The 57,671-nt window shown below is 67.0% G+C and carries 52 protein-coding genes and 3 tRNA genes (2 of these 55 only partly in view); 43 read left to right on the forward strand and 12 right to left on the reverse strand.

Annotation, left to right across the window (positions count from 1 at the left end; all coding sequences use genetic code 11):
- The 3 genes from AC5Y6X_RS11545 to AC5Y6X_RS11555 all read left to right on the forward strand — a co-directional run.
- On the forward strand, nt 1-457 hold the 3' portion of the coding sequence (locus AC5Y6X_RS11545; protein ID WP_420715854.1) for a CaiB/BaiF CoA-transferase family protein. The gene continues 1,928 nt to the left of window position 1, outside the view; the window shows 457 of its 2,385 coding nt (coding positions 1,929-2,385); the start codon falls outside the window, past its left edge; it ends in the stop codon at nt 455-457.
- An 87-nt stretch (nt 458-544) separates the two neighbouring features.
- Nucleotides 545-910 carry a hypothetical protein gene (locus AC5Y6X_RS11550; protein ID WP_324676084.1) on the forward strand — a complete coding sequence of 122 codons (366 nt, stop codon included), beginning with the start codon at nt 545-547 and terminating at the stop codon, nt 908-910.
- 70 nt (nt 911-980) lie between these two features.
- Nucleotides 981-1,172, forward strand: coding sequence for a ferredoxin (locus AC5Y6X_RS11555; protein ID WP_324676083.1), 192 nt, complete (start codon nt 981-983; stop codon nt 1,170-1,172).
- On the opposite strand, the gene AC5Y6X_RS11560 is transcribed toward AC5Y6X_RS11555, so the two are convergent.
- Nucleotides 1,173-2,468 carry a cytochrome P450 gene (locus AC5Y6X_RS11560; RefSeq protein WP_420715853.1) on the reverse strand — a complete coding sequence of 432 codons (1,296 nt, stop codon included), beginning with the start codon at nt 2,466-2,468 and terminating at the stop codon, nt 1,173-1,175.
- A 104-nt stretch (nt 2,469-2,572) separates the two neighbouring features.
- Here AC5Y6X_RS11560 and AC5Y6X_RS11565 point away from each other — a divergent pair, with 104 nt between their 5' ends.
- The 6 genes from AC5Y6X_RS11565 (at nt 2,573) to AC5Y6X_RS11590 (ending at nt 7,259) form a co-directional block, all read left to right on the forward strand.
- The gene (locus AC5Y6X_RS11565; protein WP_324676079.1) at nt 2,573-3,700 is read left to right on the forward strand and encodes an aromatic ring-hydroxylating oxygenase subunit alpha; all 1,128 of its coding nucleotides are present in this window, start codon (nt 2,573-2,575) and stop codon (nt 3,698-3,700) included.
- An 11-nt stretch (nt 3,701-3,711) separates the two neighbouring features.
- Nucleotides 3,712-5,289, forward strand: a complete 1,578-nt coding sequence (locus AC5Y6X_RS11570) for an AMP-binding protein (protein ID WP_324676077.1) — start codon at nt 3,712-3,714, stop codon at nt 5,287-5,289.
- A gap of 64 nt (nt 5,290-5,353) precedes the next feature.
- Nucleotides 5,354-5,779, forward strand: a complete 426-nt coding sequence (locus AC5Y6X_RS11575) for a nuclear transport factor 2 family protein (RefSeq protein WP_324676076.1) — start codon at nt 5,354-5,356, stop codon at nt 5,777-5,779.
- 70 nt (nt 5,780-5,849) lie between these two features.
- Entirely contained in the window at nt 5,850-6,323 is a 474-nt protein-coding gene (locus tag AC5Y6X_RS11580; RefSeq protein WP_324676652.1) for an FAS1-like dehydratase domain-containing protein, read from the forward strand.
- Nucleotides 6,320-6,760 (forward strand): MaoC family dehydratase, encoded by a 441-nt coding sequence (locus AC5Y6X_RS11585; RefSeq protein WP_324676075.1) that lies wholly within the window; start codon nt 6,320-6,322, stop codon nt 6,758-6,760. Before AC5Y6X_RS11580 ends, AC5Y6X_RS11585 begins: the two co-directional genes overlap by 4 nt.
- Nucleotides 6,753-7,259, forward strand: a complete 507-nt coding sequence (locus AC5Y6X_RS11590; protein ID WP_324676073.1) for a DinB family protein — start codon at nt 6,753-6,755, stop codon at nt 7,257-7,259. Before AC5Y6X_RS11585 ends, AC5Y6X_RS11590 begins: the two co-directional genes overlap by 8 nt.
- 64 nt (nt 7,260-7,323) lie before the next feature.
- Here AC5Y6X_RS11590 and AC5Y6X_RS11595 read toward each other — a convergent pair whose 3' ends face one another.
- Nucleotides 7,324-8,793 (reverse strand): aldehyde dehydrogenase, encoded by a 1,470-nt coding sequence (locus AC5Y6X_RS11595; protein ID WP_324676071.1) that lies wholly within the window; start codon nt 8,791-8,793, stop codon nt 7,324-7,326.
- 87 nt (nt 8,794-8,880) lie between these two features.
- Here AC5Y6X_RS11595 and AC5Y6X_RS11600 point away from each other — a divergent pair, with 87 nt between their 5' ends.
- Nucleotides 8,881-10,245, forward strand: coding sequence for a lipocalin-like domain-containing protein (locus AC5Y6X_RS11600; protein ID WP_420715860.1), 1,365 nt, complete (start codon nt 8,881-8,883; stop codon nt 10,243-10,245).
- A 37-nt stretch (nt 10,246-10,282) separates the two neighbouring features.
- Here the strand turns inward: AC5Y6X_RS11600 and AC5Y6X_RS11605 are convergent, their stop codons facing one another.
- A complete protein-coding gene (locus AC5Y6X_RS11605; protein WP_324676069.1) occupies nt 10,283-11,437 on the reverse strand; it encodes an aromatic ring-hydroxylating oxygenase subunit alpha in 1,155 nt (384 codons plus the stop codon).
- A 203-nt stretch (nt 11,438-11,640) separates the two neighbouring features.
- On the opposite strand from AC5Y6X_RS11605, the gene AC5Y6X_RS11610 reads away from it, so the two are divergent.
- The 4 genes from AC5Y6X_RS11610 (at nt 11,641) to AC5Y6X_RS11625 (ending at nt 23,989) form a co-directional block, all read left to right on the forward strand.
- On the forward strand, nt 11,641-12,363 hold the full coding sequence (locus AC5Y6X_RS11610) for a DUF1906 domain-containing protein (protein WP_324676068.1): 723 nt from the start codon (nt 11,641-11,643) through the stop codon (nt 12,361-12,363).
- A 554-nt stretch (nt 12,364-12,917) separates the two neighbouring features.
- Nucleotides 12,918-22,175 (forward strand): polyketide synthase, encoded by a 9,258-nt coding sequence (locus AC5Y6X_RS11615; protein ID WP_324676066.1) that lies wholly within the window; start codon nt 12,918-12,920, stop codon nt 22,173-22,175.
- Nucleotides 22,176-22,203: 28 nt separating this feature from the next.
- Nucleotides 22,204-22,596: a holo-ACP synthase AcpS gene (gene acpS / locus AC5Y6X_RS11620; protein ID WP_324676064.1), complete on the forward strand. Its 393-nt coding sequence runs from the start codon at nt 22,204-22,206 to the stop codon at nt 22,594-22,596.
- Between the two features lie 49 nt (nt 22,597-22,645).
- On the forward strand, nt 22,646-23,989 hold the full coding sequence (locus AC5Y6X_RS11625; RefSeq protein ID WP_324676062.1) for a dipeptidase: 1,344 nt from the start codon (nt 22,646-22,648) through the stop codon (nt 23,987-23,989).
- Here the strand turns inward: AC5Y6X_RS11625 and bcp are convergent.
- The gene (bcp, locus tag AC5Y6X_RS11630; protein WP_324676648.1) at nt 23,986-24,459 is read right to left on the reverse strand and encodes a thioredoxin-dependent thiol peroxidase; all 474 of its coding nucleotides are present in this window, start codon (nt 24,457-24,459) and stop codon (nt 23,986-23,988) included. The genes AC5Y6X_RS11625 and bcp overlap by 4 nt on opposite strands.
- Before the next feature lie 103 nt (nt 24,460-24,562).
- Here bcp and AC5Y6X_RS11635 point away from each other — a divergent pair, with 103 nt between their 5' ends.
- From AC5Y6X_RS11635 to AC5Y6X_RS11645, 3 genes are all read left to right on the forward strand, one after another.
- The gene (locus AC5Y6X_RS11635) at nt 24,563-24,790 is read left to right on the forward strand and encodes a DUF3618 domain-containing protein (protein WP_324676646.1); all 228 of its coding nucleotides are present in this window, start codon (nt 24,563-24,565) and stop codon (nt 24,788-24,790) included.
- 210 nt (nt 24,791-25,000) lie between these two features.
- Nucleotides 25,001-26,479 carry a biotin carboxylase gene (locus AC5Y6X_RS11640; RefSeq protein WP_324676060.1) on the forward strand — a complete coding sequence of 493 codons (1,479 nt, stop codon included), beginning with the start codon at nt 25,001-25,003 and terminating at the stop codon, nt 26,477-26,479.
- Nucleotides 26,476-27,675 carry a serine hydrolase domain-containing protein gene (locus AC5Y6X_RS11645; protein WP_324676058.1) on the forward strand — a complete coding sequence of 400 codons (1,200 nt, stop codon included), beginning with the start codon at nt 26,476-26,478 and terminating at the stop codon, nt 27,673-27,675. The genes AC5Y6X_RS11640 and AC5Y6X_RS11645 overlap by 4 nt, the downstream gene beginning before the upstream one ends.
- Here the strand turns inward: AC5Y6X_RS11645 and AC5Y6X_RS11650 are convergent.
- A tRNA-Lys gene (locus AC5Y6X_RS11650) sits at nt 27,641-27,713 on the reverse strand. The two genes, AC5Y6X_RS11645 and AC5Y6X_RS11650, sit on opposite strands and share 35 nt — an antisense overlap.
- 149 nt (nt 27,714-27,862) lie before the next feature.
- Nucleotides 27,863-29,101, reverse strand: a complete 1,239-nt coding sequence (locus tag AC5Y6X_RS11655) for a GNAT family N-acetyltransferase (RefSeq protein WP_499986600.1) — start codon at nt 29,099-29,101, stop codon at nt 27,863-27,865.
- Between the two features lie 197 nt (nt 29,102-29,298).
- Here AC5Y6X_RS11655 and AC5Y6X_RS11660 point away from each other — a divergent pair, with 197 nt between their 5' ends.
- Entirely contained in the window at nt 29,299-30,201 is a 903-nt protein-coding gene (locus tag AC5Y6X_RS11660) for a DMT family transporter (protein WP_499986601.1), read from the forward strand.
- A 144-nt stretch (nt 30,202-30,345) separates the two neighbouring features.
- Nucleotides 30,346-31,542, forward strand: coding sequence for a L,D-transpeptidase (locus AC5Y6X_RS11665; RefSeq protein ID WP_324676054.1), 1,197 nt, complete (start codon nt 30,346-30,348; stop codon nt 31,540-31,542).
- 104 nt (nt 31,543-31,646) lie between these two features.
- Here AC5Y6X_RS11665 and AC5Y6X_RS11670 read toward each other — a convergent pair.
- Nucleotides 31,647-31,742 (reverse strand) — tRNA-OTHER (locus AC5Y6X_RS11670).
- A 93-nt stretch (nt 31,743-31,835) separates the two neighbouring features.
- Here AC5Y6X_RS11670 and AC5Y6X_RS11675 point away from each other — a divergent pair.
- From AC5Y6X_RS11675 to AC5Y6X_RS11740, 14 genes are all read left to right on the forward strand, one after another.
- On the forward strand, nt 31,836-32,993 hold the full coding sequence (locus tag AC5Y6X_RS11675; RefSeq protein WP_499986602.1) for a site-specific integrase: 1,158 nt from the start codon (nt 31,836-31,838) through the stop codon (nt 32,991-32,993).
- Between the two features lie 127 nt (nt 32,994-33,120).
- On the forward strand, nt 33,121-33,321 hold the full coding sequence (locus tag AC5Y6X_RS11680) for an excisionase family DNA-binding protein (protein ID WP_499986603.1): 201 nt from the start codon (nt 33,121-33,123) through the stop codon (nt 33,319-33,321).
- A 221-nt stretch (nt 33,322-33,542) separates the two neighbouring features.
- Complete coding sequence (locus AC5Y6X_RS11685; RefSeq protein ID WP_499986604.1) at nt 33,543-34,094, forward strand: hypothetical protein; 552 nt, start codon at nt 33,543-33,545, stop codon at nt 34,092-34,094.
- A complete protein-coding gene (locus AC5Y6X_RS11690; protein WP_499986605.1) occupies nt 34,091-34,381 on the forward strand; it encodes a hypothetical protein in 291 nt (96 codons plus the stop codon). The genes AC5Y6X_RS11685 and AC5Y6X_RS11690 overlap by 4 nt, the downstream gene beginning before the upstream one ends.
- Nucleotides 34,382-34,476: 95 nt before the next feature.
- The gene (locus tag AC5Y6X_RS11695; protein WP_499986606.1) at nt 34,477-34,737 is read left to right on the forward strand and encodes a hypothetical protein; all 261 of its coding nucleotides are present in this window, start codon (nt 34,477-34,479) and stop codon (nt 34,735-34,737) included.
- Nucleotides 34,737-34,922, forward strand: coding sequence for a hypothetical protein (locus tag AC5Y6X_RS11700; protein WP_499986608.1), 186 nt, complete (start codon nt 34,737-34,739; stop codon nt 34,920-34,922). Before AC5Y6X_RS11695 ends, AC5Y6X_RS11700 begins: the two co-directional genes overlap by 1 nt.
- Before the next feature lie 340 nt (nt 34,923-35,262).
- Nucleotides 35,263-35,493, forward strand: a complete 231-nt coding sequence (locus tag AC5Y6X_RS11705) for an HNH endonuclease (RefSeq protein ID WP_499986609.1) — start codon at nt 35,263-35,265, stop codon at nt 35,491-35,493.
- A gap of 338 nt (nt 35,494-35,831) precedes the next feature.
- A complete protein-coding gene (locus tag AC5Y6X_RS11710; RefSeq protein WP_499986610.1) occupies nt 35,832-37,292 on the forward strand; it encodes a terminase large subunit domain-containing protein in 1,461 nt (486 codons plus the stop codon).
- An 18-nt stretch (nt 37,293-37,310) separates the two neighbouring features.
- A complete protein-coding gene (locus tag AC5Y6X_RS11715; RefSeq protein ID WP_499986611.1) occupies nt 37,311-38,705 on the forward strand; it encodes a phage portal protein in 1,395 nt (464 codons plus the stop codon).
- Nucleotides 38,698-39,189, forward strand: a complete 492-nt coding sequence (locus AC5Y6X_RS11720) for a hypothetical protein (RefSeq protein ID WP_499986612.1) — start codon at nt 38,698-38,700, stop codon at nt 39,187-39,189. The genes AC5Y6X_RS11715 and AC5Y6X_RS11720 overlap by 8 nt, the downstream gene beginning before the upstream one ends.
- 1 nt (nt 39,190) lies before the next feature.
- Entirely contained in the window at nt 39,191-39,535 is a 345-nt protein-coding gene (locus AC5Y6X_RS11725; RefSeq protein ID WP_499986613.1) for a hypothetical protein, read from the forward strand.
- A 72-nt stretch (nt 39,536-39,607) separates the two neighbouring features.
- A complete protein-coding gene (locus tag AC5Y6X_RS11730) occupies nt 39,608-40,450 on the forward strand; it encodes a phage major capsid protein (RefSeq protein ID WP_499986614.1) in 843 nt (280 codons plus the stop codon).
- 26 nt (nt 40,451-40,476) lie between these two features.
- Nucleotides 40,477-40,782: a hypothetical protein gene (locus AC5Y6X_RS11735; RefSeq protein ID WP_499986615.1), complete on the forward strand. Its 306-nt coding sequence runs from the start codon at nt 40,477-40,479 to the stop codon at nt 40,780-40,782.
- Between the two features lie 640 nt (nt 40,783-41,422).
- Nucleotides 41,423-41,722, forward strand: a complete 300-nt coding sequence (locus AC5Y6X_RS11740) for a hypothetical protein (RefSeq protein ID WP_499986616.1) — start codon at nt 41,423-41,425, stop codon at nt 41,720-41,722.
- Nucleotides 41,723-42,136: 414 nt separating this feature from the next.
- Here AC5Y6X_RS11740 and AC5Y6X_RS11745 read toward each other — a convergent pair.
- Nucleotides 42,137-42,212 (reverse strand) — tRNA-His (locus AC5Y6X_RS11745).
- 49 nt (nt 42,213-42,261) lie between these two features.
- Nucleotides 42,262-42,912, reverse strand: coding sequence for an oligoribonuclease (orn, locus tag AC5Y6X_RS11750; protein ID WP_324676052.1), 651 nt, complete (start codon nt 42,910-42,912; stop codon nt 42,262-42,264).
- A 98-nt stretch (nt 42,913-43,010) separates the two neighbouring features.
- Here orn and AC5Y6X_RS11755 point away from each other — a divergent pair, with 98 nt between their 5' ends.
- Nucleotides 43,011-44,570, forward strand: coding sequence for a helicase HerA-like domain-containing protein (locus tag AC5Y6X_RS11755; protein WP_499986618.1), 1,560 nt, complete (start codon nt 43,011-43,013; stop codon nt 44,568-44,570).
- A gap of 3 nt (nt 44,571-44,573) precedes the next feature.
- Here AC5Y6X_RS11755 and cmrA read toward each other — a convergent pair whose 3' ends face one another.
- On the reverse strand, nt 44,574-45,380 hold the full coding sequence (cmrA, locus tag AC5Y6X_RS11760) for a mycolate reductase (RefSeq protein WP_499986619.1): 807 nt from the start codon (nt 45,378-45,380) through the stop codon (nt 44,574-44,576).
- Nucleotides 45,381-45,474: 94 nt separating this feature from the next.
- Between cmrA and AC5Y6X_RS11765 the strand changes: the two genes are divergently transcribed.
- Nucleotides 45,475-46,815 (forward strand): MFS transporter, encoded by a 1,341-nt coding sequence (locus AC5Y6X_RS11765; RefSeq protein ID WP_499986620.1) that lies wholly within the window; start codon nt 45,475-45,477, stop codon nt 46,813-46,815.
- Between the two features lie 108 nt (nt 46,816-46,923).
- Here AC5Y6X_RS11765 and AC5Y6X_RS11770 read toward each other — a convergent pair whose 3' ends face one another.
- On the reverse strand, nt 46,924-47,697 hold the full coding sequence (locus AC5Y6X_RS11770; protein ID WP_499986621.1) for an MmpS family transport accessory protein: 774 nt from the start codon (nt 47,695-47,697) through the stop codon (nt 46,924-46,926).
- Between the two features lie 35 nt (nt 47,698-47,732).
- Nucleotides 47,733-48,389 (reverse strand): SACE_7040 family transcriptional regulator, encoded by a 657-nt coding sequence (locus AC5Y6X_RS11775; protein ID WP_499986622.1) that lies wholly within the window; start codon nt 48,387-48,389, stop codon nt 47,733-47,735.
- Nucleotides 48,390-48,591: 202 nt separating this feature from the next.
- Between AC5Y6X_RS11775 and AC5Y6X_RS11780 the strand changes: the two genes are divergently transcribed.
- The 8 genes from AC5Y6X_RS11780 to AC5Y6X_RS11815 all read left to right on the forward strand — a co-directional run.
- A complete protein-coding gene (locus AC5Y6X_RS11780) occupies nt 48,592-50,160 on the forward strand; it encodes an AMP-binding protein (protein WP_499987033.1) in 1,569 nt (522 codons plus the stop codon).
- A 104-nt stretch (nt 50,161-50,264) separates the two neighbouring features.
- Nucleotides 50,265-51,011 carry a CoA transferase subunit A gene (locus tag AC5Y6X_RS11785; RefSeq protein WP_499986623.1) on the forward strand — a complete coding sequence of 249 codons (747 nt, stop codon included), beginning with the start codon at nt 50,265-50,267 and terminating at the stop codon, nt 51,009-51,011.
- 49 nt (nt 51,012-51,060) lie between these two features.
- On the forward strand, nt 51,061-51,705 hold the full coding sequence (locus AC5Y6X_RS11790; RefSeq protein WP_499986625.1) for a CoA transferase subunit B: 645 nt from the start codon (nt 51,061-51,063) through the stop codon (nt 51,703-51,705).
- Nucleotides 51,702-53,285 carry a carboxyl transferase domain-containing protein gene (locus tag AC5Y6X_RS11795; protein ID WP_499986626.1) on the forward strand — a complete coding sequence of 528 codons (1,584 nt, stop codon included), beginning with the start codon at nt 51,702-51,704 and terminating at the stop codon, nt 53,283-53,285. Before AC5Y6X_RS11790 ends, AC5Y6X_RS11795 begins: the two co-directional genes overlap by 4 nt.
- Before the next feature lie 5 nt (nt 53,286-53,290).
- Nucleotides 53,291-55,261 (forward strand): acetyl/propionyl/methylcrotonyl-CoA carboxylase subunit alpha, encoded by a 1,971-nt coding sequence (locus AC5Y6X_RS11800; RefSeq protein WP_499987034.1) that lies wholly within the window; start codon nt 53,291-53,293, stop codon nt 55,259-55,261.
- Nucleotides 55,258-56,430 (forward strand): acyl-CoA dehydrogenase family protein, encoded by a 1,173-nt coding sequence (locus AC5Y6X_RS11805; protein ID WP_499986627.1) that lies wholly within the window; start codon nt 55,258-55,260, stop codon nt 56,428-56,430. The genes AC5Y6X_RS11800 and AC5Y6X_RS11805 overlap by 4 nt, the downstream gene beginning before the upstream one ends.
- 49 nt (nt 56,431-56,479) lie before the next feature.
- Entirely contained in the window at nt 56,480-56,977 is a 498-nt protein-coding gene (locus AC5Y6X_RS11810; RefSeq protein WP_499986628.1) for a MaoC family dehydratase, read from the forward strand.
- On the forward strand, nt 56,974-57,671 hold the 5' portion of the coding sequence (locus AC5Y6X_RS11815; protein ID WP_499986629.1) for an HpcH/HpaI aldolase/citrate lyase family protein. The gene runs 118 nt beyond the window's last position; 698 of the gene's 816 nt are visible here — the first part of the coding sequence; its start codon is at nt 56,974-56,976; its stop codon lies beyond the right edge, outside the window. Before AC5Y6X_RS11810 ends, AC5Y6X_RS11815 begins: the two co-directional genes overlap by 4 nt.

Genomic DNA, 57,671 nt, shown 5'->3' on the forward strand with positions numbered 1-57,671 from the left:
CCGGCAGTGGCGCGCCCTGGTCGATCTGATGGATCGGCCCGCCTGGTGCGACGAGCACCTGTGCACGGTGGCCGGGCGGCGCGAGCGCGCCGACGAAATCGATTGCCGGCTGGCGGAGTGGTTCGCCGGGCGGCCGCTCGCATCGACGGTGGAGCGGCTGGCCGGCGCGGGCATTCCCGTCGCGCCCGTGGTGTCGCCGTCGCTGGTCACCGAGAACCCGCAGCTGCGTGACAGGGGATTCTTCGAGGCGCTGGACCATCCGAGCACCGGGCCCGGGCTCTACCCGTGCCCACCGTTCGCCGCGCTGGCCGGCCAGGAGCGGTGGCTGCGGCGTCCACCGCCGAGGCTGGGCGAACACAATGAGGAGATACTGTGCGACCTGTGCGGGCTGACCGACGCGGAGCTCGCGCGGCTGAGCGCGGCGGCAGTGATCGGGACGAGACCCAAAGGGCTGTGAGCGGGGGACAGCAAACCGCACGGCCGCCCTGAGGTTTGTTGCCCGAAACCAGCACGATCGGCCCGGCGAAGTTGCTACCGTCAGGCGATGAAACGCATGTTCATGGCGGTGGCGGCGGCCGCCCTTGTGCCCGCGACATCGCTGGTCTTCTCCGCCGGCGCAACGGCCGATCAATGCAACAGCGCGGACTGTGTTCCGTACCTGCGCTACAACGTGACCCCCCAGGCGCCGTGCAGCAGCAACGGCCGCTACCTGTTCGGCCTTGACGCCAACCGGCAAACCATGATCTGCATCCAGGGCCACTGGGCGATGGCCGCGCCGCTGCGGGGCGTGCACAGCGCGGGCGAGACATGCCCCGGCGTCGACGCCACCGCTCAATCGCCCGACGGGTTTCCGTTGATCTGCGGCCGGGATCCCAACACCGGCCAGTCGATCTGGAAGAGCAACGACTGACCCGCAGCACCGCTCCCCACGCGTACCGTCGCGGATAGCATGAACGAATGGCAACCCTGAGGAGCAGCCGATGCGAGTAACCGTCGACGAATCACTCTGTGAGGCCAACGGGTTCTGCGAATCGATCGCCCCGGACATCTTCGAGCTGGGCGACGCGGACGTGGTGCAGATCGCGGACGGCCCGGTGCCGCCGGACCGCGAGATCGACGTCCGCGCCGCGGTGGAACAGTGCCCGAAGGCGGCGCTGCGGCTGATCGACTGACTAGCGCTCGGTGAGCGATATCGACATCTCGTCGTAGATCGACATGTTGGTGGTCAGGTTCGGGTAAGTGACCTTGGCCGGGCCGATTTCGATGTCGTCGCAGCGCAGCAGCAGCTCGTCGAACACCGCGCGAAGCTCCGCGCGCGCCAGCATCGCACCCAGGCAATGGTGCGGTCCGCCGCCGCCAAAGGCCACGTGCGGGTTGGGCTGACGGCCGATGTCGAACGTGAACGGCGACTCGAAGACCTCCTCGTCGCGGTTGGCCGACCGCAGCATCGACACCACCCGGTCGCCCCGGGGGATGTGCTGGCCGTCCATCTCCACGTCGACCTTGGCCGTGCGCGTCCAGTACGCCACCGGTGACGCCCAGCGCAGCACCTCCTCGACGGCGCTGGGTCGCAGGTCTTCGTGTTCGCGATACCGCTCCATCTGCTCGGGATTGGCCACGAACGCCTGCAGCCCGATGGCCATCGCGTTCTTGGTGGTGTCGCTGCCGGCGAACGTCAGCACGAAGAAGAAGAACTCGAGTTCGTTTTCCGGCAGGCTGAATTCCTCGCCGTCGTCGCCGGTGATCACCGCCGACGCCAGCGTGCTCCAGATGTCGTCGGTGGGATTGCGCCGCTTCTCGGCGGTGAGCTCCATCGCGTAGCCGAAGACGGTGGCGTACAGATCGGTGTAGTCCTGCTGGGTCGGCCGCGCCCCCGGCGCGTTGGCCTTCAGGATGCGGTCCAGGGAATCGAAGATCCGCGGCCGGTCGGATTCCGGTATGCCGATGATGTCGCCGATGACCGTCATCGGCAGCGCGTCGGCGACGTCGGCGATCCAGTCCCCGCCGCCCCCGGCGAGCAGGCGGTTGATCATCCCGGCCGCACGCGCGCGGATGCCGTCCTCGAGTTTGGCGATCGCCCGCGGGTTGAAGGCGTTGGAGATCAGCTTGCGGCGCTTGTTCAGCGCCGGCGGGTCCATGTTGATGATCGTCGGGTACGACGAAAACATGCCGACGGGCTGGATCAACGGGCCGTCGACCGCGGTGAACGAGTCGACGTCCCGGTGCAGGCGAACGGTGTGGCGATGCTTGGTGGTCACCCAGAAATCGCGCTGGACGGTCCGGGCGACACCGGGGGTCAGGCCGTGCCGGAAAATCGGCCTGCTGCGCCGCAATTCGGCAAACAGCTCGTCGGGAAAGCCGTTGCGCCACAAGGCAAGATCGGAGAGGTCCACTGCCGCAGCCGTCATTTGCAACCCCGGTTCCTTCGACACCGCGCGACGGCCGGCCGGCGCCGCGTTGACGTTCAATGCTTAAGATAGTAAAAATAGACCCAGACGTCGAACCGCGGTGGTGTCAAGGGCGGCCCGGTTGCGCTGGGCTCACCTTGTTTGAGGCGGGATACGGAGTACTCGTGACGGATACGATTTCAGGCCCGACTTCCGAGCCGGGCGAAGACCCGTCGGAACGTGAGTTCGGGCAGGGCGGCATCGCGCTGTCGACCTACCGGTTCCCGACGGGGTGGTTCATCGTCGCTTTCGCGTCCGACCTGCAGGCCGGTCAGGTCAAGCGGGTGCACTACTTCGGCGAGGAGCTCGTGCTGTTCCGCACCGAATCCGGCCGGGTGCACGCCATGGACGCCTATTGTCAGCATCTTGGCGCCAACCTGGGCGTCGGCGGCACCGTGGAGGGCGAGAACATCGTCTGCCCGTGGCACGGCTGGCGCTGGCGCGGCGACGGCACCAACGCGCTGATCCCGTACAGCAAGATCGGCTGCAAGAACAACGTCCGCATCCGCACCTATCCGAGCATGGAGTGGTACGGCTTCGTCGTCGTCTGGCACGAACGTCATGGCCGGGCGCCGTATTGGCAGCCGCCGGTGTTGCCCGAACTGGAAACCAACGAGTACTACCCGCTGCACCCGCACACCCAGATGCTCAACCGGGTCAAGGTGCACCCGCAGATGATCATCGAGAACGCCGCCGACCCGTACCACGTGCAATACGTGCACAAGGCCGCCAACCCCGCCACCACAGCCTCGTTCGAGGTGTCGGGTTATCACCTGCACGCCACCGTGAACGCCCATTTCGGCGGCGGCCGCGCGTCGACTTGGTTGACCCCCAACGGGCCGGTCGACGCCAAGATCATCTACGACAACTACTCGCTGGGACTAGGTATCGTGCGGTTCCCCAGCGAGCTGGTCGCCACCATCCAGGTCACCGGGCAGACGCCGGTGGACGAGGACTACACCGACTACTTCTACACCCAGGCCTCCGTTCGCGAGCCCGGTGACACCGGCGACGTGCCCACCGGGCGGGCCGCCAAATTCCTGGCGCTGCAGCAAGAGGTCATCAAGCAGGACTTCTTCACCTGGGAGAACATGAAATACCTGGAGAAGCCGAACCTGGCGCCCGAGGAGGCGCACGACTACGCGGCCCTTCGCCGCTGGGCGCACCGCTTCTACCCGGGTCCCCAACCGTCGCCCGCCGACTTCGGCTACACCGCCGAGGGTGAGCCCGACCCGGCGGCGTCGAAAGCCTGACTGGACGCCTGATGCCGGGGCCGTCGGATTTCGGCGTCGATCGCTTCACCGTGCCGGCCGTGCTGGATCGCCGGGCCGAGCAGTACCCCGACCGGGTGATGATGTCGATCGGCGGCGTCGACGTGACCTTCGAGCAAATGCGGCGGCGATCCCGCGCCGCGGCGAACATGCTGACCGAATTGGGCGTCGGCCGGGGCGACAGCGTGGCGCTGTTCACCGCCACCTGCCCGGAGTGGGTCTACTTCTGGCTGGGCGCCGCGCGCATCGGGGCGATCAGCGCCGCGGTCAACGCCGCGAACCGCGGCGACTTCCTGCTGCACACCCTCCGCCTGTCGCAGGCCCGGGCGATCCTCACCGATGCCGAGCGACGTCCCCGCGTCGACGAGGTTTTGAGCCGGCTGGACACGGTGACCGACGTTGTGGTGCGGGATGATTCGCTCACCGACGCGTTGAGCCGTGGCGCCGATCCCGCGGTGGCCGATAGCCCCGCCGGGTTGGCGGACATCGGCGCGCTGTTCTACACCTCGGGCACCACCGGGCCCTCGAAAGCGGTTGCCACGACGTGGCATTACCTGTTCTCGGTGGCCGCGACGGCCGCTGCGGCGTGGGAATTTCGCGCGGGGGAGGTGCTGTGGACGGCGATGCCGCTGTTCCACCTGAGTGCCGCGCCCAGCGTGCTGGCGCCGATGCTGGTCGGCGGGACGACCGTGCTGGCGCAGGCATTTCATCCCAGCGAGGTGTGGGACGACGTCCGCGCCCAGGGCGCCATCGGCTTCGCCGGCGCCGGCGCGATGGTCTCGATGCTGCAGAACCTGCCCGCCGATCCGCGCGACGCGCAACTGCCGCTGCGGTTCATCTCGGCGGCGCCCATCGACGCCGACTCCTACCGCGACATCGAAAAGCGTTACGGCTGCCGCATTGTCACGATGTACGGGATGACCGAAGCCTTTCCGATCGCCGTCAAGAGCGTGTCCGAGGAAGGGATTCCCGGAACGTCGGGCCGGCCCAACCCCAACTTCGACGTGCGCATCGTCGATGACGACGGCGCCCCGCTGCCCGCCGGCACCGTCGGGGAGATCGCCTGCCGGGCCAGGCATCCGCATGTGATGAGCGAGGGCTACGTGAGCCACGGTCTGCGGGTCGAGCCGCACCAGGAATGGTTCCGCACCGGCGATCTCGGCCGGCTCGACCCGGACGACAACGGCGACGAGCACCTGACATACGTGGACCGCATCAAGGATTCGCTGCGCAGGCGCGGCGAGAACGTCTCCTCGGTCGAGGTGGAGACCGTCGTCACGAGCCATCCCGCGGTCGCCGAAGCCGCCGCGATCGGGGTGCCCAGCGAGTTGGGCGAGGACGACATTCTGCTGATCGTGACGATGCGCCCGGGCGCCACACTGGATTACGCCGAGTTGCTCGACTTCTGCGCCGCCCGCATGCCGTACTTCTGCGTGCCCAGATTCGTCGAGACGGTTGATGAACTGCCGAAGAACGTCATTGGGCGAATACGTAAAGACTTGTTGCGATCTCGGGGCCTGAACCCCACTGCCTGGGATCGTGAAGCACACGGTTATGTCGTTAGTCGCTGAGTTCAGTTAGTGTTTGCATAAGGCAATTTGCCGGCGATTTCGCCAGAGAGGCTGGAGAAACAAGATGACCCTGACCTATCAACAAGAACAGTTCCTCCACGCCGCGACGGCCCGCGCCGCCATCCTCGACCTGACCGCCCGGCAGAACCGGGCCTACTCCGACGGCGACCGGGAGCGCTGGGTCGCGACGTTCCGTCATTCCGGTGCCAGCTACACCCGCGACGGCGAGGTGTTCACCGATCTGCGCGCGGCCTTCGATGGCGGCGACGGGCAGCGGTTGGTGACCGTGGATCACGAGATCCGCATCGACGGGATCCACGCCGAACAGCGCTGTGTCGCCGTGCTGTACGCCACCATGTACGGCGACACGACGCTGCGGGCGACCGGGGTGCTCCACGACAAGCTGATCTACGAGCGCGGCGGCTGGTATTTCGAATCCCGGGCGCTTGCTTGGGATTCGGTGCCCAGCCGGCATCCGCTGGTCATGTAGGCGGCGCCGCTCCGTGGACTCCGACCTCAGCTACCAGCTGACCTTCGGCACCTACGAGGATGCGCTGCGAATGGTCGGCACGGCGAGCGAACCGCGAACCGCGCGGACCCCGGTCAGCGGCGCGCGCATCCAGCTGTTCGCCGCGACGGTTCACGACGGCAATCGTTCGTATTGGGACGCCGAGTTCGCCCGGCGGAGATGGGGAGGCCTGCTGGCCCCGCCGGCCCTGCTGATGGGATGGCTGATACCCCCGCCCTGGGAACCGGAGGGCCGACCGCCGGCGGCGTCGATGGTGCTTCGGGTTCCCTTGCCCGGCAACACATTCATCAACGCGGCCAACGACGTCGAATTTCCGGAGCCGATCATCGAGGGCGACCTGCTCACCGTCGTCGAGGAACTGGTGTCGGTGTCGCCGGAAAAGCGGACCCGGCTCGGTGTTGGTCATTTCGTCCAAACGCTGGAGACCTATCGTCGGCAGGACGGGACCGTCGTTGCCAGGTGCCGGAACACGCTATTCCGGTTCACCCCCGGGGAATCCGCGTGAGCGGCGATCTGGACTGGAACGACGTCAGCGTCCCCGCGGAGCTGCCCGAGGTGGTCGACCACATCAGCTACCAGCGGGTGGTGGAGAACGCCGGGGCAACATGGGACTACTTCCCGGGCCACTTCGACCCGGAATACGCTCGCGGCCAAGGAAACCCGACGATTTACGTCAACACCATGCACCTCGCGGGGTTCGCCGACCGCGTCGCAACCGATTGGGCGGGCCCGGGCAGTCGCGTGGTGCGCCGCTCGCTGCGGCTGGCCGGCTCGGTCTACGCCGGCGACACCATCACCGGCCGCGGCCGGGCGGTCGCCAAACGGCAGGACACGTCGGTGGATCCGCCGCGCCGGCTGGTCGACGTCGAGATCCAGGTGACCAATCAGCATGGCGCCCTGTGCTGTCCGGTCGAGCTCACGTTGCAGCTGCCCGGTGATTGACGCGGCCGCACTGCACCTGGCGGTCTGCCGGCGGTTCGGCGAGGGCGTCGCGTCGGCGGCTGGCCGATGGGAGCGTCGCTCCCCGTGCGACGAGTGGGACGCCCGCGCGGTGCTGGAGCACGTGATCGGTTTTCACGACGTGCTCGTGTTGCGCCCGCTGGGCTTGAAACCCGACCGGCCGCGGGAAGATCCGCAGTTGCGGTGGCAACTGACCTACGACGCGCTGAAGGAAGCCATGGATAACAACCCGGCGCCACCGGTGATGCCGAAACTGACCCGCGACGTGTTGGTGCACAGCTGGGACCTGGCCCGCGCGGTGGGGGCCGACGATCGGCTCGACCCCGGTTGGTGTGAGCTGTTCTTGGCCGACTTGCCCGCGGATTCGGAGGTCTTGCACTCGTCGGGAATGTTCAAAGGGCCGGTGGCCGTGCCCGCCGAAAGCGATGCGCAGGCAAGGCTTCTCGCGCTGCTCGGCCGCGACCCGTCGTGGTCGCACTGACGCGCCGAAAGTGAAGTGGTTGCGAAAAATCGCCCGATCTTTCGCAACCACTTCACTTTCGGCGCTACTCTAGCGGCGGCAGTTGCCCCTTGCAGACCAGCGTCTGAAGCTCGACGTACTCGTGCAGGCCCTCCGGGCCGAACTCGCGGCCGATGCCCGATTGCTTGAATCCGCCGAACGGGGCGCCGATGTCGAGCGTGTACATGTTGATGCCGTAGGTGCCGGTGCGGACACCCGCCGCGACCTCCAGGCCGTGCGCGATGTCTGCCGTCCACACCGAACCCGCCAGCCCGTAGTCGCTCTCGTTGGCGATCCGGATCGCGTCGTCCTCGTCACGGTAGCGCAGCACGGTCAACACCGGGCCGAAGATCTCCTCCCGGGCGATGCGCATGTCGTTGGTGGCGTCGGCGAACAGCGTGGGCCGCACGTACCAGCCGCGCTGGGCCGGGCTGTCTTCGCCGCCGAGGACCACGCGGGCGCCCTCGCTTTGGCCGGACCGGATGTAATCCTGGACGCGGCGCTGTTGTCGTTGGGCCACAAGCGGTCCGATGTCCGTCGACTCGTCGGCCGGGTCGCCGACGGTCAGCGACGACATCATGGCGGCCAGCGCGTCGACGATCTCGTCGTGCCGCCGATCGCTGACCAGGATCCGGGTCTGGGCGACGCAGGCCTGCCCGTTGTTCATCAGGCCGGCCGTCTTCAGCCCGGCCACCGTCTTGTCGATGTCGGCGTCGTCGAGGATGATCGCCGCCGACTTGCCGCCCAGTTCCAGGCTGTAGCGTTTCAGCTGCTCCCCGCACAGCGTGGCGATCCGGCGCCCGACGGCGCTGGAGCCGGTGAACGCGACCTTGTCCACGCCGGGGTGGCGCACCAGCGCCTCGCCGACGTCGGTGCCCCCGGGAAGCACGGAAACGACGCCCTCGGGCAGGCCGATCTGCTCGATCATCTCCGCCAACCACAAAGCGTCCAAAGGGGTTTCGGGCGCCGGCTTGACGATGACCGTGCAGCCCGCGATCAGGGCCGGGATCAGCTTGGGCATGATCAGGAATTGCGGCACGTTCCACGGCACGATCGCCGCGACCACCCCGACGGGCGCCCTGCGCAGGTGTACCTCGCCCAGCACGCCCTGGCGGCGCTCCGTCCAGGGAAAGTCGCGGGCGGTGGCCAGCGCGAGGTGGATCAGCGACGCCGCCGCGGCCGCCTGGCCGAGCCGGCTGAAGCTGCGCGGCGAGCCCATCTCGTCGGTGATCAGCTCTGCCATCTCGTCGAGGTGTCCGGCGTAGATCGCCGCGAGCTGTTCGACTTTGGCCATCCGGTCGGCGTGGCTCATCCGCGGCCAGGGGCCGTGGTCGAAAGCGTGCCGCGCCGCGGCGACGGCCGCGTCGACGTCCTCGGGCCCGGCCACCTGGACGTGGCCGACCGGCTCCTCGGAGTGGGGTGAGATCACGGCGAGCTGCTGCGGGTTGGCGGGCTTGCGCCACTGCCCCCCGATGAACAGTTCGTCGTAGTAACGATGGCCGGGATTTTCTGGCATCGGGGCACTTCCTCGGGGAATGGGACCGCGACCGCAACTTCGCTATTGACGCTAACATAGCGAAGAAAGCAGGATTGCGCCGTGGCAATGGCCCCAGGCGGAGACATGGACGACTGGCGCACCTACCCGTTTCGGTTGGTGCCCGGGGACAGCCAGCTGGATTTCCCCGCCGCCGAAGGCGAGCATCCCGACCAGGAGTCGGACACCTGGTTTCTCGCCGGGCAACTCGACGCCGCCGACAGCGGCCGCTCGTTCGCCTTCCTGACCATCTTCAACAAGAACCGGCCCGGGGGAACGATCGTCGCCGACTTCTACACGATGGCGCTGTTCGATCTGGACTCCGGCGACTACGGCACCTACACGGATTACGACATGCCGCCGGCCAACCTGGAACCGGGAGCGCAGCGCAAGCTCGCGATGGCCCAGGGTTATCTCGACCTCACCTACCACTGCGGCGCGGGAACCGCGTCGTGGATCGCCTGCCGCGACGCCGACGGGGAACTGCTGCCCTACACCTATCGGGTCAGCCTGGTCGGCGAGGACCAGCGCGGCCGGCCCATGCGACTGGATCTGGCCGTAACGCCAACGCGCGCACCGACACCGGTGGGCGCGTCGACCTACAACGGCAAGATATTCTGCTTCGGCCAGCCCGACACCTACTCGTATTTCCAGACCGGAATGGCGATGACCGGAACCCTGCGCTGGGGGGACGCGGTGGAGCAGGTGTCGGGCAGCGGCGGGCACATCGACCGGCAGTGGTTCCCGAAGTACGCCGGCGGCGGGGGAAGCGGGGGAGACCCGCGGGCCAGGTCGCACGAATGGCGCACGATCAATTTCGACAACGGCGTCGACCTGAGCATCTGGCGGCAGTTCGACCGCACGAACGGCAATGCGCTGCAGCCGTTCACCGGCGTGACGGCGAGCTACCCCGACCCGGCCATGCCGCCGACGTGCGCCGAAGACGTCGAGGTCACGGTCAGCAGCTACGTCCGATGGCCGGAATCGGTGCGGCCGCTGGTGCGTCCGCCCGCGCCGGCCCGATACCTGCCCGACCGCCACCGGATCACCTGCGCCACACTGCAACTCGACCTCGTCGGCGAGCCGCTGGTGCCGGCCCCCGCGCACGGCCTGCCGATCGAGTACATGGAGGGCCCGTACCGCTACCGCGGAACGCTGTGGGGCAAACCGGTGACCGGCTTCGCGTTCAACGAGCGTTCGCTGGCGCTGTACCGGGATTGGGAGCTGGTCGAGGTGCTGGCCACCACGGTCGCGGACGTCGCCCCAAGCCTGCAGGCGACGGTGGATGAGCTGGCGCCGTTGGTGGGTGCTGGCCGGCGCGACGAGGCCATTGAACTGTTGACCGGCGCGCGTCCCGGTGAAAATGACACGCTGGCAACCATTTTCGACGACCTTATCGCCGCACTGTCGGTCGATACTGCGCGCCGAGACTGACAATTTGCAGGTGTCTACTCGCACTTTCTCTGAAAAACTACAGTTTCGGCGTAGCTGAGCGTGCCAGCGCCTCGGCCCAGGTGACGTGGCGATGCTGCAGCCCCGGCTCGTTGCGGCCGAACCGCAATCGATCGCGGGCGCCCGACTCGAGGTTGGCCTGTAGGCCCTCGACCAGCCGGTAGTCCTCGTCGCGCACGGTGGCATGCGCGTACTCGAAGACGGCCTGCGCCCCGGCGGCCACGGATTCGTCGGACAGGTCCAGCGGCGTCGAGTTCTGGTGGACGGTGATGGACCGGCCCGGTCGGTCGCCCGGGTAGATGCGGAACAGCTCACCGTTGGCGATCGTCACCGACAGCACGATGTTGGGGAACAGCGCGTAGATCACGACCATGTTGTGGAAGGGATCCCACTGGTCTTCGGGAACGTTGTCCAATTCGAGAATCGTGTTGAGCGGGAATATCAACCGGTGATGCGGCCCGTACGCGTCGAAGACCGTGCAGTTGCTGCGCGCGATCCTGGCGAAGGTCTGCTGGTGGACAGTGGCGAAATGGTAGTTCTCGGCGAAGCTGTCGACCGCCAGCTTCCAGTTGATCGGGCAGTCAAGCACCTTCTCGCCCAGCGGAGACCATCGCCCGATGCCCCACGAGTCGAGTTCGTCGGCCAGCGGCCCCAGGTGCGCGGCGATGTCCAGGGTGGCGCCGGGATTCAGTGCCACCCAAAGGAATCCGGCGAATTCGGCGGCTGGAAGCTCGGTCAGGCCGTCGGACCTGACGGTGACGTCCGGGAAACCCTCGCGGCCCGGCAGCCCGACCAGCTTGCCGGTGTTGTCGTAGGTCCAGGCGTGATACGGGCAGGTGAATCGCTTGGCACTGCCGCAGCCCGTCACCACCCGTGACTGCCGGTGCAGGCAGACGTTGTCGAACGCCCTGACCGTCCCGTCGGACGCCCGGGTCAGCAGGACCGATCGCCCCATCACCGTCTTGGTGCAGTAGGCCCCGGCAGCGGGAAGCTCCGAGACGTAGCCGACCAGTTGGGGGGTCGCCAGCAGCAGGGCCCGGTCGCGGTCGTGTCGCTCGAGTGAGGTGTAGTCGGCCGCGTCGATCGTGTGCTCGCCCGGCGCGAGGTCGGTGGTCTTGTCGCGGGCGAGCTTCAGGGCCCGCCGGGTCAGGTCGATGAGCTGGTCGCGATCCATCTGAAAAGCCCCCTGCAATCGCGTTCGGTTCTCGGACTAGCTGTACTTCGCGCTAACTTTATTAACTTTATAGTGAAAGCAAGGCGTCGAGAACCGGCTATGCGGCGCTTGGGGCAGTCGGCACCGGCGTTGCGGCAATGTGATACACATGTGACTCCTGTGGCCAGTGTGTCTCCTGGTGTTTATGCCGTACCCTGTGGCTTGTGTCATCGGTTTCGCGACGTGACCTGCTCAAATTCGCGGCCGCCACCCCCGCCCTAGTCGGCCTGAGCGTGGCGGCGCCTACGTTGCACGCCGCGCCGGCCTCGGCGTCACTTGGCACCCTGCTGGACTATGCGGCCGGCGTCATCCCCGCCAGCCAGGTCAGGGCCGCGGGCGCCGTCGGCTCGATCAGGTACGTGTCCGACCGGCGCCCCGGCGGCAACTGGATGCTGGGCAAGCCGATCGGACTCGCCGAGGCGCATGACCTGAACAGCAACGGGCTGAAAATCGTGTCGTGCTACCAGTACGGCAAGGGCAGCACCGCCGACTGGCTGGGCGGCGCCGGCGCCGGCCTGCAGCACGCGCAGCGCGGCATGCAGTTGCACGCCGCCGCCGGTGGCCCGGCCAGCGCCCCGATCTACGCGTCGATCGACGACGATCCGTCCTATGAGCAGTACAAAAGCCAGATTGTCCCGTACCTGCGGTCTTGGGAGTCCGTCGTCGGGCATCAGCGGACGGGCGTTTACGCCAATTCGAAGACGATCGACTGGGCGCTGCACGACGGCCTGGGCTCGTATTTCTGGCAGCACAACTGGGGCTCGCCGAAGGGGTTCACCCATCCGGCCGCGCATTTGCACCAGGTCGAGATCGATAAGCGCAGCGTCGGCGGGGTCGGGGTGGACATCAACGAAATCCTCAAGCCGCAATTCGGGCAGTGGGTCTAGTCATCCCGCGCCGACCCGGAGGCGCCCCGGCCCGCTGATCGGGTCCCATCGGGCCCCGGCGTCGCCCGCTCCAGCAAACACTCGTTCGCCGTTGCTCGGGCGGCGCTGCCGCGGAAAATCGCGCGACGGCCCGCCGAACGCGCCGCCGGGCGCTCGTCGGAGCCCGAATTTTTAACATAACGATTTGATAACAAAACTGCCTTAACCAGCGCAGTTATGGCTACTCGACCGTAACCACCTGCATGCAGGACGTTTGTTTGCGGCGCTCGCGGCCTCGGGTGAACGCGGTGTTACCCACAACACGGTTACCCATGCGTAGAACTCACCAGTAACTGCTCAACATGCAAAAAGGGCACTGATCCTTATGACACTCTTAGTGCAGCCGATGCAGTCCGTCGCGCCGTTCGGCCCAGGGGGCGGCCCGCCGACACGACACCGGTCAGCCGTTTCTCGGCTGCGATTCGACGGGGAATCGAAACGACGGGTCCGCAGGCCGGTGCGGAACCGGCCGAGCGAACCGATACGTAAAGACGCATACAGGGGAGACATAGAAGGTGACGATCCACGAGCACGACAGGGTGTCCGCTGACCGCGACGGGAACATCCCGCACAGCACCCATGCTCTGGTCGACCGCCTGACGGCCGGTGAGCCGTACGCCGTCGCCTTCGGCGGCCAGGGGAGCGCCTGGCTGGAGACCCTGGAGGAACTCGTCTCGTCGGCCGGGATCGAAACCGACCTGGCGACACTGGTCGGCGAGGTGGAGCTGCTGCTCGAGCCGGTGGCCAAGGAGCTGGTCGTGGTGCGCCCGATCGGTTTCGAGCCGCTGCAGTGGGTCCGCGCGCTGGCGGCCGGCGACCCGGTTCCCTCGGAGAAGCACCTGACGTCGGCCGCGGTGTCGATACCGGGCGTGCTGCTCACCCAGGTTGCGGCCGGGCGTGCCCTGGCGCGCCAGGGTATGGACTGGGTCGCGACACCTCCGGTGGCCGTCGCCGGGCATTCGCAGGGTGTGCTGGCCGTCGAGGCGTTCAAGGCGGCGGGCGCGCGCGACGCAGAGTTGCTGGCGATGGCCCAGCTGATCGGTGCGGCCGGGACGCTGGTGGCGCGTCGGCGCGGCATTTCCGTCCTCGGTGATCGTCCGCCGATGGTGTCGGTCACCAACGCCGACCCCGAGCGCATCCGCCTGCTACTCGACGAGTTCGCCCAGGACGTTCGCACCGTGCTGCCGCCGGTGCTGTCGATCCGCAACGGCCGGCGCTCGGTCGTGATCACCGGCACCCCGGAGCAGCTGTCCCGATTCGAGCTCTACTGCCAGCAGATCTCCGAGAAAGAGGAGGCCGACCGCAAGAACAAGGTCCGCGGCGGCGACGTCTTCGCGCCCGTCTTCGATCCCGTGCAGGTGGAGGTGGGCTTCCACACGCCGCGGCTGGCCGACGGCATCGACATCGTCGGCGGCTGGGCCGAGAAGGTCGGCCTCGACGTCGCGCTGGCCCGCGAGCTGACCGAGGCGATCCTGGTGCGCGGGGTCGACTGGGTGGACGAGATCAACCGGGTGCACGAGGCCGGCGCGCGCTGGATCATCGACCTGGGGCCTGGCGACATCCTCACCCGGCTGACCGCGCCGGTGATCCGCGGCCTGGGCATCGGCATCGTGCCGGCGGCGACCCGCGGCGGTCAGCGCAACCTGTTCACCGTCGGGGCCACCCCCGAGGTCGCCCGGGCCTGGTCGAGCTACGCCCCGACCGTGGTCCGCCTTCCCGACGGCAGGGTCAAGCTGTCGACGAAGTTCACCCGGCTGACCGGGCGGTCGCCGATCCTGCTGGCCGGCATGACCCCGACCACCGTCGACGCCAAGATCGTCGCCGCGGCGGCCAACGCGGGTCACTGGGCCGAGCTGGCCGGCGGCGGGCAGGTCACCGAGGAGATCTTCGCCAACCGGATCGAGGAGATGTCCGGCTTGCTCGAGGACGGCCGCACCTACCAGTTCAACGCGCTGTTCCTCGACCCGTACCTGTGGAAGCTGCAGGTCGGCGGCAAGCGCCTGGTGCAAAAGGCCCGCCAATCCGGCGCGGCGATCGACGGCCTGGTGATCAGCGCCGGCATCCCGGATCTCGAGGAAGCCGTCGAGCTGATCGACGAGCTCAACGACGTCGGCATCAGCCACGTCGTGTTCAAGCCGGGCACCGTCGAGCAGATCCGCGCCGTCATCCGCATCGCGACCGAGGTGCCCACCAAGCCCGTGATCGCGCACGTCGAGGGCGGGCGCGCGGGCGGCCACCACTCCTGGGAGGACCTCGACGACCTGTTGCTGGCGACCTACTCGGAGCTGCGGTCGCGCCCCAACATCACCGTCTGCGTCGGCGGCGGCATCGGCACCCCCGAACGGGCGGCCGAATACCTGTCCGGCCGCTGGGCGCAGTCCTACGGCTTCCCGCTGATGCCGATCGACGGCATCCTGGTCGGCACCGCTGCCATGGCCACGCTGGAATCCACCACGTCGCCGTCGGTCAAGCGCATGCTGGTCGAGACGCAGGGCACCGACCAGTGGATCAGCGCCGGAAAAGCCCAGGGCGGCATGGCTTCCAGCCGCAGCCAGCTCGGCGCGGACATCCACGAGATCGACAACGCCGCCTCGCGCTGCGGCCGGCTGCTCGACGAGGTCGCCGGCGACGCGGAGGCGGTCGCGGAGCGTCGCGACGAGATCATCGCGGCCATGGCCAACACGGCCAAGCCGTACTTCGGTGACGTCGCCGAGATGACCTACCTGCAGTGGCTGCGGCGCTACGTGGAGCTGACCATCGGCGAGGGCAACTCGACGGCCGACACCGCCTCGCCCGGCAGCCCCTGGCTGGCCGACACCTGGCGCGACCGCTTCCAGCAGATGCTGCAGCGCGCCGAGGCGCGTTTGCACGCAAAGGATTTCGGGCCGATCGAGACCCTGTTCAACGACGACGGGTTGCTGGAGACTCCCGACCGCGCCATCGACACGCTGCTGCAGCACTACCCCGACGCCGAATCCGTGCAACTGCATCCGGCCGATGTGCCGTTCTTCGTCACGCTGTGCAAGACGCTGGGCAAGCCGGTCAACTTCGTGCCCGTCATCGACAAGGACGTCCGGCGCTGGTGGCGCAGCGACTCGCTGTGGCAGGCACACGACGCCCGCTACGAGGCCGACCAGGTGTGCATCATCCCGGGCACCGCGTCGGTCGCCGGCATCACCCGGATGGACGAACCCGTCGGTGAGCTGCTCGACCGCTTCGAGCAGGCCGCCATCGACGAGGTGCTTGCCGGCGGGGCGGAGCCGACGGCCGTGCGGTCGCGCCGGCTGGGCCGCCCCGACGTGACCGGGCCGCTGGCCGTCGTGCTCGACGCCCCCGACGTGATGTGGGCCGGGCGCACCACCACCAACCCCGTCCATCGCATCGCCGACCCGGCCGACTGGCTGGTGCACTCAGGCTCTGAAGGAGCCGAAAGCCCGCGCGCCACACACTCATCCACCGGCGCGCGGCTGCAGGTCACGTCCGACGACGGCGCCGGCACCGAGCAGGTCGTGCTCAGCGTGCCCGTGTCCGGCGTCTGGGTCGAGATCCCATTCACGTTGCCCGCCAACACACTTGACGGCGGCATCCCGGTGGTGTCCACCGAGGCCGCCACCACCGCCATGCGCGCGGTCCTGGCGATCGCCGCCGGCGTCGACGGGCCGGAGCTGCTGCCCCGGGTCGTCGAGGGGACCGCGACCGTCACGGTCGACTGGGATCCCGAGCGCGTCGCCGACCACACCGGGGTCACGGCCACCTTCGGTGAGCCGCTGGCGCCCAGCCTCACCACCGTGCCGGACGCGCTCGTAGGCCTTTGCTGGCCCGCGGTTTTCGCGGCCATCGGCTCCGCGGTCACCGACGCCGGTGTCCCGGTGGTCGAGGGGCTGCTGAGCCTGGTGCACCTGGACCACGCCGTCCACATGGTCGGCGCGCTGCCGAGGGATCCGGCCCAATTGACGATCAGCGCAACGGCTTCTCCGGCGACCGACACGGAGATGGGCCGCGTTGTCCCGGTCTCGGTGACCATCAGGGGCGCGTCCGACGCCGACGGCGCTGTGATCGCCACCCTCGCCGAGCGGTTCGCGATCCTCGGGCGCACCGGAGCCGCGGAACTCGCCGACCCGGTCCGGGCCGGCGGCGCGGTCTCCGAGAACGCCACCGACACCCCGCGCCGTCGCCGCCGCGACGTCACGCTGACCGCGCCGGTCGACATGCGCCCGTTCGCGGTGGTGTCCGGTGACCACAACCCGATTCACACCGACCGGGCGGCCGCGCTGCTGGCCGGCCTGGAATCGCCCATCGTGCACGGCATGTGGTTGTCGGCCGCCGCGCAGCACGCGGCGACCGCAACCGACGGTCAAGCCCGCCCGCCGGCCCGGCTGATCGGCTGGACCGCCCGGTTCCTGGGCATGGTCCGTCCGGGTGACGAGGTCGACTTCCGCGTCGACCGCGTCGGGATCGACCAGGGCGCAGAGGTTTTGGAGGTGGCCGCGCGCATCGGATCGGATCTGGTGATGTCGGCCACGGCGCGGCTGGCCGCGCCCAAGACGGTCTATGCGTTCCCCGGCCAGGGCATCCAGCACAAGGGCATGGGCATGGAGGTGCGGGCCCGGTCCAAGGCCGCCCGCAAGGTATGGGACCGCGCCGACAAGTTCACCCGCGACACGCTGGGCTTCTCGGTGCTGCACGTGGTGCGCGACAACCCGACCAGCATCATCGCCAACGGCGTGCACTACAACCACCCCGAGGGCGTGCTCTACCTGACGCAGTTCACCCAGGTCGCGATGGCGACGGTGGCCGAGGCCCAGGTCGCCGAGATGCGCGAGCAGGGCGCCTTCGTCGAAGGCGCCATCGCGTGCGGCCACTCCGTCGGCGAGTACACGGCGCTGGCCTGCGTGACGGGCATCTACGAGCTGGAAGCCTTGCTGGAGATGGTGTTTCACCGCGGCTCGAAGATGCACGACATCGTGCCGCGCGACGACCTGGGCCGCTCCAACTACCGGTTGGCCGCGATCCGGCCCTCGCAGATCGACCTGCCCGACGACGAGGTTCCCGCATTCGTGGCCGGAATCGCCGAGAGCACAGGCGAATTCCTGGAGATCGTGAACTTCAACCTGCGCGGCTCGCAGTACGCGATCGCCGGCACGGTGCGCGGTTTGGAAGCGCTGGAGGCCGAGGTCGAACGCCGCCGCGAGCTCAGCGGCGGGCGGCGCTCGTTCATCCTGGTGCCCGGCATCGACGTGCCGTTCCACTCGCGGGTGCTGCGGGTCGGGGTCGCCGAGTTCCGCCGTTCGCTGGAGCGGGTCATGCCGCGCGACAAGGATCCCGACATCATCATCGGGCGCTACATCCCGAACCTGGTGCCGCGGCCGTTCACGCTGGACCGCGACTTCATCCAGGAGGTCCGGGATCTGGTGCCCGCCGAGCCGCTCGACGAGATCCTCGCCGACTACGACACCTGGCGTAACGAGAAGCCGCGTGAGCTCGCCCGCAAACTGTTGATCGAGCTGCTGGCGTGGCAGTTCGCCAGCCCGGTGCGCTGGATCGAAACCCAGGACCTGTTGTTCATCGAGGAGGCCGCGGGTGGCCTGGGCGTGGAGCGGTTCGTGGAGATCGGCGTGAAGTCGGCGCCGACCGTCGCCGGGCTGGCCACCAATACCCTCAAGCTGCCCGAATATGCCCACAGCACAGTCGAAGTGCTCAACGCCGAGCGCGACGCGGCGGTGCTGTTCGCCACCGACACCGACCCCGAGCCGGAGCCCGAAGACGAGCCCAGTACGGCCGCGCCGGAAGCCGCCGCCGTCGAGGCCGCTCCGGCGGCCCCTTCCGCTGCGCCGACGGCTCCGTCGGGCGGGGCTCGGCCCGACGACATCGCGTTCGACGCCGCCGACGCGACCCTGGCGCTGATCGCGCTGTCGGCCAAGATGCGCATCGACCAGATCGAGGAACTCGACTCCATTGAGTCCATCACCGACGGTGCGTCGTCGCGGCGCAACCAGCTGCTGGTGGACCTCGGCTCGGAATTGAACCTGGGCGCCATCGACGGCGCCGCCGAGGCCGACCTGGCCGGACTGCGGTCCCAGGTCACCAAGCTGGCGCGCACGTACAAGCCTTATGGCCCAGTGCTTTCCGACGCCATCAACGATCAGCTGCGTACGGTCCTGGGTCCGTCGGGCAAGCGACCCGCCGCCATCGCCGAGCGCGTCAAGAAGACCTGGGAGCTCGGCGACGGCTGGGCCAAGCACGTCACGGTCGAGGTCGCGCTGGGAACGCGCGAGGGAACCAGCGTTCGTGGCGGCGCGATGGGCCACCTGCACGAGGGCGCGTTGGCCGACGCCGCCTCCGTGGACAAGGTCATCGACGCCGCGGTCGCGTCGGTCGCCGCGCGCCGCGGCATTTCGGTGGCGCTGCCGTCGGCGGGCGGCGGTGGCGGTGCGACCATCGACGCGGCCGCGCTGAGCGAGTTCACCGACCAGATCACCGGTCGCGACGGGGTGCTCGCCTCGGCGGCGCGCCTGATCCTGGGCCAGCTGGGCCACGACGACCCGGTGAGCGCGTTGCCGGCGGCCACCGACGCCGAACTCATCGACCTGGTCACCCTCGAATTGGGCGCGGACTGGCCGCGCCTGGTGGCGCCGGTGTTCGACGCCAAGAAGGCCGTCCTGTTCGACGACCGCTGGGCCAGCGCCCGTGAGGACCTGGTCAAGCTGTGGCTCGCCGACGAGGGCGACATCGACGCGGACTGGGCGCGGCTCTCCGAGAGGTTCGAGGGCACCGGGCATGTCGTGGCCACCCAGGCCACCTGGTGGCAGGGCAAGGCGCTGGCCGCGGGCCGTCAGGTCCACGCATCGCTGTACGGCCGGATCGCCGCCGGCGCCGAGAACCCGGACCCCGGCCCCTACAGCAGCGAAATCGCCGTCGTGACAGGCGCTTCCAAGGGCTCGATCGCGGCATCGGTCGTCGCGCGACTGCTCGACGGCGGCGCGACCGTCATCGCAACGACCTCGAAGCTCGACGACGAGCGGCTGGCGTTCTACCGGTCGCTGTACCGCGACCACGCCCGCTACGGCGCCGCCCTGTGGGTGGTCGCCGCCAACATGGCGTCCTACTCCGACATCGATGCCCTGGTCGAATGGGTCGGCACCGAGCAGATCGAAAGCCTTGGGCCACAGTCGATTCACATCAAGGACGCGCAGACCCCGACGCTGCTGTTCCCGTTCGCGGCCCCGCGGGTGGTCGGCGACCTGTCGGAGGCCGGTTCGCGCTCCGAGATGGAGATGAAGGTGCTGCTGTGGGCGGTGCAACGGCTGATCGGCGGGCTGTCGAAGATCGGCTCCGAGCGCGACATCGCGTCGCGGCTGCACGTGGTGCTGCCCGGGTCGCCCAACCGCGGAATGTTCGGCGGTGACGGCGCCTACGGCGAGGCCAAGTCGGCACTGGACGCGCTGGTGAGCCGCTGGCACGCCGAGTCGTCGTGGGCGGCGCGAGTCAGCCTGGCGCACGCGCTGATTGGCTGGACGCGGGGCACCGGGTTGATGGGGCACAACGACGCCATCGTCGACGCCGTCGAACAGGCCGGCGTCACCACCTACTCCACCGACGAGATGGCCGCGATGCTGCTCGGCCTGTGCGACGTGGAGTCCAAGGTCGCCGCGGCGGCCAAGCCCATCGAGGCGGACCTGACCGGCGGGCTCGGCGAGGCCGACCTCGACATGGCCGAGTTGGCCGCCAAGGCCCGCGAGGAGATGTCGGCCGAGGCGGTTTCCGACGACGAGTCAACCGAGGGCACCATCGCCGCGCTGCCGTCGCCGCCGCGCGGTTACACCCCGGCGCCGCCCCCGCAATGGGACGACCTCGACGTCGACCCGGCCGACCTGGTGGTGATCGTCGGCGGCGCCGAACTCGGCCCGTACGGTTCGTCGCGCACCCGGTTCGAGATGGAGGTCGACAACGAGCTGTCGGCGGCCGGAGTGCTCGAGCTGGCGTGGACCACCGGGCTGGTGCGCTGGGAGGACGACCCCCAACCGGGTTGGTACGACACCGAATCCGGTGAGCTGGTCGACGAGTCGGAACTGGTCGAGCGCTACCACGACACGGTCGTGCAGCGCTGCGGCATTCGCGAGTTCGTCGACGACGGCGCGATCGACCCCGATCACGCGTCCCCGTTGCTGGTGTCGGTGTTCCTGGACAAGGACTTCGCCTTCGTGGTGTCGTCGGAGGCCGATGCTCGCGCGTTCGTCGAGTTCGACCCCGAGCACACCGTCATCCGGCCGGTGCCCGACTCGACCGACTGGCAGGTGATCCGCAAGGCCGGCACCGAGATCCGGGTTCCGCGCAAGACCAAGCTGTCGCGCGTCGTCGGCGCCCAGATTCCGACCGGGTTCGACCCGACGGTGTGGGGCATCAGCCCCGACATGGCGAGTTCCATTGACCGGGTGGCGTTGTGGAACATTGTCGCGACCGTCGATGCGTTCCTGTCTGCAGGATTCAGCCCGGCCGAAGTGATGCGCTACGTGCATCCGAGCCAGGTGGCAAGCACGCAGGGCACCGGGATGGGCGGCATGACGTCCATGCAGACCATGTATCACGGCAACCTGTTGGGCCGGAACAAGCCGAACGACATCCTGCAGGAAGTGCTGCCGAATGTTGTTGCCGCGCACGTGGTTCAGTCCTATGTCGGCAGCTACGGATCGATGATCCACCCGGTGGCGGCCTGCGCCACGGCGGCGGTGTCGGTCGAGGAGGGCGTCGACAAGATCCGGCTGGGCAAGGCCGAACTGGTGGTGGCCGGCGGCCTGGATGACCTGACGCTGGAGGCCATCATCGGCTTCGGTGACATGGCGGCCACCGCCGACACCGCGATGATGCGCGGCCGCGGCATCGACGACTCGAAGTTCTCCCGGCCCAACGACAGGCGCCGGTTGGGCTTCGTCGAGGCCCAGGGTGGGGGGACCATCCTGCTGGCGCGTGGCGATCTGGCGCTCAAGATGGGCCTGCCGGTGCTCGCGGTGGTGGCGTTCGCGCAGTCGTTCGGCGACGGCGTGCACACCTCGATTCCGGCGCCCGGCCTGGGCGCGCTGGCCGCGGGCCGCGGCGGCCAGGACTCCCCGCTGGCGCGCGCGCTGGCCAAGCTGGAGGTGGGCGCCGACGACGTCGCGGTGGTCTCCAAACACGACACTTCGACGTTGGCCAACGATCCCAACGAGACCGAGCTGCACGAGCGGCTGGCGGACTCGTTGGGCCGCTCCGAGGGCGCCCCGCTGTTCGTCGTGTCGCAGAAGAGCCTCACCGGCCACGCCAAGGGCGGCGCGGCGGTCTTCCAGATGATGGGCCTGTGCCAGATGCTGCGCGACGGGGTGATCCCGCCCAACCGCAGCCTGGATTGCGTCGACGACGAGCTGGCCGGCTCAGCGCACTTCGTGTGGGTGCGCGACACGCTGCGGCTCGGCGGGAGGTTCCCGCTCAAGGCCGGCTTGGTGACCAGCCTCGGGTTCGGCCACGTGTCCGGGTTGGTCGCGCTGGTCCACCCGCAGGCGTTCATCGCCGCGCTGGACCCGGATCAGCGCGAGGCCTACCAGCGGCGCGCACAGGCACGCCTGCTGGCCGGCCAGCGCCGGCTGGCCTCGGCCATCGCCGGCGGTGCGCCGATGTACGAGCGGCCGGCGGACCGTCGCTTCGACCACCACGCTCCGGAGAAGCGGCAGGAGGCGGCGATGCTGCTGAATCCGGACGCCCGGCTGGGTGATGACGAGGCCTACGAGGTCCCTGCCGGATGACCCCGGTCGTCCGTTAACCTGGCCTGCCATGGGCATCGTCGGTGTGGGGATCGACCTCGTCTCCATCCCTGATTTCGCCGAGCAGGTCGACCAGCCGGGAACCGTGTTCTCCGAGACGTTCACCCCGGGTGAGCGCCGCGACGCCTCGGACAAGAGTTCGTCGGCGGCGCGTCACCTGGCGGCGCGCTGGGCCGCGAAGGAGGCGGTGATCAAGGCTTGGTCGGGATCACGGTTCGCCCAGCGCCCGGTGTTGCCGGAGGACATCCACCGCGACATCGAGGTGGTCACCGACATGTGGGGGCGGCCGCGGGTGCGGCTGACCGGGGACATCGCCACGCATCTGGCCGACGTGACGATCCATGTGTCGCTGACGCACGAGGGCGATACCGCCGCCGCGGTCGCCATCCTGGAGACCCCCTAGCGCGAACAGACGCAAAAGCACCACGACACGCCGGAAAAGAGGGGCTTTTATGTCTGCTCGCGAGATCACCGAGCGCGTCCGCGACGTGTTGCCGTCGGTGCGCCGCGACCTCGAGGACCTGGTGCGCATCGAATCGGTGTGGGCCGACCCCGGCCGCCGCGACGAGGTACACCGCAGCGCCCAAGCGGTGGCGGACCTGTTGTCGCAGGCGGGTTTTGACGACGTGCGGATCGTCAGCGAGGGCGGCGCCCCCGCGGTCATCGCCCGGCACCCGGCGCCCGCGGGTGCGCCCACCGTGCTGTTGTATGCCCACCACGACGTCCAGCCCGAGGGTGACCGCGGCCAGTGGACGTCCCCGCCCTTCGAGCCCACCGAACGCGGCGGCCGGCTCTACGGCCGCGGCAGCGCCGACGACAAGGCCGGTATCGCAACGCATTTGGCGGCGTTCCGCGCGCATGGGGGCCAACCGCCGGTCGGTGTGACCGTCTTCGTCGAGGGCGAGGAGGAATCCGGATCGCCGTCACTGGGCCGGCTGCTGGCGGCCCATCGCGACGCGCTGGCCGCCGACGTGATCGTGATCGCCGACTCGGACAACTGGAGCGTCGCCGCCCCGGCGTTGACGGTGTCGCTGCGCGGCCTGGTCGACTGCGTGGTCGAGGTCGCCACGCTCGACCACGGGCTGCACTCCGGCCTGTGGGGCGGCGTCGTGCCCGATGCGCTGAGCGCGCTGGTACGGCTGTTGGCCAGCCTGCACGACGACGACGGCAACGTCGCCGTCGCCGGCTTGCACGAAAGTACCGCCGCGCCGGTCGATTACCCGGCCGAGCGGGTGCGCGCCGAATCCGGCTTGCTGGACGGGGTGTCCGAGATCGGCTCGGGCCCGGTGCCGCAGCGGCTGTGGGCCAAGCCGGCGATCACCGTGATCGGCATCGACACCACATCGGTTGCGGCGGCGTCGAACACGCTGATCCCGCGGGCCCGGGCCAAGGTCAGCATGCGCCTCGCGCCGGGCGGCGACGCGGAAGCGCATCTGGAAGCGTTGACCGCTCATCTGCGGCAACATGCCCCCTGGGGCGCGCAGGTGACCGTCACCCCCGGCGAGCTCGGCCAGCCCTACGCCATCGACGCCAGCGGCCCGGTCTACGACGCCGCGCGGGCGGCGTTTCGCCAGGCATGGGGCGTCGAGCCGATCGACATGGGCATGGGCGGCTCGATCCCGTTCATCGCCGAGTTCGCGGCCGCATTCCCGCAGGCGAAGATCCTCGTCACCGGCGTCGAAGACCCGGCGACCCAGGCGCACAGCATCAACGAGAGCCTGCACCTTGGCGTGCTGGAACGCGCGGCCACGGCCGAGGCGCTGCTGCTCGCCAACCTCGCCGAGCGAGGGATCTAGACCGACAGGTCGCGCCGAAGTTTCGCGACGTGGCCGGTGGCCTTCACGTTGTACTGCGCGACGGCGATCTTGCCGTTCTCGTCGACCACGAAGGTGGAACGAATCACGCCCTGGACGGTCTTGCCGTACATCTGCTTCTCGCCGTAGGCGCCCCAGGCCGTCAGCACCTTGCGGTCGGGATCCGACAGCAGCGGGAACGTCAGTTTCTCCTTGTCCCGAAACTTCGCCAGCTTCTCCGGCTTGTCGGGGGAGATGCCGATGACGTCGAGTCCGGCGTCGTTGAGTTCGTGCAGGTTGTCGCGGAAGTCGCAGGCCTGCTTGGCGCAGCCCGGGGTCATCGCCGCCGGATAGAAGTACACGACGACGCGGCGCCCCCGGTAGTCGGACAGCTTCACGGTCTTGCCGTCGGCGTCGGGCAGGCTGAAGGCGGGCGCTTTGTCGCCCGGGGCAAGCCGCTTGGTCTCGGTCAACATGGGTCCTTTCTGTTCACTCCGATCGTGGGGTCATCGTCGGCTGATCTAGGGTAGTGCGGGCAGGTGTATCAGCCGGATTGTGGGCGACTTGGAGGAAGACGTGGCGGATCGGGACCCCGAGACCATCAAGCGGGACATCGACGTCGCCCGCGACCAGCTGGCGTCCACCGTCGACTCCCTTGCAGAGCGGGCAAACCCCCGTCGCCTCGCCGACGACCTCAAGGCCCAGGTGATCGCGTTCGTGACGAAGCCCGCGGTCGCCATCTCGCTGGTGGGGATCGGGTCGGTGGTCGTGGTCGTGGTCGTCCGTCGGATCAGGAACCGCTGAGCCGCCGGTCTGCCGCTCAACTTGACTGTGCGACAACGCGATTGGCGATGCAAAAGCCCGTATGACGGCCGGTCGATTCCGGTACCGGCTGGCGTCCGGGCATGCCACACTTTCGCGCGGCCAGGGGCCAGTCCACACTGGTGGCATGAAGGTATTTGATTTCAGCGTCACCGCGCCGACCCCGGCGCTCCCGCCCCCGGCGGCAACCACATGAGCGTGCCCACCGGCGGAACCGAGCCCGGGACTCGCCTGCTCAACGGCCTCTCGGACGTACGCGCGTTCTTTCACACCAACACCGTGCCGCTGTATTTCATCTCGCCGACCCCGTTCAACCTGCTGGGCATCGACCGTTGGGTGCGAAACTTCTTCTACCTGACGTACTTTGACTCTTTCGAGGGCACTCACTCGCGCGTGTTCGTGCCCCGCCGGCGCGACCGCATCGACTTCGAGTCCATGGGGGACGTGTGCAACCACCTCCTGCGCGACCCGGAGACACTCGAGTTCATCGCGGGCCGAGGCCCCGGCGGCAAGGCCTGCTTCGTGATGCTCGACGAGGAGACCCAGGCCCTGGCGCGCCAGGCGGGTCTCGAGGTCATGCACCCGCCGGCGGAGCTGCGCCATCGGCTGGGCTCCAAGCTCGTCATGACGCGCCTGGCCGACGAGGCGGGCGTGCAAAGCGTGCCGCATGCGATCGGGCGGGTCGGCTCCTACGACGAGCTGTCGGCGCTCGCGCACAGCGCCGGGCTGGGGGACGACCTCGTCGTCGTGGCCGCCTACGGCGACGCCGGCAGCGCGGTGTTCTTCGTGCGCGGCCAGCGCGACTGGGACGAGCACGCGGCTGACCTGGCCGGGCAGGAAGTCAAGGTGATGAAGCGCATCCGCAATGTCGAGGTGTGCATCGAGGGCACCGTGACCCGCCACGGCACCGTGATCGGCCCCGCGATGACGAGTCTGGTGGGCTATCCGGAGCTGACGCCGCGCAAGGGCGGCTGGTGCGGCAACGACGTCTGGCGCGAGGTCCTGCCGCCCGCCCAGACCCACGCCGCGCGGGAGATGGTGCGCAAGCTCGGCGACATCCTGAGCCGCGAGGGCTACCGCGGCTACTTCGAGGTGGACCTGCTGCACGACCTGGACTCCGACGAGCTCTACCTGGGCGAGGTGAACCCGCGCCTGAGCGGCGCCAGCCCGATGACGAACCTGACCACCGAGGCCTACGCCGACATGCCGCTTTTCCTCTTCCACCTGCTCGAATACATGGCCGTGGAGTACCAGCTCGACATCGACGAGATCAACTCGCGCTGGGAGCGTGGCTACGGCGAGGACGAGGTCTGGGGCCAGGTGATCATCAGCGAGACCTCACCCGATGTCGAGCTGTTCACCGCGACGCCGCGCACCGGTGTGTGGCGCATCGACGACGACGGGCGCGTCACCTTCGCCCGGTCCGCCAACGACTGGGCCACGCTGCTCGACGGGTCCGAGGCCTTCTACCTGCGTGTCGCGGCGCCCGGCGACCTGCGGACCGAGGGCGCCCAACTCGGCGTGCTCGTCACCCGCGGCCACCTGCAGAACCCGGACTACCAGCTCACCGAGCGCTGCCAGCGCTGGATCAAGGGCATCAAGGCGAAGTTCGCGTCGACGCCGCTGGCGCCGGCCACGCCGATCGTCTCGCGGCTCGTCGCACGAGCGTGAGCGTCCCCGCCGGCATCTCACTGGACAACTGGCTGTCGCCGCCCTACTCGCATTGGTCGTTCCAGCACGTCGAGGACTTCGTGCCGACCGCGCTCATCTCGCGCGGGACCGGGCCGGTCGCGGCGTTGCCCGCCGCCAGCGCCCCGGTGGCCGGCATCCCGGTGACCAGCACTCACGGGAGGACCACCACCGTCGGCGCGGTGATGGCCGCCACCGCCACCGACGGATGGGCCGTCGCCCACCGCGGGTCGCTGGTGGCCGAGGAGTATCTCGACGGGTTGGCGGCCCAAACCCGGCACCTGCTGTTCTCGGTGAGCAAGTCGCTGGTGGCCGCCGTCGTCGGCGCGCTGCACGGGGCCGGGGCGATCGAGCTGGACGCGCCGGTCACGGCGTTCGTTCCGGCCCTGGCGAACAGCGGCTACGCCGGTGCGACGGTGCGTCACCTGCTGGACATGAGGTCGGGCATCGCGTTCTCGGAAGACTATGACGACCCGGCCGCGGAGATACACGTCCTCGAGCAGGCGATGGGGTGGCAGCCCAAGAGCAGTCCGGATGCCGCGTCCACGCTGCAGGACTTCCTGCTGACGCTGAGGCGGAAGTCGGCGCACGGCGGCCCGTTCGAATATCGCTCGTGTGAAACCGATGTGCTGGGCTGGATCTGCGAGGTGGCCGGCGCCCAGCGGATGCCCGAACTGATGTCGGAACTGCTGTGGAGCCGCATCGGTGCCCAATGCGACGCCTCCATCGGGGTCGACTCGGCCGGCACCGGATTGTTCGACGGCGGCGTCAACGCCTGCCTGACCGACATGATCCGGTTCGGGTCGATGCTCCTGCGCGACGGCGTCTCGCTGACCGGCGACCAAGTGATGCCCGCGGCGTGGATCGCCGACACCCTCGACGGCGGCCCCGACTCCCGTCAGGCCTTCGCCGCCAGCCCCGACGACATCGAATTGCCGGGCGGGATGTACCGCAACCAGATGTGGTTCCCCTACCCGGGCAGCAACGTCGTGTTGTGCCTGGGAATGTGCGGCCAGATGATCTACGTCAACCGCGCCGCGGAGATGGTCGCCGCCAAGTTGTCCACCCAGCCGCACTCTCACGAGCCGCACATGCTGGACACGCTGCGCGCATTCGATGCGGTTGCACACGAACTGGCGGTAGTGCGCCGTCAGGGTTTCGAACCCCGGACCCGCTGATTAAGAGTCAGCTGCTCTACCAACTGAGCTAACGGCGCGGACGGCCGAGACCGCGTACGCGACAATAACAGGCGTCCTGCCGCGTAGCGAAATCCCGACTCCATCCAGAGTAGCTGCTGAGCCGCGCGCGGTCGTATCGCGACGGTCGGCGACGCCCGGAAAGGTGTGGGGCACATACAGAGCGACGTCAGAACAGCGTCCCGCAGTACGGGGCCCGGTCGGTGCGGAAGGCGGTATCCAGCTCGCGCACCGCACCCGGCCGCAGCTCGGCGACGCGGTTCGCCCGGAGCAGCTGGGAGGCCGAATGCGCGCCCATGAAGATCGTCGCCAGGTCGCCCAGGCCGAGCCTCACGTCCGCCGGCCCGTCGTGCGGCGCACACTTCCCCGCACCATCGCGAGCCTGCAGCAGGAATCGTCCTCCGGCGAGGTCGAGCGGATCGGAGACTTCCAGTACCACCTCGGCATCGGCAAAGTACTCGCGGGCACCGAGCGCCTCGGGCACGTCGTTGATGCGTACCCACAGAAAATCGTTCACGCCGGTGGTGTGAGCGGCACGCTGGTCGCGAAGTTTGAGCGGAAGCGGATCGTCGACGGGCACATCGATCTCGACGTCGTCGAACATCTCCAAAACCAACAACGTCTGCAGCAGTTCGGTATGGGCTTCGTCTGTGATGGGGCAGAAGTCTTGCACGACGACGGTGCCCAACGGCGGCCGAAACCCGTGTTGCGTCTCGGTGATGATTCGATACGTCAGGAAGCCGTCCGGATGAACCGTGCAATTCAGCGTCGATGCGTTGCCCCGCTGCGTCGACCTGTCCTCCAAATGGTCGATCCACCACGCGCCGTCCCGCTCCACGGCTCCATTCGTTGCGGCACACCACCGTTCGTACATTTCCGGCAGCTGCCGTCGCGCCTCGGACGCGTTGACCTCGCGCGCGCGATGTTCGCTCGGTGTCTCGCGCAGCTTCGCCGATCGGCGGTCGATGGAGTAGCTGCGGGTGTAGCTCGCCACCCCGGCGCCGAAGTTGTCGTACATCGCCGTTTGGGTCGGAACGCCGCAGATGATCGGATAGCCGCGCTCCAGGAGTTTGCCCAGCCCCTCCGCGCTGAGCCGGCCCCATATTCCCTTGTCCTGGTGCGTCGACGCGACGGCGATCATCGTCAGCCAGGCCGCCCGCAGGCGGGCGCCACCCGGCACGGTGAGTTGCGTGCGGTAGATGATGGACGTCCCGACCAGGAATGGCCGACGGGGATCGGAGTGATCCTCGGCGATCAGAATGTCCTCGAGCTTGACCCGGCGTTTCCACGCTTCAATGTCTCTCGCCCCCACGGGATCTCCGAAAGCGCGAGCCTGGTTCTCGTAGACCGCCTCCCAGTCGTCTTCGGTTGGATGTCTGATCCTGATGGCGTCTTCCGACATGTTCATCGCTCATCCAATCCGCTTCTCACCCAGCCCGTTCGGTGCGATACCCGAGTGATGGGGAGCCGAAACCTGGCCCCGGTTCGCGCCGGGACGGGTCAGTCGTCCACTTTGCGGGTATAGCGGTACGCGATGCTGCAAGGAATCACTCGGCTTGCCATCGCCGCGCCGCGCATCATCGCGCTCGAGGGGGAGTTTTCCTGATGTCCGGAACGGGGCTCGCCGCCCTGCTGGCGCTGGGGTCGGCGCTGTGCATCGCGGCCGGCGACGTGCTTCAGCAACGCGCGGCTCACTGCATCACCGACCGGTCGGTCGGCAACATCGAATTGCTGGCCGGGCTGCTCCGCAACCGACGGTGGTGGTGGGGCGCGGTGCTGCTGGTGGCAAGCGTCGCGCTGCAGGCGGCCGCGCTCGGTCGGGGTTCGGTGCTGCTGGTGCAGGCGCTGCTGATGCTTTCGCTGCTGTTTGCGCTGCCGATCAATGCCAGGCTGTACCACCGCACGGTGAGCGGCGGTGAGTGGACGTGGGCCGGCTTGCTCACCGCCGCGGTGATCGTGATCGTCGTCGTCGGCAATCCGCAGGCCGGCCGCGCCGGCGCAGCGCTGCAGACCTGGGCGGTCGTGGCGGCGGTCCTCGGGCCGCTGCTGGCCGCGTGCGTCGTGGCCGGCCGAATCCGGGGTGGTTCCGTCGCCGCGGTGCTGTTCGCCTTCGTGTCGGGCTCGCTGTGGGGCGTCTTCGCGGCGCTGACCAAGGAGGTCGTGGCTCGCCTCGGCGATGGCGGATGGGTGGCCGCCAGGACCCCCGAGCTCTATGCCGCGCTGCTGGCCGCGGCGGGGGGTGTGGTGTGGAGCCAGTCGGCGTTTAGGGCCGGGCCCTTGACCGCGTCGATGCCGACCCTGCAGATGTCGCAGCCGGTGGTGGCGGCGGTGCTGGGCGTCGTCGTCCTCGGCGAGACGCTGAACACCGGTGGCGCCGGGATCGTCGCCCTGGTGGCCGCGGCGCTGGTGATGGGGGCGGCCATCGTCAAACTCGCCAGGGTCGAGGCCGTCGCGACCCGGGACAGGGTCGCCTCGAAGCGGCGAAGGCGCGTCCGCCAACCGGCATAGTCGCCGTATTTGTCGCAATTGCGACACCGAATGGCATTGAGCCGTCCATGTCGGCGTGGGCGGTCGCCGGAAGCCATTAGAATGCTTGCACTGTTTCCGGTCAGCGGTGACCAAACCAAGCCGATCAATTCGAAAGGCCGCTCGATGACGCCTTTGCGTAGACACCGATCATGGCTGCTCGTGGCCATGATCGTGTTTGCTATGGTCGGCGTCGGCTGCGGCAGCCACCCGGCCGCCGCGCCTGCGAAGGTCATCTTCGACAAGGGAACGCCGTTTGCCGACCTGCTGGTCCCCAAGCTCACCTCTTCGGTGAGCGACGGTGCCGTCGGGGTCACCGTGGATGCGCCGGTGACGGTCAGCGTTGCCGACGGGGTGCTGGCGTCGGTCACCATGGTCAACGAGAACGGCAAGTCGATCAGCGGGCAGCTCAGCCCCGACGGCCTGCGCTGGTCGACCACCGAACAGCTCGGCTACAACAGGCGCTACACGCTGAACGTGAAGGCGCTCGGGCTCGGTGGTGCGGCAAACCGGCAGATGAGCTTCGCGACCAGTTCCCCCGCCCACCTGACCATGCCCTACGTCTACCCCGCCGACGGCGAGGTGGTTGGCGTCGGCCAGCCGGTGGCGATCCGGTTCGACGAGAACATCGCGGACCGCGCCGCGGCGCAGAAGGCCGTCAAAATCACCACCAACCCGCCCGTCGAGGGCGCGTTCTACTGGCTGAACAACCGCGAAGTGCGTTGGCGCCCAGAGCATTTCTGGAAGCCGGGGACCACGGTTGACGTGGCGGTGAACACCTACGGCGTCGACCTGGGAGACGGTATGTTCGGCGAGGACAACGTCAAGACGCACTTCACCATCGGCGATGAGGTCATTTCGACCGCCGACGACACCACCAAGACGGTGACCGTGCGGGTCAACGGCGAAGTCGTCAGGACCATGCCGACGTCGATGGGCAAGGACAGCACCCCGACCGCCAACGGCGTGTACATCATCGGCGGGCGGTTCAGGCACATCATCATGGATTCGTCGACCTACGGCGTTCCGGTCAACTCGCCCAACGGATATCGCACCGAGGTCGACTGGGCCACGCAGATGTCCTACAGCGGTGTCTTTGTGCACTCCGCGCCGTGGTCGGTCGGCGCCCAGGGCCACACCAACACAAGTCACGGCTGCCTGAACGTCAGTCCCAGCAACGCCGAGTGGTTCTACGACCACAGCAAGAGCGGGGACATCGTCGAGGTGGTCCACACCGTGGGCCCGACGCTGCCGGGCACCGAGGGGCTGGGCGACTGGAACGTGCCCTGGCCGGTGTGGAAGGCCGGCAACGCCAACACGTGAGCCTTGCCGCCGCTGAGCGGTTCGCGAAACTGCATTCCGCGACACAACGGCCGAGAAGGACCGTCGTTAGTTGCAGTCTGGCGCACGGGCTAACGCCCTGACTTTGGGGTGGCTGACGGGACTCGAACCCGCGACACCCAGGATCACAACCTGACCGCCAAATGCACGTGTCTATGCAGGTGAGGATATGTTTACAGCCAGCAAACTTTTAACCCCGGAGTGGACAAAAGTGCCAGTAAACAGGCATGACGCGACACCGTTAGGGTGCGCTAAGGGTGCAGTAGAGTGCGGGCATGGCGACACGCAACAAACCCGCCCGGCGGCGGCGGGCATGGGGCAAGCTCCGCACACTCCGCAGCGGGCACATACAGGCGAGCTACGTCATGGCAGACGGACGCAGGTACTACGCCCCGTATACCTTCACAACCAAAATGGACGCCGAAGGCTGGCTGTCTGGTGAGCGCAAGCTGATCGGACTAGGGGAGTGGACACCACCCGAGGACCGGGAAGCGGCCAAGGCGGCTCGCACGGTCACGCTCCGCGAGTACGCCGAAAAGTGGCTAGCCGAGAAGCAGGCCACCAGGGCGCACACGGCGAAGACACACCAGCTAAACCGGGAATTGCTCGACGGTCGGATTCTGCCGACGTTGGGCGATGAGATGATGCGCGCTGTAACCCCGGCTGATATCCGGGCCTGGTGGGTGGCGCTGTGCTCCGAGAAGAAAACTCCCACGCGCAACACGCACGCTTACCAATTGCTCAAGACGATCTTCAACGCGGCTCACGAAGACAAGTTGGTCACCGAGAACCCCTGTCAGGTCAAGTCAGCCGGTAAGCCCCCTAAGCCGCGTGATGTGCAAGCGTTAACACCCGCTGAGCTTGTGAAGGTGGCGGAGCCTGTGCCCGAGCGTTACCGGGTAGCCGTGCCCGTGGCTGCATGGTGTGGGTTGCGGTTGGGGGAGCTAATCGAATTGCGTCGCAAGGACATTCACGCCACGGCCGACCGGGTGACTATCAAAGTTCGTAGGCAAGCAACAGAAGTTGACGGCAAGCTGGTAATCGGCCCACCGAAGACCGATGCCGGCATCCGCGACGTTGTGGTGCCGCCCCATGTCGCGGACATGCTGCGGGCGCACATGAAGGCGCACACCGGGCACGGGCCGGAATCGTTCGTTTTCACCACCACGCGCGGGTTGCGATTGTCCAAGACGGCGTTCACCAAGCAGGTTAAGAAGGGGTTCGCCAGCGTGGGCAAGCCCGACATGCGGGTCCACGATTTAAGGCACGTCGGGGCGACCCTTGCCGCCCAGGCTGGCGCGACGCAAAAAGAGCTTATGGCGCGGATCGGGCACGCTACCCCGGCGATGGCTATGCGGTATCAGATCGCGGCGGCCGATCGGGATGCGGTGATTGCGGCCCGCATGTCAAGGTTGGCACAGAACGGCGGCTAAATCCCCCACGTGGGGCGCGTGGCGTTTATCACGCCACAGACATAAACGCGCTGGTCGAACGCATGTTCGGTTACGGGTAGCCGCACACTGCCAGGAAAAGTCGCCATTTGGTGATTTCATGACGTCCATGAACGGACAAGAAAAGCCATTACCGGCCAGGGTGACTATTCAGCGGGCGGCAGAATACCTGGACGTAACCGACAAGACGATTCGGCGCCGTATCGCGGACGGCACGTTAAAGGCTTATCGGGTAGGTCCGCGATTGATTCGTGTGGACCGGGATTCGCTGCTAGCGCTGGCTAGGCCAATGGCGGCGGCGACGGGCTAAGAAATCTGAGAGACGCCTGGATTGTGGAGCAGGAATTAGCGACGGCTCGCGGGTAACGCAAGCGCTTGCCGTCACTAGCCGTTAACGGCAATAAATTCTGTAAGAAGGTTTTTGTGAGCTACGTCACCATTCGACTATTTAATACGGAGATTCGGCATGCCGTGTGATAGGTTTTCCTTAGAGGGTTGTCGCCTTCGTGACGTTACCAAGCGTTGTGAAGAATGAAGCCGCGCTATAAGCGCCGAGCCGTCACCAACGCTCCCGGCCACGAAATCAACGAAGCTGGCGCGGCTTTCTACTACGGTCATGCGATTGACCCCATTGGGGGCGTGCGACCGCGCATCGAGTTCGGCCCGAGCGTTGACATGCAACGGCTAATCGTAGAGCCCGCAAACGGTGAACTCGCCAATCAGGTTTATCTCGAAGAACTCATACTTGGCGAATTTAAGCGCATCGAAAAGCATGAGTGGAAATATCTGCAAGTGCGTCACCTTGACGGCAATACGCAAAATAACCACATAGACAATCTGGAAGAATTTTACGATCCGGAATATGTGGCAAGGGAAGCGGCAAAGGCGCTGCGACCAGACTTCTTGCCGCCCAAGCGCATGCAAGCGCCGGGGAAACAGGTCTATGTTTACAGCCCCGCCAGGCACGGGGCGCCACGCGATCTGCGCGCAGCGCTCCCCATAGAAGCGCTTCCCCGCTGGGCCGAATTAAGCCAAATCGGATGGCTCCGACAACCAGAACAACACAAGAAAGAAGCATCATGAAACTGCTTAATGGCGGCGACAGCCCACACGTCCAGTCAATTGCGCATGTCGTACTTGTCGCAGAGAACCGCGAACATGTCGGGCTGCGGTTTTTTGACGAGAACATGGAGCCGATGACGTTCGTGCTAGACCTTGAAGCGGCCGAGCACTTGGCCTTGTCTCTGCGCTTCCATACAGACTACGCGGCCGGCGTCATTAACGCGGTTCCGGACCTGTCGCAAGAGCGGATCGCCGCGTTTAATGAGCAGCGCCGCGAGCGCATGCTGCGCGAACATGCGACCGCTTAACAACTAAAGGTGTGAGCAAAGAAAAATGGCGCTCGTCGAGGTAGGTAAGGCCGTCTTGAGGCAGCGAGCGGACGATTTAGGGGGGAACTAAACCAATGAACGCAACTATTATCAAGGCGGGCGACGTACGACCAGGCGACACCATCTACGCCGGTGGTGAAAGCCGTATCTGCGTCGACAAGATTGCGCGCGGCACACTCGGCGAAGTGCAGGCCGCGCTCGGCCGCAAAGTCCACAACATAGACGACGGCCCCGAAGAATGGCATTACTTCGCCAGCGCGCCGGTTGACGGCAAGATCGCACACCTGGTTGTGCGCGGCGACACGCCTGTAGCGCGCCTGGAAGCGGTGAACTGATGATTATTGACCTCTCGGCCGAACACGCACCGATCACAGTTAAACGGCGCCCGCAAGGCGGAGTGATAATCAAGCAGGGCACGTCGCTTATCCGCATGAGCGATGCGGAGATTGTCGAGTTTGTCCGCGTCGTGGCGCCAGCAATGACACCCGCTAAAGCAATCCAGCGCTATCGGATGGCCTAATGGCAGCGACCAGGGTCAAATCTAGTCGCGGCGGGGCATTCGTTATCGGCCGTCTACCGGACGGCTCGGTGAATGTGAGCCACAGAAACTCTACGATCAACTTCGCCACAAAGGCGGACGTTGCCAGTGTATTTGAACAGCTTTACGCCGCGCTGTACGACGGCGGCGACCCCGAACGCGTGTGATCCGGTCATTCTGCATCGGTTGCGGCGACTATGTGCCCAAGGGTGTATCGCGTTGCCCTGACTGCAAACCGCGATACTCGACGCCAGTACGCGAGCGCGGATCAATCCGCACAAACCCAACATGGTGGAAGCGGCTAAGCGCACGTGTCCGCACAATGCAACCGTTCTGCCTCTACTGCGGAGCCCGTGACAACCTACAGGCACACCACATAGTGCCCGTCGCAGTCAAACCCGAATGGGAACGACGAATAGAGAACCTGACCACAGCATGCGCCACGTGCAACAAGCGCATCGGAAAGAACTACCGCGACGCCGACTACAAAGCTGTAGAGGCAGCTATTCAGCTAGCGGACAAGACACGTCGCGGCCGCAGAGCATGCGGCTAGACAGGTCAACAGTCGCTTAGCGAATAGCCGCAGGTCAAACGAGTGCAGCCGACGCCTAACCGCGTTTGCTAGCGCAACGGCTAAGCGGCTAAGGCAGCGGCTAAGCGGGGCTAAGAAACCGCAGGTCGCGCCACGTTTCGGACAGCGACCCGGGGGACCAGCCCCCACGCGCCGACCGTCCTCACGAACGGCTCAGCACAGAGCGCCGCTGAGAGCGCGCCCAAAACCGCAGGTCACGGCGCGACGCCGCAGGTCAAACGATTGAGGCTTATTCGCAAAACCGCATGTCGCTAACGCATTTTGGCGGATAGATAACTGAATACCGGGGAGAATTTGAATTGGCTAGACAACTCAGCCAGCTTGACGATTCCCCGTTACCGTGGCGCCCGCGCGTTACCGGGTCTGCTGCTTTCGTGTTGTTTTGTGAACGCTATATACGGGTGCCGAGGGGAACCGGCGCCCGTAAGCCGCTCCGGCTGCGCGATTGGCAGCGCGAATTGGTGGGCTCCGTGCTGGACGCGGAGGTTCAGCCGCGCATTGCCGGGTGGTGCTTACCGCGCGGCCAGGGCAAGAGCACGCTAATAGCGGCGCTGGGCCTGTACGTGTTTCTAACCGGCGCTGAGGGCACGTCGGTAATCGTCGCCGCAGTCGATGAGCGCCAGGCCGGAATCGTGTTCGGTATCGCGTCGCGGATGGTTGGGCTTCACCCGGACCTAGAAAGCCGGGTGATGGTTTACAAGGACCGCTTGGAGATACCTAGCCGGGGCGCGTCGTTTCAGTGCTTACCGGCTTCGCCAGCGTCGCTAGAGGGCTTGGATTACGACCTGGCGATTGTTGACGAGATTGGCCGGGTGCTGATCGAGACGTGGGAAGTTATCGCGCTGGCTCAGGGTAAGCGGGAGCGTTCGACGCTTATTGGTATCGGCACTCCGGGGCCTAACGAGGATTCGGTTTTAGCGCGGTTGCGGGCTTATTCGGTTGAGCATCCCGAGGACACTTCGCAGGTTTACGTAGAGCACAGCGCGGCCGGGTTTGAGGACCACGCGCCCGACTGCGGGCACTGCTGGGAGCTTGCAAACCCGGCTCTCCATGATTTTCTCCATGCCGACGCGCTGCGGGCGTTGCTGCCGCCGAAGTCAACGGAAGCGCATTTTCGTCGGGCGCGGTTGTGTCAGTTTGTCGGGTCGAACGAAGCGCCGTTCTTGACGGCCGAGACGTGGAACAGCCTTGAAAAGCGAGGCGGTATCGCGGACGGGGCGGAAGTGGTGATTGCGCTGGACGGCAGCCTTAAGGACGACAGCACGGCCCTTGTGGTCGGTACGGTCGATAAGGCGCCGCACTTTGACAAACTCGCGGTGTGGGCTAATCCCGGCAATGACGATTGGCGGGTGCCGGTGCTTGAGGTTGAGCAGACGATTAGGGATGCGTGCAAGCGCTGGAAGGTCCGAGAAATTGCGTTTGACCCGTACCTATGGACGCGCTCAGCACAAATATTGCAAGCCGAAAAGTTGCCAATGGTTGAGTTCCGGCAGTCGGCGCAGCGACAGACAGCGGCCACTAATGACTTGCACAGCGGGGCTGTGAATGGGCAATTCACCCATTCGGGCGATGAGGATTTGCGCCGGCACGTGCTTAACGCGACCGTGCTTGAGACCGATAAGGGTATCCGGATTGCGAAAGTGTCGCGGTCTCGGAGCGCGGGCAAGATAGACCTATGCACAGCCTTAATGATGTGTCATTCGCGGGCTACCTGGCTTGCGGCCCAACCTAAAAAGCGTACGCGCTACGGCGCAGCATAAGAAAGTTCAAAACTGAATATGGACCTAAGCATCTTAGTCGATCTGTTGGAAGCGCTGGAAGCGCCACAATGGAGATATGCGGAGCTTGAGCAGTATTACCACGGACACCAGCCGCTAGCTTTCTTGTCGCCGGAGTCGCTTGCCGCGCTGGGTCAGCGGTTCGGCCGGATGGCGACAAATCTCCCGAGGTTGGCTATCGGTTGTCTGGCGGAGCGGTTGCGTGTTACCGGATTCTCTAACCCGGACGTGTGGCCGCTATGGCTGGCGAATGACTTGGATCAGATGAGCGACGCCGCGCACCGCGACGCGCTGCTTTTTGGCACGTCTTACGCGATTGTGTGGGCAGATGAGCGCGGCAATCCGCAAGTGTCGCTAGAGTCGCCCAAGCAAGTGACCGTGTTGGCCGATCCGGGCTCGCGCGAGATTGTTGCCGGATTGAAGCGGTGGACCACTAAAACCACGACCGAAGCGGCGCTCTATCTGCCCGATGAGGTTATCCGACTCAGCGCGGATAGCTTGGGCGCGGTAGCGACCGAATTTAACGTGGTCGAGCAGATGGATAACCCGCTTGGCGTGGTTCCTGTGGTGCAGCTTCGCAACGCGGAGCGCATCCCTGTTGGGGCGCCTTACTACTATCCGGAGCGTTTGCTTGATTGGGGATGGTCTGAGATACACGACCTTATCCCGCTGGTCGACGGCATTAACAAGTTGCTTGCGGACATGTTGGTGAGCGCTGAATATACGGCTAGGCCGCGTCGGTGGGCTACCGGAATCGAATTGGTCGAAACACCGCGCGTCGATGACGCCGGTAATCTGGTACTGGACGACAGCGGCGACCCGGTTATGGACGTTGTTTCGCCGATCCCTGACGGCCCACGAACAATGTTCTCGGAGCAGGCAGAAGCGAAGTTCGGTCAGCTTGACGGCGCATCTCTTACCGGCTACGAGAACGCCGTTAACGTGCTGCTCGGTCAGATTATGGCTGTGGCTGCGCTACCGGCGCATATGGTCGGTATTTTCACTGATAACCCGGCTAGCGCGGATGCTTTGCGGGCTAGCGAAGCTAGCTTGACCGCGCGTGCGGAATCTCGGCAAAAGATGTTCGGCCGGGCGTGGGAACAGGTCGGGCGGCTAATGGTCGCGGTACAAGACGGCACAGACCCTAGCGGCGTGAATGTTCGCACTGAATGGTGCGACCCGGCCACGTCTTCAGCGGCCCAAGAAGCCGACGCGGTAACAAAGCTGGTCCAATCCGGCGTTATTAGCCGTTTGGGCGCCTTGCGACGCTTGGGCTATACCGAGGATCAGATTCGGCAGGAATTAGCCGACATATCAGCGGAAAAGAATGCCGCATTCGACCCAATAACACGACATTATCACGAGAGCGTTGCAGGAGTGATGGACGATGGATGATTCAGTGCAGCCCGACGCGGCCACAAACGCCACCATTTCAACCGATACAGACGAAACCCCGGCATCCGATACGGCTACCGCAGAAACGGCGCCCGATGCGCCAGAAGCGCAGCCAGGCGCAAATAGCGACGAATCCGCAGATAACGCGGACACATTTGACCGTGCCTACGTGGAAAGGCTACGAAAAGAATCGGCCGGATACCGCGACAGGGCTAAAACGGCAGAGGCTCACGCCGACGCGGTGAGCAGGCGCCTACACACGGCGTTAGTTGCCGCTACAGGCCGCCTAGCCGACCCGGCCGACCTGCCCTATGCCGCTGACCATTTAGACGACGCTGACGCGCTTACGGCCGCGATTGATTCGCTGCTAGAAGCCAAACCGCACTTCAAGAGCAGGGTGCCACGCGGCGAGGTCGGGCAGGGCCTTAAAGACAGCGCCCCGGCCGAGGTTGACCTGCTGGGCCGCCTTCGCGGACTGATCTAGTGTGGAGTCGATAACGGTTAATCGCGGCGCGACTAACAACCGCGCTCTGCGCGAAAAAGTTTCCACTCACACCATTGAAGGGTTCTTTGCGTGGGGTGAGTCGGGTAAGTCTACTGGCCGCTATTCGGCTAACACTACCGGCCAAGAATCCGCGACGTTCACCGCGCAACTGTACGTGCAACGTGGCACTGATTTGCAGGCCCGAGACCGCATAGTCCGCGCAAACGGCGAAGGGTACGCGGTGGTGGGTCACGCTCTATGGTCCGAAGATTTTCCTTTGGGCGACGGATACGACGATGATCTAGATGATTTTGTCGTGTTTCAGGTGGTCTCCACTAACGGCTAGACGCCAACCAATCCCATTCCTGGTGAATGGCCTTAGACAACTATACGAATAATTGAATAGGCACAACTTAATATGACTATTGCAACACCAGCGTCTAATACGGCGCTTATCCAGTCGGAAGTTCAGCAACTTTTGGTGCAGCCGCTACAGCAAGCGAGCACTTTCCTTGCGGCCGGGCCGATCATTATTGACAGCAATTCGCCGGTTCGCATTCCGCGCATCAGTTCGGCTAGCTCTCCGGCATTCGTTTCCGCCGGTAGCCTAATCTCAGACGGCGCTGTCGCATTTGACGAGATTGACGCGCTGCCGTCCAGCCTTGAAAGCATTAAGGTATGGCTGCCGATCTCTAACGAGCTTGTGCGAGGTTCTGCGGTTAACGGACTGTCGAGCATTTTGCAAACCCGACTCGTTACCGACGTGGCGAACACCCTGGACACCGCCCTTTACACGGGCGCCGGTACGTCCAACACCATTAAGGGTTTGACTGCCGTGTCTGGTGTTCAGACTGGCACGCTGGACACGACCGACCTTAACTCGATCCTTGAAGGTCTGGCGCTGGCTTACGCGGCAAATGCGCAGCCTAACCGCATTTTCCTTAACGCAACCGACTGGATCGCGCTTCGCAAGATTCAGCGCGGCACTGGTGACAAGGCTTACGTGTTGGACCCTGACGCGCACGCGGCGTTTAACTTCAGCCTGTTTGGTGTGCCTGTCACGGTGACCAACAAGCTGGCATCCGGCACCGCGATTATCGCTGACATGCGGTACGTGGTTGTGGTTCGGGATTCCGCGCCTAGCGTGTTTATCGCGGATCAGACTCTCGCCAACTATGACAGCATCGCTATTCGGGTGACTGCCCGGTTTGATTTGGCTGTGACGCAGCCGGACGCCGTTGTTGTTCTGACCGCCGCGTAATCGTGGCCGCGTATACCGCTGCTGACGTGGCCGCATTCCTGGGTAACTCCGGGGATGCGGCCACCGAGGCTTACGCGACAACGGCGCTCGCGGTGATTACCTCTATGGCGCAGTCTTACACGCGCGGCGAAGGGTTTACCAATGGGACGCCGGCCGACGATATAGCCGCTGCCGTTTTCACGGCCACGGTGCGTTTCATGGCGAATAAGACGCAGCTTGAGCACAGCAAGGCTAAAGGACCGTTTTCTGTCGATTACCGGGGCGGCTTTAGCGGCTGGTCGGTCGCCGAGACTAAAGTTTTGGATCGCTACCGCGTAAACGCGGTTGGATAAGGCTTCCGCTAGAAAGTCTAGCGGAATTTGTGAAGCAAATCTCGCGCAAGTCCTTCACAAAAAATGGAACTACCCGGTGATCAATTGACCGGGCGGTGGCTGTGGCGGGTGCGGTTTCTCCTTGCGCTGCGCACGGCCCCAATGGTGCCGGGGTGGACCAGTTGCTACCCCGGCGCCCTGTCCGCTCTCCGCAAATAGTTGGAAGGATTTACGGCGCGTGAAGGTCATAAACGGCATACCGACCCCGGCATGGATTGAAGACCTTTCCCGCGCTAAGCCGCCCTGGCAACGCCTACCACATTTCGCCACCTTAGGTTTCGGCGGCGCCGATGACACGAATAAGCGAACGTCGGTCCTTGGGCTTCGCCGTCACTGTTCAATCTGCGGGTACGCGATACGCGGGCCGGTATTCCAAATTGTCCAGCAGTCGCCTAGCTCCCATTCTCACAATTTGTGGCCGGGCGCCGTTTTGGCCGGTGGTCACGTCGGACCAATGCACAAAACGTGCGCTATATATGCCGCCCTCGCGTGCCCGTTTCTACACCATCCAACACGGCCGGGACGACACGGCCACAAAACGCGGGGAGACTCACAGATCGTAGGTTTCCACCAATACGGCAAACCGCTTTACTCCGAGAACATGGCGGCCTACTACAAGGACAAACTGAGCACTGGCCTCATAAAGCAACTCCCGAGGTTTGGCTATTGGGACATAGCAGAACAAACACCCTTTGACAACCGTAAAGACGTTTTACCGCTATGCGAGCAGGCAGCGGCAGCCGAGGTTATCGACACCGCTACCCGGCTTCACTTTGAGGCGGGGAGCCGCCGACTGGACGAGCTTGCGCGCGTCGATGACATGGTTACGCCACAACGGACGGTCTGGATCGGTGGGGAGCCGTACCGTCTGCCGTATGGCGCCGCGTTGTGGCCGTCCTAGTTGCAGCGGCAGCGTGGCGCTGAGGCCGACCAGTCCGCGCACCGGTCCATGTGGGCGAGCATTTCGCGCGAGCCCGCAAGCCGGGTACCGCACGTGCAGACCCACGGCTCCGGGCGATGCTCCACAATCAGCCCGCGAAACGTTTCGACGCGATCCCCGCAGAACGGGCAACGGGTGTCGCCGTGGTCGTCAACGGTCAGGCCGGAACCGTAACAGTAGGCGAGGGAGGGCATGTCCGATCCTTTCGTGGTCAAGCCCTGCCCGAATGTGTGGCGTGTTGTAGAGACTAGGTGGTATTCGTTTGCGCCGCAACGGAAACGGCCCCGCAGTCGTAGCCCACACTAAAGGGTGCGCTAAGGGTGCAGCGGGGTTCAGAAAGAAAAAGACCAGAGGGCGAAAATACCCTCTGACCTGTGGGGTGGCTGACGGGACTCGAACCCGCGACACCCAGGATCACAACCTGGTGCTCTACCAGCTGAACTACAGCCACCATCGCCGCGAGCCGGCCCGATTCGGGCCGATGAGCGGCGACGTCGATACTAGCGGGTCGGTGGCTCGGCGGCCGAATCGATTTCCTCCGGTGGGCCCCCTGCGACACCCCCGAGATCGGCGACCACCGCCTCGATTTCGCTGGTAGAAGGTCCCGGTTGGGGCACGAATGCGGTCCGCCGGTAGAACTTCAATTCGCGGATGGATTCGTGGATATCGGCCAGCGCCCGGTGCGCGAGCCCTTTGACCGGCTGACCGTAGTAGATGCGCGGGTACCAGCGCCGGCAGAGTTCCTTGATCGAGCTGACGTCGATCATCCGGTAGTGCAGAAACGTGTCCAGCTTGGGCATGTCGCGGGCGATGAACGAACGATCGGTGGCGATCGAGTTGCCCGCCAGCGGCGCCGTCTTGGGCTGCTTGACGTGCTTGCTGACGTAGTCCATCACCATCGCCTCGGCGGTCGCCAGGTCGACGGTAGATGCCCTCACTTCGTCGATCAGGCCCGAGCGCGAGTGCATTTCGGCGACCACGTCGATCATCGACGACAGCGCGGCGTCGTCGGCGTGGATCACCACGTCCACGCCGTCGCCGAGGATGTTCAGATCGGCATCGGTGACCAGCGCCGCGATCTCGATCAGCTTGTCCGAACCCAGGTCGAGCCCGGTCATCTCGCAGTCGATCCACACCAATTCGTCCCGCACAGCGCTCAGCGTAGGCGCACGTCGGGCCCTGCACCCGCATCCCCCTGGCAAGTAGGGTGAGCGTTGCCAAGAAGTACGGGGGAGAGGGGCGCGCCACGATGAGCACCGAATCAGCGGCCGGCGGGGCTGCCCAGCGGATCGCCAGCGGCTACGCCGTGCAGGGCCAGGCACTGGAATTGGGCACCGTCGTCGTCGACGGGCAGGCTGACCCGACCGCGCAGATCCGCATCCCGCTGGCCACCATCAACCGGCACGGCCTGGTCGCCGGGGCAACCGGAACCGGCAAGACCAAGACGCTGCAACTGATCGCCGAACAGCTCAGCGGCCAGGGGGTGCCCGTGCTGATGGCCGACGTGAAGGGCGACCTGTCCGGGCTGTCCAGGCCGGGGGTGGCCGACGACAAGACCGCCGCCCGCGCCAAGGACACCGGCGACGATTGGGAGCCGACGGCATTCCCGGTGGAGTTCTTGTCGCTGGGCACCAACGGAATAGGCGTGCCGGTGCGCGCGACCGTCGACAGCTTCGGCCCCGTCTTGTTGTCAAAAGTGTTGGGGCTCAACGCCACTCAAGAGTCGACGCTGGGGCTGATCTTCCATTGGGCCAAGGACCAAAACCGGGAGCTGGTCACCACGAACGATCTACGCGGTGTCATCAGCCACCTGACCAGCGACGAGGGCAAGGAGGCCCTGAAATCCCTGGGCGGCGTGTCGGCGACGACGGCGGGCGTGATCCTGCGGGCGCTGGTGAACCTCGACGCCGAGGGCGGGGACACGTTCTTCGGCAAGCCCAACCTCGACCCGAACGATCTGCTGCGCGAAGACCAGGGCAAGGGCATCATCTCGCTGCTGGAGTTCACCGGTCAGTCGGTGCGTCCGGTCATCTTCTCCACCTTCCTGATGTGGCTGCTCGCCGACCTGTACGCGAAACTGCCCGAGGTCGGCGACGTGGACAAGCCCAAGTTGGTCTTCTTCTTCGACGAGGCCCACCTGCTGTTCGCCGACGCGTCCAAGGCGTTCCTCGAGCAGGTCGAGCAGACCGTCAAGCTGATCCGATCCAAGGGCGTCGGTGTGTTCTTCTGCACCCAGCTGCCCACGGACATCCCCAACGACGTGCTCTCCCAGCTGGGCGCGCGGATCCAGCACGCGCTGCGCGCGTTCACGCCCGACGACCAGAAGGCGCTGTCCAAGACCGTGCGCACGTATCCGAAAACCGATGTGTACGAGCTGGAGTCGGCGCTGACGTCGCTGGGCATCGGGGAGGCCGTCGTCACGGTGCTATCCGAGAAGGGCGCGCCGACGCCGGTAGCGTGGACCCGCATGCGGGTGCCCCGGTCGCTGATGGCCTCGATCGGCACCGACGACATTACGAAGGCGGCGAAAAACAGCAAGCTGTATCAGACGTACGGTCAGACCGCCACGCAGGAGTCAGCGCCGGTGCCGAGCCCGAAGGCCGGAGAAGCCCAACGCCCGCAAGCCCAGTCCGATTACCCGCCGGTCCCGGCGAACGAGCCACCGCCGCCCATGCCGGAACCGGCGGAGCCCAAGGGGCCCAGCCTGTTAGAAAGGCTGTGGCACGATCCGGACGTGCAAGGCGCCGTGCACATGGGGATTCGCGAGATCATCAAAGCCAAGTTCGGCACCGGACGTCGCCGGAAATAACGACTACCCGCCGCCGAGCTTCTTGTAGAAGCTGCCCACGATGGGCGCGACGATCGCTCGGGGGGCGTACCCGCTGGCCACCGACATCGCCTTCGACGTCAGGCCCGGGACGACGCGCATCTTGTTGCGCGCCAACGCATCCAGCGACAGACGGGCGGTGTGCTCGGTGGAGATCCACAGAAAGTCGGGCACCAGCCTGTCGACCAGCGTGGCTTCGGCGTCGTCGGGAAGGTCGGTGCGCACCGGGCCGGGCGCCAGCAGCGTGACGTGCACCCCCGAACCCCGCAGCTCGCCGCGCAGCGATTCGCTGAAGGTGTTCACGAACGCCTTGGTGGCTGCGTAGGTGGCGTTGTAGGGGATCGGCGAATTGCCCGCCGCCGAGCCGGAGATCAAGATGCCGCCGGCCCCGCGCTCGATCATGCCGGGCAGCACCGCCAACGTAAGATCATGCACCCCAAGGACATTGAGCTGCACTTGAGCCTTCTCGCCGGCCGGGTCGAGCTCCGCGAGCGGGCCGAATGTCGCGGTGCCCGCGTTGGCGCACAGGATCGAGATCGGGCGGGCGGCCAGCTCGTCGCACAATTTCGCCCGCTCGGCCGGGTCGGCGAGGTCGGCCGGTCGCACCTCCACGGTGACGCGATACTTGTCGGCCAGGCGAGCGGCCAGGTCGGTCAGGATGTCCTCGCGTCGCGCGGTGACGATCAGGCTGTGCCCGCGCGCGGCGAGCTCGGTGGCCAACGCCTCGCCGATGTTTTGCGAAGCTCCGGTGACAACGGCGCGCGCGTCGGGGCTGGGCGCGGGTATCGGCATGCGCCAATCGTAGACACGCAGCGATCGCAAGCGCGGCGCAGCCGGGCGAGGCGGGTCGCTGCGCATCAGATGCCCAACACATAGAGTGCCGGGCATGAGTCGGCCGGATTCGGGTCCGGGCACGGTTGCCCCGTCTCGGGTGGTGGCGTGGGCGTTGTGGGACACCGGATCCACCGGCCTGAACGCGATCGTGGCGACGTTCGTGTTCTCCGTCTACCTGACCAGCAGCGTGGGGGTGGGGCTGCCCGGGCCGACCACGCCGGCGAGCTGGCTGGGCCGCGCGGGGGCCGTCGCCGGGTTGACCGTCGCGCTGCTGGCGCCCGTCGTCGGCGTGTGGGTGGAATCCCCGCATCGCAGGCGCGTGGTGCTGAGCGTGTTGACCGGGCTGGCGGTGGCGCTGACCTGTTCGATGTTCTTCATCCGCGACCGCCCCGCCTACCTGTGGGCGGGACTGGTGCTGCTGGGGGCGACGGCGGCGTGCGGTGACCTGGCCAGCGTCCCGTACAACGCGATGCTGCGGCAGCTCTCGACGCCGGCGACGGCGGGCCGGATCTCCGGGTTCGGCTGGGCGGCAGGCTATCTCGGCAGTGTCCTGCTGCTGTTGGTGATCTACACCGGCTTCATCTCCGGGTCCGGCTCCGGCCCGGGCGCGGTGCGCGGGCTGCTGCGGGTCCCCGTCGCCGACGGGCTCTACGTCCGCGAGGCGATGCTGGCCGCAGCGGCGTGGCTGGCGGTGTTGGCGCTGCCGTTGCTGGTGGTCGCACAGCGGCTGCCCGACACGACCGAGGCGCACCGGCCCATCAGCATGCTGGGCGGCTACCGCAAGCTGTGGCGGGAGGTGTCCGCGGAGTGGCGGCGCGACCGCAACCTGGTCTACTTCCTCGGGGCCAGCGCGCTCTTCCGCGACGGGCTGGCGGCGATTTTCGCCTTCGGCGCCGTGCTGGGCGTCAGCGTCTACGGCATCTCGCAGGCCAACGTGCTGATCTTCGGGGTGGTGGCCAGTGTGGTGGCCGCGGTGGGCGCCGTGCTGGGCGGGTTCGTTGACCACCGCATCGGGTCCAAACCGGTGATCGTGGGGTCGCTGGTGGCGATCGTCGCGATGGCGCTCACCCTGATGGTGCTGTCCGGCCCGGTGGCGTTCTGGGTGTGCGGGCTGCTGCTGTGCATGTTCATCGGGCCGTCGCAGTCGTCGGCGCGCGCCCTGCTGCTCCAGATGGCGCACCACGGCAGGGAGGGGGTGGCGTTCGGCCTCTACACGATGACGGGACGGGCGGTCGCCTTCCTGGCGCCGTGGCTGTTCTCGGTCTTCGTCGACGCCTTCGGCGCCGTCCGCGCCGGGCTGGGTGGCATCTCGCTGGTGCTGATCGCCGGGCTGCTGGGGATGCTGATGGTCCGCGTCCCGCCGCGCCACCGCGCCGCCTTGGAGCCCTCCTAGTAGCGCCCCGCGTCGAGCGTGGGGCACATGCACACAGGACGACGGCTTTTCGTCCATATGCCACACGTTCGGCGAGCCGAACCCTGCCGACGAATTAGCGACTCAGCACTAGTGCCCGGCGTCGCAGATCGTGATGCCCGCCCCGACGCGTTGGCGCACCTGGACGCCGTCGACCGTGAGCGTGCAGGTGACGTTGTGCCCGATGTTGATGATCGTGACGCTGGCCGGGTGGGCGGCCGACTTCGACAGGCTGACCTGCTTGCTCCACGGCAGCGCCACATTGAACTCGGTCTGTATGACGTCGCCGGTGTCCCAGTAGGTGATGCTGATCGCACGCCCGTCGCCGCTGACGTCGTAGACGACGCTCTGCATCGCGGCGGGCCCGGTGGTCTCGGTCGGCATGGTCGAGACGGTGGGCGGCGGCAGCGGATAGTGCGAACGCGGCGACGTTCGCGTGGTCGGGGTGGTGGTCTCCGGGCTCGATCCGGGCATGGCGGGCAATGGCGGCACGGCGGTCTGGTTTTTCACCGCGCCGTTGGCAAGCACCAGCGCGATCACCAGCGCCACGACCAGCAGCACCGCCACGCCGGCGCCGATCAACAACCAGCGCGGCGTTTTCGGGCCTTGCGGCGGCGGGGGAGCCAGGATCTCGGTGGGTGTCTCACCCGGCGGGATTTGGCCCTGCTGCCAGTACGCAGGCAGCTGATCGGTCGGGTTCTGCGTCCATTGCGGGCTGTACCCGCCGCCGTAGGTGGGCGCATAGGGTGCTTGCCCGGCATAGGCGGGATCGACGGGCGGTGAACTTTGCGGGCCCTGCGGCGCGGCCGGTCCGGACCCCGCAAGAGGGGGACTGAACCACTCCGGCCGACGTGGATCGTTCATGTCCACCTCATGGCTTGCAGGGTACCCGGCGGCGGCTACTGACTCCGGTCACTGGCCAGCAATGCGGCGACCGTCATCGCCCGCATCACCGCGCGGGATCGCTCCGGCCCCGCCGGCTTGCCGCGCGAGTCGTCGCCCGCCTTCATGCTGTACGGCGTCGAGTTCAACAGGCCGAACACCGCGTGGGCGGTCAGCCGGGCGTCGGCTTCGGCCCGTTCGGGGTTCAGCTCGCGCAGCACGCCCACCCAGATCTCGACGTACTGGCGCTGGGCCTTGCGCACCTGCTTCTCGGCGGTCTCGGGCAGGTGGGCCAGGTCGCGGTCCTGAATGCGGATCAGGTCCGGTTCGCCCAGCACGAAGTCGAGGTGAAAATCGATGAGGCCGTCCAGCGCCTCGGCGGCGTCGGCGCTGCGGGCCTTGACCTCCTGCGCGCCGGCGAGCAGTCGGGCGCTGATCCCGACCAGCAACTCCACCAGCAGCGATTCCTTGTTGGGGAAGTGCCGGTAGATGGCCGGGCCGCTGACGCCGGCGGCCGCGCCGATGTCCTCCAGCCGCACCGCGAGGAAACCGCGTTCGGCGAACAGCCGTTCGGCGGCCGACAGCAGTTGCAGGCGCCGGTCGGACTTCAACTGGCTGCGGCGATTTCGGGCGTCGGGCCGGTCGACCCGGCCCCCCGGGGCGGACGCAGTCACGACGGCCTCCGTCCATGATCAGTCGGTTAATCGTCACTAACATAGCATGGGTTATTGGTGATTAACTCGAATTGCGGTGCGGTGGTGGGCGATCCCGGCGGCGGTCTACGTTGGTAGCGAACAACCCGGAGGAACGGTGGCAGCCGCAGGAGCCGATGACCTTTCATACGACCGCGGTCCGAGCGAGCCGCCGCTGCTCGAGATGACCATCGGCGCCAACCTCGCCGCCAGTGCGGCCAGGCATCCGCGCGCCGACGCGCTCGTCGACGTCGCGGCGGGGCGACGGTGGAGTTACGCCGAATTGCTGGCGTCGGCGCGCCGATTGGCGACGGGCCTGGTGCGGGCGGGGATCGGTGCGGGCGACCGGGTCGGCATCTGGGCGCCGAACCGCTGGGAGTGGGTGCTCGTCCAGTACGCGACCGCCGAGATCGGCGCGATCCTGGTGACCATCAACCCCGCCTACCGGACGCACGAATTGGAGTATGCGCTAAGGCAATCCGGGGTCGCGATGGTGATCGCCGCCTCGAGTTTCAAGACCACCGACTACGCGGCGATACTGGCCGAGGTGGCGCCGCGCTGCCCCGCCCTGCGGGATGTGGTGCTGCTGAACAGTGATCGCTGGGAGGAGCTCGCCGGCGCCGAGGCCGACCTCGATGCGCTGGCCGGAATCGCGTCGATGCTGGATCACCGCGACCCGATCAACATCCAATACACCTCGGGCACAACGGGATACCCGAAGGGTGCTACGCTGAGTCACCGCAACATCCTCAACAACGGCTACCTGGTGGGCGAGCTGCTGGACTACACCGCGCGGGATCGGATCTGCATCCCGGTGCCGTTCTATCACTGTTTCGGCATGGTGATGGGCAACCTGGCGGCCACGAGTCATGGTGCGTGCATGGTGATTCCGGCGGCCGGGTTCGATCCGGCCGCCACCTTGCGGGCCGTGCAGGCCGAGCGGTGCACCAGCCTATACGGCGTGCCCACGATGTTCATCGCGGAGCTGGGCCTGCCGGAATTCGCCGACTACGACCTGAGCAGCCTGCGCACCGGGATCATGGCGGGCGCGCCCTGCCCGGTCGAGGTGATGCGCAAGGTGATCGAGCGCATGCACATGCCGGGCGTCTCGATCTGCTACGGCATGACGGAAACGAGCCCGGTCTCCACGCAGACGCGCACCGACGATTCGCTGGATCGGCGGGTCGGCACCCTCGGCCGGGTGGGCCCGCACCTGGAGGTCAAGGTGGTGGATCCGGTCACTGGCGAGACCGTGCCCCGCGACGTCGCCGGCGAGTTCTGCACCCGCGGTTATTCGGTGATGGCCGGCTACTGGAACGAGCAGGCACGGATCGCCGAGGTCATCGATGCCGACGGCTGGATGCACACCGGAGACCTGGCCGTGATGGACGCCTGCGGATACGTGCGGATCACCGGCCGGATCAAGGACATCGTCGTGCGCGGCGGCGAGAACATCTCCCCGCACGAGATCGAGGAGTTCCTGCACACCCACCCCGACATCGTCGACGGCCACGTCATCGGGGTGCCCGACGACAAGTACGGCGAGGAGCTCATGGCCGTGGTCATGCTGCGCGACGGCGCGCCGGAGCTGAGCATCGAGGGCCTGCGGGAGTTCTGCGCGGACCGAATCGCCAGGTTCAAGATCCCGCGGTACCTATGGATCGTCGACGAGTTCCCGATGACCGTCACCGGCAAGGTGCGCAAAACCGAGCTGCGCGAGCGCGCCGTCGAGCACCTCCGCGGCCTCGACTGAGCGCCCGGTGCCTCCCTGGACGCGACGGCGAAGGTAATGGTATTCTCGTCCAGTTAATGAAAATTAACTGAAATCCCGCTACCGCAAGAGGAGGCCCTGCGGCTATGGACAAAGTGGTGGCGACCGCCGCGGAGGCGGTGGCGGACATCGCCGACGGGTCATCGCTGGCGGTTGGGGGATTCGGGGTGTGCGGCATCCCCGACGCGCTGATCGCCGCGCTGGTCGACAGCGGTGTCACCGACCTGGTGACGGTGTCGAACAATTGCGGCATCGACGGCGTCGGGCTGGGAGTGCTGTTGCAGCACAAGCGGATTCGCCGAACCACCGCGTCCTACGTGGGCGAGAACAAGGAGTTCGCCCGCCAATTCCTGTCCGGGGAGCTCGAAGTGGAGCTCAACCCGCAGGGCACCCTGGCCGAGCGGCTGCGCGCCGGCGGCATGGGGATACCGGCGTTCTACACGCCGGCCGGCGTCGGCACCCAGGTCGCCGACGGCGGGTTGCCCTGGCGCTACGACGCGTCGGGCGAGGTGGCCGTCGTGTCGCCGGCCAAGGAAACCCGCGAGTTCGACGGCACCACCTACGTTCTCGAGCGGGCGATTCGCACCGACTTCGCGCTGGTGCACGCGTGGAAGGGCGATCGGCACGGCAACCTGGTCTACCGCGAGGCGGCGGCCAACTTCAACGCCGACTGCGCGGCGGCCGGAGCGATCACGATCGCTCAGGTCGAGCACCTCGTCGAGCCCGGCGAGATCGACCCCGCCACGGTGCACACCCCGGGTGTGTTCGTGCAGCGGGTGGTGCACGTGCCCAATCCGACCAAACTGGTCGAGAAGGAGACGGTGCGGCCATGAGTGCGCCGACGACGATGCAGAGCGCAGCGATGAGGAGGAGTGGCGCCATATGAGCTGGAGCAGAGACGACATGGCCGCCCGCGTGGCGGCGGAGTTCGAAGACGGCCAATACGTCAACCTGGGCATCGGGATGCCCACCTTGATCCCCAACCACATCCCCGAGGGCGTCCACGTGATTTTGCACTCGGAGAACGGGATTTTGGGCGTCGGCCCGTACCCGCGGCGCGAGGATCTGGACCCCGACCTGATCAATGCCGGTAAGGAAACGGTCACCACGCTTCCCGGTGCGGCGTTCTTCTGCTCCTCGACGTCGTTCGGGATCATCCGCGGCGGGCACCTGGACGTCGCGGTGCTGGGGGCCATGCAGGTTTCGGCCACCGGCGACCTGGCCAACTGGACGATTCCCGGGAAGATGGTCAAGGGCATGGGCGGCGCGATGGACCTGGTGCACGGCGCCCGCAAGGTGATCGTGATGATGGAGCACGCCGCCAAGGACGGCAGCCCCAAGATCCTCGAGCGGTGCACGTTGCCGTTGACCGGCGTCGCCTGCGTGAACCGCATCGTCACCGAGCTCGCGGTCATCGACGTCCGCGACGACGGCCTGCACCTGGTCGAGACCGCCCCCGATGTGTCGGTCGAAGAGGTCATCGCCAAAACCCAGCCGCCCCTGGTGATTCGAGCGGCCGCGCAGTGACCTCCGTGACCGCCGCGCCTTCCTTCGCCGACGAGCACCGCCGGCTGGTCGGCGAGCTGAACGCCAGGCTTGCCGCCGCGGCGTTGGGCGGCAACGAACGCGCGCGGGAACGGCACGTCAGCCGGGGCAAGCTGCTGCCGCGCGAACGGGTGGACCGACTGCTCGACCCGGGCAGCCCGTTTTTGGAGCTGGCCCCGCTGGCCGCGAACGGCATGTACGACGACGAGTCGCCGGGCGCGGGCATCATCACCGGGATCGGCCGGGTGTCGGGGCGCGAGTGTGTGGTGGTGGCCAACGACGCGACCGTCAAGGGCGGCACCTACTACCCGATGACGGTCAAAAAGCACCTGCGCGCACAGGAAGTCGCGCTGCAGAACCGGCTGCCGTGCATCTACCTCGTCGACTCCGGCGGCGCCTTCCTGCCGCGCCAGGACGAGGTGTTTCCCGACCGGGAGCATTTCGGGCGGATCTTCTACAACCAGGCGACCATGAGCGCCAAGGGAATTCCGCAGGTGGCCGCGGTGCTCGGGTCGTGCACGGCGGGCGGGGCGTACGTGCCGGCGATGAGCGACGAGGCGGTCATCGTCCGTGAGCAGGGCACGATCTTTCTCGGCGGCCCGCCGCTGGTGAAGGCCGCCACCGGCGAGATCGTCTCCGCCGAGGAGCTCGGCGGCGGCGACCTGCACTCCCGGGTTTCCGGCGTCACCGACCACCTCGCGGACGACGACGAGCACGCGCTGCGGATCGTCCGCGCCATCGCGGCCACCTTCGGGCCACGCGAGCCCGCCCAGTGGGAGGTGCGGCCCCCGACCGAGCCCAAGCACGCGCAGGCCGAGCTCTACGACGTCGTGCCCCCCGATCCGCGGGTGCCCTACGACGTGCACGAGGTCATCGTGCGGCTGGTCGACGGCAGCGAATTCAGCGAGTTCAAGGCCAACTACGGCAAGACGCTGGTGACCGCGTTCGCGCGCATCCACGGCCATCCCGTCGGGATCGTCGCCAACAACGGGGTGCTGTTCAGTGAATCCGCCTTGAAGGGCGCGCATTTCATCGAGCTGTGCGACAAGCGCCGGATTCCGCTGCTGTTTCTGCAGAACATCGCCGGCTTCATGGTCGGCCGCGACTACGAGGCCGGCGGCATCGCCAAGCACGGCGCGAAGATGGTCACCGCGGTGGCCTGCGCCCGGGTGCCCAAGCTGACCGTGGTGATCGGTGGATCCTATGGGGCGGGCAACTATTCGATGTGCGGCCGGGCGTACTCGCCGCGCTTCCTGTGGATGTGGCCCAACGCGCGGATCTCGGTGATGGGGGGCGAGCAGGCCGCATCGGTGCTGGCCACCGTGCGCGGCGAGCAGCTCGAGGCGACGGGCAAACCCTGGTCGGCCGACGACGAGGAGGCGTTCAAGGCGCCCATCCGCGAACAGTACGAGGACCAGGGCAACCCGTACTATTCGACCGCGCGCCTGTGGGACGACGGCATCATCGACCCGGCCGAGACCAGAACGTTTGTCGGGCTTGCCCTTTCGGTGTGCGCGCAGGCCCCGCTGGAACCGGTCTCCTACGGCGTCTTCCGGATGTGAGCGCCGTGTTCGAGACCGTGCTGGTGGCCAACCGCGGCGAGATCGCCGTGCGGGTGATCCGGACCCTGCGTCGGCTGGGCATCCGGTCGGTCGCCGTCTACAGCGATCCCGACGCCGGCGCGCGGCACGTGCTGGAGGCCGATGAGGCCGTGCGGCTCGGGCCCCCCGCGGCGCGCGAGAGCTACCTCGACATCTCCCGCGTGCTGGATGCGGCGACGCGCACCGGAACCCAGGCCATCCACCCGGGCTACGGGTTCCTTTCCGAGAACGCCGATTTCGCGGCGGCCTGCGAGCGCGCCGGCGTGGTGTTCCTCGGGCCGCCCGCGCGGGCGATTCGGGTGATGGGCGACAAGATCACGGCCAAGAACGCCGTCGCCGCCTTCGACGTGCCCGTGGTGCCCGGGGTGGCGAAGCCGGGACTGAGCGACGACGAGCTCGCCGCGGCCGCCGACGAGGTCGGCTATCCGGTGTTGATCAAGCCGTCGGCGGGTGGCGGCGGCAAGGGCATGCGGCTGGTGGACGACCCGGGCCGGCTGCGCGAGGCGCTGGTGAGCGCGCGCCGGGAGGCGGCCTCCTCGTTCGGCGACGACACGTTGTTCCTGGAGCGATTCGTGTTGCGGCCCAGGCACATCGAGGTGCAGGTGCTCGCCGACACCCACGGCAACGTCGTGCACCTCGGCGAGCGGGAGTGCAGCCTGCAGCGGCGCCATCAGAAGGTCATCGAGGAGGCGCCCTCGCCGCTGCTGGATTCCGAGACCCGCGCGCGGATCGGGTTGGCGGCCTGCAACACCGCCCGCAGCGTGGATTACGTCGGCGCGGGCACCGTGGAGTTCATCGTGTCCGCCGAGCGCCCCGACGAATTCTTCTTCATGGAGATGAACACCCGTCTGCAGGTTGAACATCCGGTCACCGAGGAGATCACCGGGCTGGACCTGGTCGAATGGCAATTGCGCGTCGCCACCGGCGAGAAGCTGGCGTTTTCGCAGGACGACATCCAGCTGCGCGGGCACGCGATCGAGGCCCGGGTGTACGCGGAGGATCCGGCGCGCGGATTCCTGCCCACCGGCGGGCGGGTGCTGCAGGTGTTCGAACCCTCCGGCGCGGGCGTGCGGGTTGACTCGTCGCTGCTGCCCGGGACCGTGGTGGGCAGCGACTACGACCCGATGCTGAGCAAGGTGATCGCGCACGGCGCCGAGCGCGACGAGGCCTTGGCTCGACTGGACCGGGCGCTGGCGCGGACCGCGGTCCTGGGCGTGCAGACCAACGTCGAGTTTCTCCGTTTCCTGCTCGCCGACGAGCGGGTGCGCGCCGGCGATTTGGACACCGCGCTGCTGGACGAGCGGCTGGCCGGCTTCGCGCCGCTGCCGGCGCCCGACGACGTGCTCGCCGCGGGCGGCATGTTCCGCCAGTGGGCGCTTGCCCGCCGCGCCCGCGGCGACCTATGGGCCGCACCGACGGGATGGCGCGTCGGCGGCGGCGCCGCGCCGGTCCGCACAGCGATGCGCACCCCGCTGCGCACCGAGACGGTGTCGGTGTGGGGGCCGCCCGAGGCCGCCGAGGTGCAGGTCGGCGACGGTGAAATACGTTCCGCGAGTGCGCAAGTCGAGGGATCGCGGCTGAGTGTGACGCTCGACGGGCTGCGCCGCGACTACCGGTGGGCCGAGGCCGACCGGCACCTGTGGATCGCCGACGAGCGGGGAACCTGGCACCTGCGGGAGGCCGAGGAGCAAAAGATCCACCGCGCGGCGGACGCGCGACCGGCCGAGATCGTCAGCCCCATGCCCGGCAACGTGATTGCCGTCCAGGCGGACTCCGGCGCCGAGGTCTCCGAGGGCGAAGTGGTGGTGGTCGTCGAGGCGATGAAGATGGAACATTCGCTGGCCGCCCCGGCTTCGGGGCGCGTCGAGGTGCTGGTCTCCGTCGGCGATCAAGTGAAAGTCGATCAGGTACTGGCTCGGATCAAGGAAGGATCATGACAGCTTCCATTACCGCGGGGACGTTACCCAAGGAATACGAGGACCTGCGCAACACGGTCGCCGACTTCGCGCGCACCGTCGTCGCACCGGTATCGGCCAAACACGATGAGGAGCACAGCTTCCCGTACGAGGTCGTCGCCAAGATGGGCGAAATGGGCCTGTTCGGCCTGCCGTTCCCCGAGGAATACGGCGGCATGGGCGGCGACTACTTCGCGCTGGCACTGGCGCTCGAGGAGCTGGGCAAGGTCGACCAATCCGTGGCGATCACACTGGAGGCCGCGGTCGGTCTCGGCGCGATGCCGATCTACCGCTTCGGCAGCGAGGAGCAGAAGCGAAAGTGGTTGCCGGACTTGACGGCCGGCCGCGCGCTCGCCGCCTTCGGGCTCACCGAGCCGGGTGCGGGCTCCGACGCCGGCGGCACCCGCACCACGGCCCGCCTCGAGGGTGACGAGTGGGTGATCAACGGCAGCAAGCAATTCATCACGAACTCGGGCACCGACATCACCTCGCTGGTGACCGTCACCGCGGTCACCGGAACCACCGGAAGCGCCGACGGCAGGAAGGAGATCTCGACGATCATCGTGCCCAACGGCACACCGGGATTCACCGTCGAGCCGGTCTACAACAAGGTCGGCTGGAACGCGTCGGACACCCACGGCCTGACGTTCGCCGACGCGCGCGTCCCGCAGGAGAACCTGCTGGGCGCCCGCGGGACCGGCTACGCCAACTTCCTGTCGATCCTCGACGAGGGCCGCATCGCGATCGCGGCGCTGGCCACTGGCGCCGCGCAGGGCTGCGTGGACGAGAGCGTCAAGTACGCCAAGGAACGCCAGTCGTTCGGCCAGCCGATCGGCTCCTACCAGGCGATCAGCTTCAAGATCGCGCGGATGGAGGCGCGGGCACACGTCGCCCGCACGGCGTACTACGAGGCGGCGGCAAAGATGTTGGCGGGCAAGCCGTTCAAGAAGGAGGCGGCGATCGCGAAGATGGTCTCCTCGGAGGCGGCGATGGACAATGCGCGCGACGCCACCCAGATTCACGGCGGCTACGGGTTCATGAACGAGTATCCGGTGGCGCGTCACTACCGCGACAGCAAGGTGCTCGAGATCGGGGAGGGCACCACCGAGGTGCAGCTGATGCTCATCGCGCGTTCGCTGGGGCTGTCATGACGCGCGCCGGCGACGATGCAGAGCGGAGCGATGAGGAGGAGCGGCGCGCATGACGGATGCCAAGTCGGTTGTCCAGCGGGGCTTGTGGTTTGAGGAGTTCGAGATCGGCACGACGTACCTGCACCGGCCGGGCCGCACCGTCACCGAGGCCGACAACGTGTTGTTCACCACGCTGACCATGAACACGCAGTCGCTGCACCTCGACGCGGCCTGGGCGGCCGGGCAGCCGGGCTTCCGGGGCGAGCGGCTGGTGAACTCGATGTTCACGCTCTCGACGCTGGTCGGGCTGTCGGTCGCGCAGCTGACGCTGGGCACCATCGTGGCCAACCTGGGCTTCTCCGAGGTGTCGTTCCCCAAGCCGGTCTTTCACGGCGACACCCTCTACGCCGAAACCGTGTGCACCGGCAAACGCGAATCGAAGAGCCGGCCCGCCGAGGGCATCGTCACCCTCGAGCACACCGGCCGCAACCAGCACGGCGACGTCGTCGCGCGGGCGGTGCGCACCACGCTGGTCCAGAAGCGGCCCGCCGGCGGGGAGGCGCGATGAACCTGCGCGCCGCCGGCCCCGCCTGGCTGTTCTGCCCGGCCGACCGCCCCGAGCGGTTCGCGAAGGCCGCGGCCGTCGCCGACGTCGTGATCCTCGACCTCGAGGACGGCGTGGCGGCGGCGGACAGGCCCGCCGCCCGCAAGGCGCTGCGCGAGACGCCGCTGGACCCCGAACGCACCGTGGTGCGGATCAACGCCGCCGGCACCGACGAGCTGGCCCGCGACCTCGATGCCCTGGCCGACACCCCATACACGACGGTGATGCTGTCCAAGACCGAGTCGGCCGCGCAGGTGACCGCGCTCGCGCCCCGCGACGTCGTCGCGCTCGTGGAGACCCCGCGGGGCGCGGTGCTCGCCGCCGAAATCGCCGCGGCGCAGGGCACCGTGGCGATGATGTGGGGCGCCGAGGACCTGGTCGCCACGCTGGGCGGCAGCTCCAGCCGACGGCCCGACGCGACCTATCGGGACGTTGCCCGCCACGTCCGGTCGACGACCCTGCTCGCGGCGTCCGCGTTCGGCCGGATCGCGCTCGACGCCGTGCATTTGGACATCCGTGACCTCGACGGCCTGCGGGCGGAGGCCGACGACGCCGTCGCGGTGGGCTTCGACGGGACCGTCTGCATCCACCCGAGCCAGGTCGCGGTGGTGCGCGACGCCTATCGCCCCAGCGAGGAGAAGCTGGACTGGGCGCGAAG

The organism is Mycobacterium sp. NGS26 (genome assembly GCF_059813025.1).

Coding starts and splice junctions, on each gene's coding strand:
- AC5Y6X_RS11550 (WP_324676084.1), top strand. CDS start 545: ATGAAACGCATGTTCATGGCGGTGGCGGCGGCCGCCCTTGTGCCCGCG.
- AC5Y6X_RS11555 (WP_324676083.1), top strand. CDS start 981: ATGCGAGTAACCGTCGACGAATCACTCTGTGAGGCCAACGGGTTCTGC.
- AC5Y6X_RS11570 (WP_324676077.1), top strand. CDS start 3,712: ATGCCGGGGCCGTCGGATTTCGGCGTCGATCGCTTCACCGTGCCGGCC.
- AC5Y6X_RS11575 (WP_324676076.1), top strand. CDS start 5,354: ATGACCCTGACCTATCAACAAGAACAGTTCCTCCACGCCGCGACGGCC.
- AC5Y6X_RS11580 (WP_324676652.1), top strand. CDS start 5,850: ATGGTCGGCACGGCGAGCGAACCGCGAACCGCGCGGACCCCGGTCAGC.
- AC5Y6X_RS11595 (WP_324676071.1), bottom strand. CDS start 8,793: ATGCCAGAAAATCCCGGCCATCGTTACTACGACGAACTGTTCATCGGG.
- AC5Y6X_RS11600 (WP_420715860.1), top strand. CDS start 8,881: ATGGCCCCAGGCGGAGACATGGACGACTGGCGCACCTACCCGTTTCGG.
- AC5Y6X_RS11605 (WP_324676069.1), bottom strand. CDS start 11,437: ATGGATCGCGACCAGCTCATCGACCTGACCCGGCGGGCCCTGAAGCTC.
- acpS (WP_324676064.1), top strand. CDS start 22,204: ATGGGCATCGTCGGTGTGGGGATCGACCTCGTCTCCATCCCTGATTTC.
- AC5Y6X_RS11625 (WP_324676062.1), top strand. CDS start 22,646: ATGTCTGCTCGCGAGATCACCGAGCGCGTCCGCGACGTGTTGCCGTCG.
- AC5Y6X_RS11640 (WP_324676060.1), top strand. CDS start 25,001: ATGAGCGTGCCCACCGGCGGAACCGAGCCCGGGACTCGCCTGCTCAAC.
- AC5Y6X_RS11655 (WP_499986600.1), bottom strand. CDS start 29,101: ATGAACATGTCGGAAGACGCCATCAGGATCAGACATCCAACCGAAGAC.
- AC5Y6X_RS11660 (WP_499986601.1), top strand. CDS start 29,299: ATGTCCGGAACGGGGCTCGCCGCCCTGCTGGCGCTGGGGTCGGCGCTG.
- AC5Y6X_RS11665 (WP_324676054.1), top strand. CDS start 30,346: ATGACGCCTTTGCGTAGACACCGATCATGGCTGCTCGTGGCCATGATC.
- AC5Y6X_RS11675 (WP_499986602.1), top strand. CDS start 31,836: ATGGCGACACGCAACAAACCCGCCCGGCGGCGGCGGGCATGGGGCAAG.
- AC5Y6X_RS11680 (WP_499986603.1), top strand. CDS start 33,121: ATGAACGGACAAGAAAAGCCATTACCGGCCAGGGTGACTATTCAGCGG.
- AC5Y6X_RS11685 (WP_499986604.1), top strand. CDS start 33,543: ATGAAGCCGCGCTATAAGCGCCGAGCCGTCACCAACGCTCCCGGCCAC.
- AC5Y6X_RS11690 (WP_499986605.1), top strand. CDS start 34,091: ATGAAACTGCTTAATGGCGGCGACAGCCCACACGTCCAGTCAATTGCG.
- AC5Y6X_RS11695 (WP_499986606.1), top strand. CDS start 34,477: ATGAACGCAACTATTATCAAGGCGGGCGACGTACGACCAGGCGACACC.
- AC5Y6X_RS11700 (WP_499986608.1), top strand. CDS start 34,737: ATGATTATTGACCTCTCGGCCGAACACGCACCGATCACAGTTAAACGG.
- AC5Y6X_RS11705 (WP_499986609.1), top strand. CDS start 35,263: ATGCAACCGTTCTGCCTCTACTGCGGAGCCCGTGACAACCTACAGGCA.
- AC5Y6X_RS11715 (WP_499986611.1), top strand. CDS start 37,311: ATGGACCTAAGCATCTTAGTCGATCTGTTGGAAGCGCTGGAAGCGCCA.
- AC5Y6X_RS11720 (WP_499986612.1), top strand. CDS start 38,698: ATGGATGATTCAGTGCAGCCCGACGCGGCCACAAACGCCACCATTTCA.
- AC5Y6X_RS11730 (WP_499986614.1), top strand. CDS start 39,608: ATGACTATTGCAACACCAGCGTCTAATACGGCGCTTATCCAGTCGGAA.
- AC5Y6X_RS11740 (WP_499986616.1), top strand. CDS start 41,423: ATGGCGGCCTACTACAAGGACAAACTGAGCACTGGCCTCATAAAGCAA.
- AC5Y6X_RS11755 (WP_499986618.1), top strand. CDS start 43,011: ATGAGCACCGAATCAGCGGCCGGCGGGGCTGCCCAGCGGATCGCCAGC.
- cmrA (WP_499986619.1), bottom strand. CDS start 45,380: ATGCCGATACCCGCGCCCAGCCCCGACGCGCGCGCCGTTGTCACCGGA.
- AC5Y6X_RS11765 (WP_499986620.1), top strand. CDS start 45,475: ATGAGTCGGCCGGATTCGGGTCCGGGCACGGTTGCCCCGTCTCGGGTG.
- AC5Y6X_RS11770 (WP_499986621.1), bottom strand. CDS start 47,697: ATGAACGATCCACGTCGGCCGGAGTGGTTCAGTCCCCCTCTTGCGGGG.
- AC5Y6X_RS11780 (WP_499987033.1), top strand. CDS start 48,592: ATGACCATCGGCGCCAACCTCGCCGCCAGTGCGGCCAGGCATCCGCGC.
- AC5Y6X_RS11785 (WP_499986623.1), top strand. CDS start 50,265: ATGGACAAAGTGGTGGCGACCGCCGCGGAGGCGGTGGCGGACATCGCC.
- AC5Y6X_RS11790 (WP_499986625.1), top strand. CDS start 51,061: ATGAGCTGGAGCAGAGACGACATGGCCGCCCGCGTGGCGGCGGAGTTC.
- AC5Y6X_RS11805 (WP_499986627.1), top strand. CDS start 55,258: ATGACAGCTTCCATTACCGCGGGGACGTTACCCAAGGAATACGAGGAC.
- AC5Y6X_RS11810 (WP_499986628.1), top strand. CDS start 56,480: ATGACGGATGCCAAGTCGGTTGTCCAGCGGGGCTTGTGGTTTGAGGAG.